The sequence below is a fragment of the Actinoplanes philippinensis genome, from assembly GCF_900113015.1.
Classification (GTDB): domain Bacteria; phylum Actinomycetota; class Actinomycetes; order Mycobacteriales; family Micromonosporaceae; genus Actinoplanes; species Actinoplanes philippinensis.
Map to the genome: position 1 here is coordinate 57,515 of NZ_FONV01000020.1, position 56,645 is coordinate 114,159.

The 56,645-nt window shown below is 72.9% G+C and carries 54 protein-coding genes and 3 tRNA genes (2 of these 57 running past the window's edge); 30 read left to right on the top strand and 27 right to left on the bottom strand.

The window, feature by feature from the left end:
* The 4 genes from BM290_RS40015 to BM290_RS40030 form a co-directional block, all read right to left on the bottom strand.
* Positions 1-1,046, bottom strand: partial view of an AI-2E family transporter gene (locus tag BM290_RS40015; protein ID WP_093621196.1) — the 5' portion only. It extends 280 nt beyond the left edge of the window; the window shows 1,046 of its 1,326 coding nt (coding positions 1-1,046); it begins with the start codon at positions 1,044-1,046; its stop codon lies beyond the left edge, outside the window.
* A 320-nt stretch (positions 1,047-1,366) separates the two neighbouring features.
* A complete protein-coding gene (locus BM290_RS40020) occupies positions 1,367-2,170 on the bottom strand; it encodes an alpha/beta fold hydrolase (protein WP_093621197.1) in 804 nt (267 codons plus the stop codon).
* On the bottom strand, positions 2,157-2,735 hold the full coding sequence (locus BM290_RS40025) for a TetR/AcrR family transcriptional regulator (RefSeq protein WP_093621198.1): 579 nt from the start codon (positions 2,733-2,735) through the stop codon (positions 2,157-2,159). Before BM290_RS40025 ends, BM290_RS40020 begins: the two co-directional genes overlap by 14 nt.
* A gap of 36 nt (positions 2,736-2,771) precedes the next feature.
* A complete protein-coding gene (locus BM290_RS40030; protein WP_093621199.1) occupies positions 2,772-3,518 on the bottom strand; it encodes an IclR family transcriptional regulator in 747 nt (248 codons plus the stop codon).
* A 66-nt stretch (positions 3,519-3,584) separates the two neighbouring features.
* Here BM290_RS40030 and BM290_RS40035 point away from each other — a divergent pair, with 66 nt between their 5' ends.
* Genes BM290_RS40035 through BM290_RS40050 form a run of 4 tightly spaced genes read left to right on the top strand, consistent with a single transcriptional unit; the run spans position 3,585 to position 6,590 of the window.
* Positions 3,585-4,616, top strand: a complete 1,032-nt coding sequence (locus BM290_RS40035) for an aromatic ring-hydroxylating oxygenase subunit alpha (protein WP_093621200.1) — start codon at positions 3,585-3,587, stop codon at positions 4,614-4,616.
* Positions 4,613-4,819, top strand: a complete 207-nt coding sequence (locus BM290_RS40040) for a hypothetical protein (RefSeq protein ID WP_203779804.1) — start codon at positions 4,613-4,615, stop codon at positions 4,817-4,819. The genes BM290_RS40035 and BM290_RS40040 overlap by 4 nt, the downstream gene beginning before the upstream one ends.
* Complete coding sequence (locus BM290_RS40045) at positions 4,816-5,736, top strand: PDR/VanB family oxidoreductase (RefSeq protein WP_093621201.1); 921 nt, start codon at positions 4,816-4,818, stop codon at positions 5,734-5,736. The genes BM290_RS40040 and BM290_RS40045 overlap by 4 nt, the downstream gene beginning before the upstream one ends.
* A gap of 35 nt (positions 5,737-5,771) precedes the next feature.
* Positions 5,772-6,590 carry a class I SAM-dependent methyltransferase gene (locus BM290_RS40050; RefSeq protein WP_093621202.1) on the top strand — a complete coding sequence of 273 codons (819 nt, stop codon included), beginning with the start codon at positions 5,772-5,774 and terminating at the stop codon, positions 6,588-6,590.
* Positions 6,591-6,682: 92 nt separating this feature from the next.
* Here the strand turns inward: BM290_RS40050 and BM290_RS40055 are convergent, their stop codons facing one another.
* The 3 genes from BM290_RS40055 to BM290_RS40065 form a co-directional block, all read right to left on the bottom strand.
* A complete protein-coding gene (locus BM290_RS40055; RefSeq protein WP_093621203.1) occupies positions 6,683-6,898 on the bottom strand; it encodes a helix-turn-helix transcriptional regulator in 216 nt (71 codons plus the stop codon).
* 2 nt (positions 6,899-6,900) lie between these two features.
* The gene (locus tag BM290_RS40060) at positions 6,901-7,326 is read right to left on the bottom strand and encodes a hypothetical protein (protein WP_093621204.1); all 426 of its coding nucleotides are present in this window, start codon (positions 7,324-7,326) and stop codon (positions 6,901-6,903) included.
* A gap of 90 nt (positions 7,327-7,416) precedes the next feature.
* A complete protein-coding gene (locus BM290_RS40065) occupies positions 7,417-8,256 on the bottom strand; it encodes an NmrA family NAD(P)-binding protein (RefSeq protein ID WP_093621205.1) in 840 nt (279 codons plus the stop codon).
* An 85-nt stretch (positions 8,257-8,341) separates the two neighbouring features.
* On the opposite strand from BM290_RS40065, the gene BM290_RS40070 reads away from it, so the two are divergent.
* Positions 8,342-9,061: a TetR/AcrR family transcriptional regulator gene (locus BM290_RS40070; RefSeq protein ID WP_093621206.1), complete on the top strand. Its 720-nt coding sequence runs from the start codon at positions 8,342-8,344 to the stop codon at positions 9,059-9,061.
* Positions 9,062-9,104: 43 nt separating this feature from the next.
* On the opposite strand, the gene BM290_RS40075 is transcribed toward BM290_RS40070, so the two are convergent.
* Positions 9,105-10,220: an NAD(P)/FAD-dependent oxidoreductase gene (locus BM290_RS40075; RefSeq protein WP_093621207.1), complete on the bottom strand. Its 1,116-nt coding sequence runs from the start codon at positions 10,218-10,220 to the stop codon at positions 9,105-9,107.
* A 74-nt stretch (positions 10,221-10,294) separates the two neighbouring features.
* Complete coding sequence (gene sigJ, locus BM290_RS40080) at positions 10,295-11,218, bottom strand: RNA polymerase sigma factor SigJ (RefSeq protein ID WP_093621208.1); 924 nt, start codon at positions 11,216-11,218, stop codon at positions 10,295-10,297.
* A 359-nt stretch (positions 11,219-11,577) separates the two neighbouring features.
* On the opposite strand from sigJ, the gene BM290_RS40085 reads away from it, so the two are divergent.
* Genes BM290_RS40085 through BM290_RS40105 form a run of 5 tightly spaced genes read left to right on the top strand, consistent with a single transcriptional unit; the run spans position 11,578 to position 15,337 of the window.
* Positions 11,578-12,672 carry a sensor histidine kinase gene (locus tag BM290_RS40085; protein WP_093621209.1) on the top strand — a complete coding sequence of 365 codons (1,095 nt, stop codon included), beginning with the start codon at positions 11,578-11,580 and terminating at the stop codon, positions 12,670-12,672.
* Positions 12,669-13,133 carry a roadblock/LC7 domain-containing protein gene (locus BM290_RS40090; protein WP_093621210.1) on the top strand — a complete coding sequence of 155 codons (465 nt, stop codon included), beginning with the start codon at positions 12,669-12,671 and terminating at the stop codon, positions 13,131-13,133. Before BM290_RS40085 ends, BM290_RS40090 begins: the two co-directional genes overlap by 4 nt.
* Positions 13,134-13,143: 10 nt before the next feature.
* A complete protein-coding gene (locus tag BM290_RS40095; RefSeq protein ID WP_093621211.1) occupies positions 13,144-13,494 on the top strand; it encodes a DUF742 domain-containing protein in 351 nt (116 codons plus the stop codon).
* Between the two features lie 13 nt (positions 13,495-13,507).
* On the top strand, positions 13,508-14,053 hold the full coding sequence (locus BM290_RS40100; protein ID WP_093621276.1) for a GTP-binding protein: 546 nt from the start codon (positions 13,508-13,510) through the stop codon (positions 14,051-14,053).
* Positions 14,054-14,083: 30 nt separating this feature from the next.
* Entirely contained in the window at positions 14,084-15,337 is a 1,254-nt protein-coding gene (locus tag BM290_RS40105; RefSeq protein ID WP_093621212.1) for a styrene monooxygenase/indole monooxygenase family protein, read from the top strand.
* 58 nt (positions 15,338-15,395) lie between these two features.
* Here the strand turns inward: BM290_RS40105 and BM290_RS40110 are convergent, their stop codons facing one another.
* Positions 15,396-15,947: a GNAT family N-acetyltransferase gene (locus BM290_RS40110; RefSeq protein ID WP_093621213.1), complete on the bottom strand. Its 552-nt coding sequence runs from the start codon at positions 15,945-15,947 to the stop codon at positions 15,396-15,398.
* A gap of 90 nt (positions 15,948-16,037) precedes the next feature.
* On the opposite strand from BM290_RS40110, the gene BM290_RS40115 reads away from it, so the two are divergent.
* Genes BM290_RS40115 through BM290_RS40135 form a run of 5 tightly spaced genes read left to right on the top strand, consistent with a single transcriptional unit; the run spans position 16,038 to position 21,364 of the window.
* Positions 16,038-16,754: an ABC transporter ATP-binding protein gene (locus tag BM290_RS40115; RefSeq protein ID WP_093621214.1), complete on the top strand. Its 717-nt coding sequence runs from the start codon at positions 16,038-16,040 to the stop codon at positions 16,752-16,754.
* Between the two features lie 11 nt (positions 16,755-16,765).
* A complete protein-coding gene (locus BM290_RS40120; RefSeq protein ID WP_143134108.1) occupies positions 16,766-19,111 on the top strand; it encodes an ABC transporter permease in 2,346 nt (781 codons plus the stop codon).
* 19 nt (positions 19,112-19,130) lie between these two features.
* Entirely contained in the window at positions 19,131-20,306 is a 1,176-nt protein-coding gene (locus BM290_RS40125; protein ID WP_093621216.1) for a sensor histidine kinase, read from the top strand.
* Complete coding sequence (locus BM290_RS40130; RefSeq protein WP_093621217.1) at positions 20,303-20,965, top strand: response regulator; 663 nt, start codon at positions 20,303-20,305, stop codon at positions 20,963-20,965. Before BM290_RS40125 ends, BM290_RS40130 begins: the two co-directional genes overlap by 4 nt.
* Positions 20,966-20,989: 24 nt before the next feature.
* The gene (locus BM290_RS40135; RefSeq protein WP_093621218.1) at positions 20,990-21,364 is read left to right on the top strand and encodes a VOC family protein; all 375 of its coding nucleotides are present in this window, start codon (positions 20,990-20,992) and stop codon (positions 21,362-21,364) included.
* A gap of 7 nt (positions 21,365-21,371) precedes the next feature.
* On the opposite strand, the gene BM290_RS40140 is transcribed toward BM290_RS40135, so the two are convergent.
* Positions 21,372-21,968 carry a hypothetical protein gene (locus BM290_RS40140; RefSeq protein WP_143134109.1) on the bottom strand — a complete coding sequence of 199 codons (597 nt, stop codon included), beginning with the start codon at positions 21,966-21,968 and terminating at the stop codon, positions 21,372-21,374.
* Between the two features lie 137 nt (positions 21,969-22,105).
* Here BM290_RS40140 and BM290_RS40145 point away from each other — a divergent pair, with 137 nt between their 5' ends.
* Positions 22,106-22,672, top strand: coding sequence for a pyridoxamine 5'-phosphate oxidase family protein (locus BM290_RS40145; RefSeq protein WP_093621220.1), 567 nt, complete (start codon positions 22,106-22,108; stop codon positions 22,670-22,672).
* A 9-nt stretch (positions 22,673-22,681) separates the two neighbouring features.
* Positions 22,682-23,791, top strand: a complete 1,110-nt coding sequence (locus tag BM290_RS40150; RefSeq protein WP_239144042.1) for a hypothetical protein — start codon at positions 22,682-22,684, stop codon at positions 23,789-23,791.
* Here BM290_RS40150 and BM290_RS40155 read toward each other — a convergent pair.
* Together BM290_RS40155 and BM290_RS40160 are read right to left on the bottom strand one after the other, a co-directional pair.
* Positions 23,781-24,989: a helix-turn-helix domain-containing protein gene (locus BM290_RS40155; protein ID WP_093621221.1), complete on the bottom strand. Its 1,209-nt coding sequence runs from the start codon at positions 24,987-24,989 to the stop codon at positions 23,781-23,783. The two genes, BM290_RS40150 and BM290_RS40155, sit on opposite strands and share 11 nt — an antisense overlap.
* Positions 24,990-25,045: 56 nt before the next feature.
* A complete protein-coding gene (locus BM290_RS40160; RefSeq protein WP_093621222.1) occupies positions 25,046-25,660 on the bottom strand; it encodes a TetR/AcrR family transcriptional regulator in 615 nt (204 codons plus the stop codon).
* A gap of 97 nt (positions 25,661-25,757) precedes the next feature.
* On the opposite strand from BM290_RS40160, the gene BM290_RS40165 reads away from it, so the two are divergent.
* Positions 25,758-27,215, top strand: coding sequence for an MFS transporter (locus BM290_RS40165; RefSeq protein WP_093621223.1), 1,458 nt, complete (start codon positions 25,758-25,760; stop codon positions 27,213-27,215).
* A gap of 123 nt (positions 27,216-27,338) precedes the next feature.
* On the opposite strand, the gene BM290_RS50365 is transcribed toward BM290_RS40165, so the two are convergent.
* From BM290_RS50365 to BM290_RS50885, 3 genes are all read right to left on the bottom strand, one after another.
* Positions 27,339-27,659: a hypothetical protein gene (locus BM290_RS50365; protein ID WP_239144041.1), complete on the bottom strand. Its 321-nt coding sequence runs from the start codon at positions 27,657-27,659 to the stop codon at positions 27,339-27,341.
* 238 nt (positions 27,660-27,897) lie between these two features.
* Positions 27,898-28,263 (bottom strand): hypothetical protein, encoded by a 366-nt coding sequence (locus BM290_RS40175; RefSeq protein ID WP_093621224.1) that lies wholly within the window; start codon positions 28,261-28,263, stop codon positions 27,898-27,900.
* Between the two features lie 24 nt (positions 28,264-28,287).
* On the bottom strand, positions 28,288-29,772 hold the full coding sequence (locus BM290_RS50885) for a GGDEF domain-containing protein (protein WP_093621225.1): 1,485 nt from the start codon (positions 29,770-29,772) through the stop codon (positions 28,288-28,290).
* 118 nt (positions 29,773-29,890) lie between these two features.
* On the opposite strand from BM290_RS50885, the gene BM290_RS40185 reads away from it, so the two are divergent.
* Positions 29,891-31,921, top strand: coding sequence for a cellulose binding domain-containing protein (locus BM290_RS40185; RefSeq protein ID WP_093621226.1), 2,031 nt, complete (start codon positions 29,891-29,893; stop codon positions 31,919-31,921).
* Positions 31,922-31,943: 22 nt separating this feature from the next.
* Here the strand turns inward: BM290_RS40185 and BM290_RS40190 are convergent, their stop codons facing one another.
* Positions 31,944-33,983: a response regulator gene (locus BM290_RS40190; protein ID WP_093621278.1), complete on the bottom strand. Its 2,040-nt coding sequence runs from the start codon at positions 33,981-33,983 to the stop codon at positions 31,944-31,946.
* 266 nt (positions 33,984-34,249) lie between these two features.
* Here BM290_RS40190 and BM290_RS40195 point away from each other — a divergent pair, with 266 nt between their 5' ends.
* Positions 34,250-38,116 (top strand): PAS domain-containing hybrid sensor histidine kinase/response regulator, encoded by a 3,867-nt coding sequence (locus BM290_RS40195; protein ID WP_177320095.1) that lies wholly within the window; start codon positions 34,250-34,252, stop codon positions 38,114-38,116.
* On the opposite strand, the gene BM290_RS40200 is transcribed toward BM290_RS40195, so the two are convergent.
* Both BM290_RS40200 and BM290_RS40205 read right to left on the bottom strand, forming a co-directional pair.
* Complete coding sequence (locus tag BM290_RS40200; RefSeq protein ID WP_093621228.1) at positions 38,079-38,678, bottom strand: TetR/AcrR family transcriptional regulator; 600 nt, start codon at positions 38,676-38,678, stop codon at positions 38,079-38,081. The two genes, BM290_RS40195 and BM290_RS40200, sit on opposite strands and share 38 nt — an antisense overlap.
* The gene (locus BM290_RS40205) at positions 38,665-39,774 is read right to left on the bottom strand and encodes an aldo/keto reductase (protein WP_093621229.1); all 1,110 of its coding nucleotides are present in this window, start codon (positions 39,772-39,774) and stop codon (positions 38,665-38,667) included. Before BM290_RS40205 ends, BM290_RS40200 begins: the two co-directional genes overlap by 14 nt.
* 229 nt (positions 39,775-40,003) lie before the next feature.
* Between BM290_RS40205 and BM290_RS40210 the strand changes: the two genes are divergently transcribed.
* The 3 genes from BM290_RS40210 to BM290_RS40220 all read left to right on the top strand — a co-directional run bounded on the left by BM290_RS40210 (position 40,004) and on the right by BM290_RS40220 (position 40,280).
* Positions 40,004-40,077, top strand: a tRNA-Trp gene (locus BM290_RS40210).
* Positions 40,078-40,101: 24 nt separating this feature from the next.
* Positions 40,102-40,174 (top strand) — tRNA-Gln (locus tag BM290_RS40215).
* A gap of 22 nt (positions 40,175-40,196) precedes the next feature.
* Positions 40,197-40,280: transfer RNA gene (locus tag BM290_RS40220), tRNA-Tyr, on the top strand.
* Positions 40,281-40,298: 18 nt separating this feature from the next.
* On the opposite strand, the gene BM290_RS40225 is transcribed toward BM290_RS40220, so the two are convergent.
* The 3 genes from BM290_RS40225 to BM290_RS40235 form a co-directional block, all read right to left on the bottom strand.
* Entirely contained in the window at positions 40,299-40,895 is a 597-nt protein-coding gene (locus tag BM290_RS40225) for a DUF4190 domain-containing protein (protein ID WP_093621230.1), read from the bottom strand.
* Positions 40,896-41,118: 223 nt separating this feature from the next.
* Positions 41,119-42,651, bottom strand: coding sequence for a glucuronyl esterase domain-containing protein (locus BM290_RS40230; protein WP_203779802.1), 1,533 nt, complete (start codon positions 42,649-42,651; stop codon positions 41,119-41,121).
* A 193-nt stretch (positions 42,652-42,844) separates the two neighbouring features.
* Positions 42,845-44,023 carry a glycosyltransferase family 4 protein gene (locus BM290_RS40235; RefSeq protein WP_093621231.1) on the bottom strand — a complete coding sequence of 393 codons (1,179 nt, stop codon included), beginning with the start codon at positions 44,021-44,023 and terminating at the stop codon, positions 42,845-42,847.
* Positions 44,024-44,188: 165 nt separating this feature from the next.
* On the opposite strand from BM290_RS40235, the gene BM290_RS40240 reads away from it, so the two are divergent.
* Both BM290_RS40240 and BM290_RS40245 read left to right on the top strand, forming a co-directional pair.
* Positions 44,189-45,013, top strand: coding sequence for a patatin-like phospholipase family protein (locus tag BM290_RS40240; RefSeq protein WP_093621232.1), 825 nt, complete (start codon positions 44,189-44,191; stop codon positions 45,011-45,013).
* A gap of 10 nt (positions 45,014-45,023) precedes the next feature.
* Positions 45,024-46,499, top strand: a complete 1,476-nt coding sequence (locus tag BM290_RS40245; RefSeq protein ID WP_143134110.1) for a tetratricopeptide repeat protein — start codon at positions 45,024-45,026, stop codon at positions 46,497-46,499.
* Here the strand turns inward: BM290_RS40245 and BM290_RS40250 are convergent.
* From BM290_RS40250 to BM290_RS40265, 4 genes are all read right to left on the bottom strand, one after another.
* Complete coding sequence (locus tag BM290_RS40250; RefSeq protein ID WP_093621234.1) at positions 46,474-47,142, bottom strand: response regulator; 669 nt, start codon at positions 47,140-47,142, stop codon at positions 46,474-46,476. The genes BM290_RS40245 and BM290_RS40250 overlap by 26 nt on opposite strands.
* Positions 47,139-48,254 carry a sensor histidine kinase gene (locus BM290_RS40255; protein ID WP_093621235.1) on the bottom strand — a complete coding sequence of 372 codons (1,116 nt, stop codon included), beginning with the start codon at positions 48,252-48,254 and terminating at the stop codon, positions 47,139-47,141. Before BM290_RS40255 ends, BM290_RS40250 begins: the two co-directional genes overlap by 4 nt.
* Positions 48,255-48,424: 170 nt before the next feature.
* The gene (locus tag BM290_RS40260; RefSeq protein ID WP_093621236.1) at positions 48,425-48,874 is read right to left on the bottom strand and encodes a hypothetical protein; all 450 of its coding nucleotides are present in this window, start codon (positions 48,872-48,874) and stop codon (positions 48,425-48,427) included.
* On the bottom strand, positions 48,867-49,028 hold the full coding sequence (locus BM290_RS40265; protein WP_177320090.1) for a hypothetical protein: 162 nt from the start codon (positions 49,026-49,028) through the stop codon (positions 48,867-48,869). The genes BM290_RS40260 and BM290_RS40265 overlap by 8 nt, the downstream gene beginning before the upstream one ends.
* A gap of 248 nt (positions 49,029-49,276) precedes the next feature.
* On the opposite strand from BM290_RS40265, the gene BM290_RS40270 reads away from it, so the two are divergent.
* The 4 genes from BM290_RS40270 to BM290_RS40280 are packed head-to-tail and all read left to right on the top strand — an operon-like array spanning position 49,277 to position 54,963.
* Positions 49,277-50,854, top strand: a complete 1,578-nt coding sequence (locus tag BM290_RS40270; protein WP_093621238.1) for an MFS transporter — start codon at positions 49,277-49,279, stop codon at positions 50,852-50,854.
* Positions 50,855-50,875: 21 nt separating this feature from the next.
* Positions 50,876-51,085 carry a hypothetical protein gene (locus BM290_RS50375; RefSeq protein WP_239144040.1) on the top strand — a complete coding sequence of 70 codons (210 nt, stop codon included), beginning with the start codon at positions 50,876-50,878 and terminating at the stop codon, positions 51,083-51,085.
* The gene (locus BM290_RS40275; RefSeq protein WP_239144039.1) at positions 51,085-52,065 is read left to right on the top strand and encodes an MFS transporter; all 981 of its coding nucleotides are present in this window, start codon (positions 51,085-51,087) and stop codon (positions 52,063-52,065) included. The genes BM290_RS50375 and BM290_RS40275 overlap by 1 nt, the downstream gene beginning before the upstream one ends.
* Before the next feature lie 39 nt (positions 52,066-52,104).
* Positions 52,105-54,963 carry a S8 family serine peptidase gene (locus BM290_RS40280; RefSeq protein WP_093621239.1) on the top strand — a complete coding sequence of 953 codons (2,859 nt, stop codon included), beginning with the start codon at positions 52,105-52,107 and terminating at the stop codon, positions 54,961-54,963.
* A gap of 146 nt (positions 54,964-55,109) precedes the next feature.
* On the opposite strand, the gene BM290_RS40285 is transcribed toward BM290_RS40280, so the two are convergent.
* Complete coding sequence (locus BM290_RS40285; protein ID WP_093621240.1) at positions 55,110-55,523, bottom strand: DUF6188 family protein; 414 nt, start codon at positions 55,521-55,523, stop codon at positions 55,110-55,112.
* Positions 55,524-55,719: 196 nt separating this feature from the next.
* Here BM290_RS40285 and BM290_RS40290 point away from each other — a divergent pair, with 196 nt between their 5' ends.
* On the top strand, positions 55,720-56,645 hold the 5' portion of the coding sequence (locus BM290_RS40290) for an NADAR family protein (protein WP_093621241.1). It continues 139 nt past the right edge of the window; the window shows 926 of its 1,065 coding nt (coding positions 1-926); it begins with the start codon at positions 55,720-55,722; its stop codon lies off the right edge, out of view.

Sequence of the window (56,645 nt, forward strand, 5' to 3'; positions counted from 1 at the left end):
GCCCGGCCCATGATCAGCGGCTGCAGGACGTGGCCTTCGAGCTGCTGGACCGCGATCACGATGATCAGCACCGTCACGGCGGTGACCGGGCCGTTCGCGACCAGGGCGACGAGCACCGCCACCGCGCCGGTCAGGGTCGCGCCGATCACCGGGATGAACGCGCCGAGGAACACCAGGGCGGCCAGCGGCAGGGCCAGCGGCACCCGCAGCACGGCCAGGCCGATGCCGATGCCGACCGCGTCGACGAAGGCGACGAGCACCGTGGCGTGCACATACGACACGAGCGTGTGCCAGGAGTAGTGCCCGGCCCGCGCGGTCGGCACCTGGGCCTCCCGCGGCAGCAGCCGGCACAGGAACGACCAGATCTGGGCGCCGTCGCGCAGGAAGAAGAAGAGGGTGAACAGCACCAGGAAGAAGCCGGTGACCACCTCACCCAGGGTGGCGGCGGTGCTGATCGCCCCGCTGGTGACGGCGCCCTGATTGGCGGTGAAGGCGCTGCGGGCCTGTTCGACGTACTGGCTGAGCTGCGCGTCGGTCAGGTGCAGCGGGCCACGCGACAGCCACGTCTGCACCTCGTCGATGCCCTCGGTGACCCGCGCCGACAGGGTGTCCAGCTGGGAGATGAAGGTCCGCACGATCAGGCTGAGCCCGCCGAAGACCAGCAGCAGGCCACCGACCAGCACCAGGCCGGCCGCCAGGGACCGTTTGACGCCCCACCGCACCAGGGCGGCGCTGGCCGGCTGGAAGAGCGCCGCCAGCAGGATCGCCACGACCACCGGGATGATCACGACGCTGAGCAGCGAGACCACGCGCAGGAAGAGGTACGTGGCGACGACGAACAGGATGAACCGCCAGGCCCAGGCGCCCGCCGTGCGGACCCCCGGGGGCAGGACGTCCTCGCTGGACGACCGGCTGTCCACCACGACCACCGGTGCGGAGGTGTCCTGCAGCTCCGGGCCGACGGTGAACGGTGGCGGCAGGTTCCGGCTCGCCGCCGAGGCCAGTGTCGTACGGGCCCGTTCCCGAACCGTCTGCGCCCAGCTCATGACTCTCCTCGTTACGCCACGTGACTCCCTACCCTCACTTCCCGGTCACGAGGCCACACACACCCGAAACGCCCCGTCAAATGTGCCCGGCCTCGGCGGTCACGGCGAGCAGTGCGGTGACCCGGCGCCGGCATAGGTCGGCCGCACGTCGGCGTCGGTCCGCCACACCCGTCCGGAGACCGTCCGGACGGTGCTCGCGAAGGCCTGCACCTCGGCCTCGGCGGCGGCAAGCCGGGGTCAGCGCTCCCAGAAGCCGATCAACCCGCCTGCGGCGAGTCAAAGACAGCGCTCCCGAACCCGATCACGCCGCGGGCGGCGAGTCAGGGGCAGCGCTGCCAGAAGTCCCGCAGGGCGTCGGCGACCAGGCCGGGAGCGGTCATCGTGGCGAAGTGGGACTGGCCCGGCCAGATCACCCGGCGGGCCGTGGGCAGGGCCTCGGCCAGGGCGTCCATCGTGGCCGGCATCGGATCCCAGGTGTCGGCGCCCTGCATGATCAGCGCCGGGACGGTGATCGTGGACCAGGAGGCCGGGACGGTGGTGTCGGCGGTCAGCGCCTCCAGGTCGTGCAGCCAGCCGGTCGAGGTGGCGGGGTCGGGGCGGCGGTCGCCGGCGGCGGCGCGGAAGGCGGCGACGACCGCCGGCGGCACCCGGGTCACTTCGTTGAGCACGTCGGACATCGCGGCCTGGTCGTCGGCCGCGAGCGCCGCGCGGTAGCGGCCGAGCAGCGGGGCGAGCGTGTGGCCGGCGGCGAACAGGGGCGGCTCGAAGACGGCCAGCGACCGTAGCCGGGCCGGCTCGGCGGCCGCGACGTGCAGTGCCAGCGTCGCGCCGTAGGAGCCGCCGGCCAGGTGCGCGGGCCGCCCGATCGCCGCCAGCACCGCGAGCACGTCGGCGACCTCGTCGGCGAACGACTTCGGCCCGGACGGCACGTCGCTGGGGTGGTATCCGCGTCGCGCCGGCATCCACGACTCGTGGCGCCCGGCGAGCAGCTCGGCCACCGGCGCCCACGAGTGGAGGCCGCCGCCCGAGCCGTGCAGCAGGAGCACCGGGTCGCCGGCGCCCCGCCGCCGGACCACCAGGCCCGTGCCGTCCGCGGACCGCACTCGCATGTCATCGGCCGTCATGACTCCCCCACTGTCGAAGTGCCGTGTGGACGCCCGCGACGACAGCGCGCCAGGACGCGTCGAGGTCACGGGGATGCCCGAAGCCGTCGCTCGTCTCCAGGGTCGCGAAGCCGTGCAGGGTGCTGCGCACGAACCGGACCGCGTCGGTCAGGGCGGGCTCGTCGAGGCCGTAACCGCGCAGTGTGGCGTAGCTCAGCTCGATCAGCCGCAGGTGCCCGGCCGACGCCCGGCCCACCGCGGGCGGCAGCTGCAGCTGGGTCGCCGCATACTGCCCCGGGTGGGCGACCGCGAACGCCCGGTAGGCGTCGGCGAACCCGGTCAGCGCGGCCCGCCCGGAACGCCCGGCCACCGCGAGCCCGATCCGGTCGGCGAAGGCCGCCGCGCCGCGCACCGCGATCAGATGCACCAGCGCCTCCCGGCTGCGGACGTGCCCGTAGAGGCTGGCGTCGGCGACCCCGAAACGCCGGGCGACCGCCGCGACGGTGACCCGGTCCAGCCCGAGCGTGTCGGCCAGCTCGGCGGCGGCCGCGGCGACCCGCTCGGCCGTCAGACCCTGACGTGGCATCCCGACCTCATACGACTCGGATATTTCCTAGGAGCCCTAGGTTAGCGTACGCGAGATCGCCCGCGCGCTGGAGAGCACGAGCGGCGCCAGCGCGTGCGGTGAGACCGTGCCGTGCCGCACCACCAGCGACAGCGCCGCGACCACGGCGCCGTGCGGGTCCCGGATGGGCGCGCCCACCGACAGGGCGTCCTCGGTGACCTGGCGATCGCTGACCGCGAAGCCGTTGGCCCGTACGTCGGCCAGCAGCCGGCGCAGCGCCTGCGGATCGGTGACGGTGTACGCCGTGAACCGCTCGATCGGCCCGCCGATCACCTCCTCCTGCACCTCCCGCGGCGCGTGGGCGAGCAGCACCAGCCCGACCCCGGTGGCCGACAGCGCGAACCGGCCGCCGACCCGGGTGTGCACCGGCACCGCCCGGCTGCCGGCGATCCGCTCGACGAACACCACTTCGGCGCCCTCCCGTACCGCCAGCTGCACGTTCTCGTGGGTGACCTGGGACAGGTCCTCCAGGTAGGGCAGGGCGCGCTCGCGCAGGCCGAGACCACGGGGCGCCAGCGAGCCGACCTCCCACAGGCGCAGGCCCACGCTGTACCGGCCGGCGGCGTCCCGTTCCAGGGCGCCCCACGACACCAGCTCCCCGGCCAGCCGGTGCACCGTGGACAGCGGCAGCCCGGCACGGCGGGCCAGGTCGGTGAGGGTGAGCCGGGTGTGCCGTGGGCCGAACGCCTCCAGGATCGACAGGGCACGGCCCAGCACCGGGCCGGTCGGGACACGCCGGGCCATCGGGCTCCTTCCGAATGACGGAAACCCAGGATGACCGGGTGCGACCCAGGTCACAAACTGGCGGGCATGACGACGGCATTCGTTCCGAACCAGTGGTACGTGGCGGCCTACACCCGCGAGATCGGCAGGGAGCTTTTCACCCGTACCGTCTGCGGTGAATCGATCTTGTTCTGGCGCACCGCCGACGGTGCCGTGACCGCGATGTCGGACCGGTGCGTGCATCGCCGTTTCCCGCTCGGCGAGAAGCCCAGCCACCTGGTCGGCGACACCGTGGTCTGCGGTTATCACGGCTTCACCTACGGCGCCGACGGCGTGTGCGTCGCCGTGCCCGGCCAGGCCCGGGTGCCGCGGACCGCCCGGCTGCGCACCTACCCCGTCGTCGAACAGGACTCGTTCGTCTGGGTCTTCATCGGCGAGCCCGAACGCGCTGCGGCGACACGCATCCCCCGGGCGCCGTGGCTCGACATGCCCGGCTGGACCGTCGTCTCCGGCATGGAGCCGCTGGCCGCGCGGGCGAGCCTGCTCGTCGACAACCTCCTCGACCTGTCGCACGAGACGTACCTGCACGGCGGTTACATCGGCACGCCCGAGGTGGCCGAGACGCCGATCACCACCGAGGTCGACGAGGAGGCCGGGATCGTCCACGTGTCCCGGCGGATGGCCGACGCCGCCTGCCCGCCGTTCTACGCCAACTCCACCGGCCTCACCGGGCGGATCACCCGCTGGCAGGACATCGAGTTCACGCCGCCCTGCCTCTACCTGCTGCACAGCCGGATCGCGCCGGCCGGCGTCCTGCCGAACGACGACGGCACCGACCCGGACGCCTTCCACGTCGAGGTCGTCTACGCGATCACGCCGGAGACCGCGAGCACCACCCACGACTTCTGGGCGGTGGCCCGCGACTTCGCCCTCGACGACCAGGACGTCAGCGACTACCTGGCGGCCAGCAACCGGACCGTCGTGCTCCAGGACGTCGCCGCGCTCGACGTGCTGGAGCAGGTGATCTCCGGCGAACCCGACGGCTACCAGGAGCTCTCCATCAACATCGACACCGGCGGCCTGGCCGCACGCCGCATGATCGCCCGGATGCGCGGGTGACGGCCACGATGCTGCGGGTCACCTGGCTGCCCGGCGACGACCGTCTGCGCGGCCGCTGCCACTGCGGGGCGCAGGCCGAGGCCGACGAGCCGGTCGCCATGTGGGAATGGCTGCTCGCCCACCCCGATCATCCGGCCGGCGGTCCGGTCTCCCTCGATCCCCCGGCCGCACGGCCTCCGGCACACCTGGTGAGATCGACATGAGGGTACGGATCAGCGCGCTCCTGCCGGTCGCAAGAGGCGTCGTCGCGCTGGACCTGCGCAGCGCGGACGGCCGTGAGCTGCCCGCCTGGACACCCGGCGCCCACGTCGACGTTCATCTCGCGGCCGGCCTGACCCGGCAGTACTCCCTCTGCGGCGACCCCGGCGACCGGTCGGTGTGGCGGATCGCGGTGCGCCGGCAGGACACCGGCCGGGGCGGCTCACGGCACGTCCACGAGCGGCTGTCCGTGCAGGATGTTATCGAGGTCGGCGAGCCCCGCAACCACTTCCCGCTCCAGCCGGCGGCCCGTTACGTCTTCCTGGCCGGCGGCATCGGGATCACCCCGATCCTGCCGATGCTCGCCGCCGCGGCGGCCCCGTGGGAGCTGCACTACGCGGGCCGGGACGCCGCGTCCATGCCGTTCCTCGACCGGCTGGCCGGCGACGGCCGGGTGACCCTGTACCCGGAGGACGAGCGCGGCCGCATCGACCTCGATCCGCTGCTCGGCCGCCAGCCGCCCGGGACGCTCGTCTACTGCTGCGGCCCCGAGGGCATGCTGCGCGCCGCCGAGGAGTCCTGCGCCCGCCGGCCGGACGTGTCCCTGCGGGTCGAGCGGTTCACCCCCGCCCCCGCCGCCGGCCCCGTACCGCGGGACGATTTCGAGGTGGAGCTGGCCGCCACCGGCCGCACCCTGGCCGTCCCCGCCGGCCGGTCGATCCTGGAGGTCGTGGAGGACGCCGGCGTCAGCGTGCTCTCCTCGTGCCGGGAGGGCACCTGCGGCACCTGCGAGACCACGGTCCTGGCGGGCGCCGTCGACCACCGGGACTCGTTGCTGACGCCCGCCGAACGAGCCGCCGGCGACACCATCCTCCTGTGCGTCTCCCGAGCCGCCGGCCCCCGCCTGGTGCTGGACCTCTAAGTTGTCGATCAGGAACGGTGACGAAGGGATCCCGGGTGACGGCGTTCGACGAGTACGAGCGGGCACAGTGGGCGGGGCGGGCCACGGCGTACCGGAACAGCTATGCCTCGCTCTGCGCCCATCCCGCCGGGGCCCTGCTGGATGCGGCACGGGCCGGGACCGGCGACCGGATCCTCGACGTCGGCACCGGACCGGGGACCGTGGCCGCCCTGGCCCACGCCCGTGGCGCGCGGGTCACGGCCGTCGACGCCGAACCCAGCATGGTCGAGGCGGCGCGCCGGCGGGTGCCCGAGGCCGACGTCCGCGAGGCGCTGCTCCCCCGGCTCCCGTTCACCGACGGCACCTTCGACGCGGCGGTGGCGAACTTCGTGCTCAACCACGTCGGCGATCCGCTCGCGGCGGTCCGGGAGCTGCGCCGGGTGGTCCGGCCGGGCGGACGGATCGCGGTGACCATCTGGCCGTACCCCCAGCCCCCGGCGCAGCAGTTGTGGACCGCCGTCTTCGACGCCGCCGGTGTCGAACGGCCCGCCGACCTGCCCCGCGTGGCGCCGGAGCGGGACTTCCCCCGTACCGCAGACGGCCTGACCGGCCTGCTCACCCGGGCCGGCCTCGCCGCCGCCTGCGACACGATCTCGTGGAGCCACCGGACCGACCCGGAGACCTGGTGGAACGGCCCGGCCGGCGGCATCGGCTCGGCGGGCGCGCTGATGTCCCGGCAGGACCCCGCCACCATCACCCGCATCCGCACCGAGTACGACCGGCACACCGCCACCTACCGCGGCGCCGACGGCCTGTTGGCGCTCCCGACCGCCGCGCTGCTCGCCCACGCCACCGTCCCCACCCACACCGGCTAGTCGTGCTGTCGTATCCCCGCCCCTCGAAACAGCGCCGAGCGCAAGCCGGCTCGCCCTCCACTTGCTGCCCGCCGCCCGCCGGGGCGAGCCGCTCAGGCGTCGGGGTACTGGAAGACCGCCTCCAGCGGGACCGCGAAGACCCGGGCGATCCGGAAGGCGACCTCCAGCGACGGCGAGTACTTACCGGCCTCGATGGCGTTTACCGTCTGGCGGGTGACGCCGACGCGGTCGCCCAGCTCGCCCTGGCTGATGCCGTGCACGGTGCGCAACTCGGTGACGCGATTGGTGACCAGGGTCGGCCGGCCCACGCTCAGACCCCGCGCCGATACAGCACGACCTTGGTGACGCCGTCGGCGATCTGGGCGACCACCAGCGCGGCGATCAGCGCCTGGGCGATCCAGAAGCCGTCGGCCCGGATGACGGCGAGCCAGATCCCGGCGCACACCCCGGCCGCCAGGATGTAGGCGCCCACCCGGGTGCCGCGCAGGCCGATGAGCCGGTCGCGCTCGTCATAAGCGTTGGCCTGCCGGTGGAAGACGATCCCCAGGACGATGTGGGTCACCGCCGCCAGGATCGTCACCACCACACTCGCCACGACCATCAGCGCCGTGCCGGCGACCTGCCGCCCGGGCGGGGGCGCGTCGGCGACCGGCCCGAGCACCACGGCGAAATAGAAGCCGAAGACGACCAGCAGGATCCCGGTCATGGTCAGCGCGCTCTTCTCCGGAAACGCCACGACGACTCCCCCATCGAGACGGGCCTGAACTCCTTCGAAGCTAGCCCCGCCCGCGCCGAGGTGTCAAACTTTTTTTACACCAATCGGCGGCTACAGGGCCTCCCGCGCGGTCCGCGGGCGACGGCCGAGCAGCTCCCCGAGCAGCGGGTCGACACCGGCGAAGAACCCCTGCCGCGCGGCCTGGTAGAAACCCAGCAGGAAACCGGTCATGTGCTCGGGCTGACCGGCCGCCAGCTGCGCGGCGACCCAGTCCTTCTCGTCCATCGGCTGGTACCGGACGGCTCGCCCGGACAGCTCGGAGGCGACCGCGGCGAGCTCCTCGAAGGTCGGGGCGGCGTCCGCGGTCAGGGTGACCGGGCCGTCGTGGGCGACCGGGGAGGTCAGGATCAGCGCGGCGGCCTCGGCGGCGTCCTCGCGCGCCGTCCAGGAGACCGGGCCGTCCCCGGGCACGGCGATCACCCCGGTCTCGCGCCACGGGCCGGCGAGCCACTGGAGGCTGTGCGCGTAGAAGCCGTTGCGCAGCGAGGTCCACGCCACCCCGGACGCGGCCAGGAGCTGCTCGGTCGCGAAGTGGGTCCGGCCCGGGGCGAACGGGTTGCCGCCGGCCGCGGCCTGATGACTGGTGTAGAGGATCCGCTTGACGCCCGCGGCGACCGCCGCGTCGACAGCGGCACGGTGCAGGCTCACCGCGTCCGCGCCCGGATCGTTGGAGGAGACCAGCAGCAGCTGGTCGGCGCCCGCGAAGGCGTCCGGCAGGGAACCGGGATCGGCATAGTCCCCGCGCCGCACCCCGACACCGCGCTGCGCGAATCGCTCGGCCTTCGCGGTGTCCCGCACGGCCACCACGACCTCCGAAGCGGGCACCCGATCCAGCAGGTGGTCGACGGTGGCGCCGTTGAGGGCGCCGGTCGCACCGGTGACGATAATCATTGATTCGCCTTCCTTGTTATCGGTGGAAACATCTCGACCGTAGCCGCCGTAATCGCCGATAGCAAGTCGGTGTTATCGTTGATTCATGAGTGAGGTGGTCAAGAGCCGGACCGACACCCGCACGGCGATCGTCGAGGCGGCCACGGCACTGCTGCACGAGGGCGGCCCCGGCGCCGTGACGACCCGTGGGGTCGCCGAGCGGGCCGGTGTGCAGGCCCCGGCCATCTACCGGCTGTTCGGTGACAAGGACGGCCTGCTCGAAGCGGTGGCCGAGCACGTGCTGGCCACCTTCGTCGCGGGCAAGGCGGCGGGCATGGCCGCGGCCACCGCGTCGGACGTCGACCCGCTCGACGACCTGCGCGCCAGCTGGCACCGGCAGATCGATTTCGGACTCGCCAACCCGGCCGTGTTCCGCCTGCTCAGCGACCCGGAACGGGTGCGCGGCTCAGCGGCCGCCCGGATGGGCCGGGAGATCCTGGAGACCCGCGTCCACCGCCTGGCGGCCGCCGGCCGGCTCCGGGTTCCCGAGCCGCACGCCGTGGCCATGATCCAGGCAGCGGGCGCCGGCACCACCCAGATGCTCCTGGCCACCCCGGCGGAGCACCGCGACGCGGGGCTCGGTGACTCCATGCTGGACGCCGTCCTGGCCCGCATCCTGACCGACGCCCCGGCCGCCACCCCGGACGGCCCGCGCACCTCGGCCGTGGCCCTCCGCGCCGTCGCCCCGCGACTGGAGGCGCTGACGCCGTCCGAGCGCCACCTGCTGATCGAGTGGCTGGACCGGATAACCGAGACCCCGGCATAGCCACCCGGGCGGGCTCCCGCGCCGGCTGGCACCGGGCGAGTGCTCACGGGGTGGTAAGGGCCTCGGCCGGGTTGTGCGGCACGGCCAGGTGGCGGCGGCGGGCAGGCAGGAGCATCGTGGGGTGGGCGAGGTTCCAGGCGGCGCCGGCGCAGATCAGCTCCTTGACGCGGGCGGCCGGGCGGCCGGTGAGCGCCTTCGGGGTGGCCCGGTCGTCGGCGGTGACGACTTGGATGATGCCGTCGCGGCGGCCCAGGCTGATGCACTGGGCGTGGTATCGGATGGTGTTGCGGGGCGGTTCGCCGCCGGTCAGGCGGGCGGCGATCGCGTCGGCGGCCTGCCATGCCATCGGGGTGCCGCTGGCGCACGACATCCGCAGCGGGCGGCCGCCGGGTCCGGCGGCGAGGGCGGCGTCGCCGACGGCGTAGACGTGCGGGTGGGACACCGAACGCATGGTCTCGTCGACGACGATCCGGCCGTCGGTGACGGTGACGCCACTGGCCCCGGCGATCGGGTGCGCGGTGAAACCGGTCGCCCACACGGTCAGGTCCGCGGGGAGCCGGGCGCCGTCGGTGTGCTCGTGGACGGTGATGCCGAGACGGGCGGCGGCGCCGTGCAGGTGGGTACGGGCCCGGTCGCCCAGCCAGTCGCCGAACTCCCCGCGGACGGCGATCCGCACGTCGAGACCGGGACGGGACTCGGCGATCTCGGTGACCGCCTCGATGCCGGTCAGGCCGCCGCCGACCACCAGGACCGAGGCGCCGTCCGGGAGCGCGCGCAGACGGTCCCGGACCCGCAACGCGCCCTGCTCGCCGGCGATGTGGTGGCCTTCGGCGGCGGCGGTGCTGCCCAGCGCGTACACCAGGGTGTCGAAGTTGATCTGACGACCGTCCTCGCAGGTGACGGTGTTGTGGCCGGCGTCGACGGCGACGACGCGCGCCTGTCGCAGGGTGACGCCGGTGCCGGCCAGGATGTCGCGCAGCGGGCGGCGGGCGACGTGCTGGCCGGTGGCGAGCTGGTGCATGCGGATCCGCTGCACGAAGTGCGGTTCGGCGTTGACCAGGGTGATCTCGGTGTCGGCGGGGTGCAGGCGGCGGGCCAGGCGGCCGGCGGCGTGCAGGCCGGCGTATCCGGCGCCGAGGACGACGATGCGGTGCTTCATGACGGGCTCCTGTCCGGTGGGCTGCGATCACACCCTGAACCGGACAGGCCCACGATCCCTGACAGTGAGCTGGGTCACTTGGCGTGGGCGGCGGCCCAGGCGCGGGTGATCCGCTCGAGTTTCGACGGGCTGCCCTGGATCTTCAGGGCGGCGATGCCGTCGCCGGTCACCTCGATGCAGATGACGCCGACGACCTGGTCACCGGCGAGCCCGACGAGCGCCGGTCCGCCGTTGACGACCGCCGGATGCAGGGAGAGGTCGCTCGACGGGAGGAACCGGTCGATGGCGCCCGGCCGGAGGATGCCGCGCAGCAGCCGGGCCAGCTGGAGCCCGCCGACGATCGGGGTGGTGCGGGCCGGGACCTCGCCGCCGCCGTCGGCCACGCCGACCGCGTCGACGGTCAGCAGCCTGACCAGGGGCTCCACCTCGCCGCTGAGGGCCGCCGCGAGGAACTGCTCGGCGATCCGGCGGGCGGAGGCCACATCGGTCCCGGTACGCGCGCGCCCCGCGGCCATGTGCTGCCGGGCCCGCCGGTGGATCTGCTGACAGTTCGGCTCGGTCAGGTCGAGGATCCCGGCGATCTCGGCGTGCGGATAGCCGAACGCCTCCCGCAGCACGTAGACCGCCCGCTCGTTCGGGGTGAGCCGCTCCATCAGGGTGAGCACGGCCATCGACACCGAGTCGCGCTGCTCGGCGGTCTCGGCCGGGCCGAGCATCCGGTCGGAGTCGAGCAGCGGCTCGGGCAGCCACTGGCCCACGTAGGTCTCCCGCCGGGCCCGCGCCGAGGTCAGCTGGTTGAGACAGACGTTGGTCAGCACCCGGGTCAGCCACGCCTCGGGGGTCTCCACCCGGTCCCGGTCGGTGGCCTGCCAGCGCAGGAACGTGTCCTGCACGGCGTCCTCGGCGTCACCCGCCGAGCCCAGCATCCGGTAGGCGATCGCTTCGAGACGTGGGCGGGCCCGCTCGAACACCTCGACGTCCTGAGCGCTGACCACCATGCCCGCCAATCTATCCCGCCCCGGCCGGATGCCGGCGCAGCAGCACGGCGCTCGAAACAGCGCCGGCATCCGGCGGCCGAGGCGGGCGTTGCGGCCCGGACGCCGGCGCCTGCGGGAGGGCCCGCCCGCCGCGACTCCCGGGCAACGTACGCACAGTCCGTCACCGACCGGCAGCTCAGCGCCATGCTCGGCGGCGGGCGACCGGGCTCTCGGCACGATCACGACCCCGCAGCCCACGGAGACAGATCACCGGTACGGACCGATAGCCAGTCCGGCAATCCGGAAGGTACGGTACAGACCTCGTAGTCGGTGATCTTCCTCCGTTCCGATACGACACGAGGCTGATTGGGGAGCAATCGATGCCTGCGGCAGGCCGCTGGACGAACTGGTGGCGCAGGCGGGAGCAGAAGCAGGCCGACCCCGTCGAGGCGGTCGAGGAGCCGGTACCGGCGCCGGAGCCGCCCGCGGCACCGGACCCGTGGCGGCCGGTCGCCGGCGAGTTCGCGCTCCGGCTGCTCACCCTCACCTGGGAGGCGGTCCACCACATCGGGGAGGCCGAGTTCCGCGAACAGGACGCCGAGCGCCGCAAGGTCCTGTTCCGCATCGACCACTCGGTCACCCGGGTCCGCCGCCTCGCCGAAAACCTCCGGGTCCTCACCGGCGAGCCGTTCGACGACCCGGACCAGCAGGTCACGTCCCTGCAGGACATCGCCCACGCGGCCGGCGCCGCGGTGGAGAACTACGAGCGCCTGCACTTCGGCCCGATCGCCGATCTCGCGGTCGCCGCGGCCGCCGCCGACGACGTGATCCGCATCCTGACCGAGCTGATCGACAACGCCGACCGGTACTCCGCACCGACCGAGCCGGTCACCATCGCCGCGCACCTCACCGGCGACGGCGACGTGGTGATCCGGGTCGAGGACAACGGCATCGGCCTCAACCCGGCGCACGTCCCGTGGATCGAGCGGCTGCTGGACAGCCCCGGCGGGCCGGCCGCCGGCGAGCTGCGGCCCGCCCACCTGGGACTGTCCGTGGCGGCCGTCCTCACGCACCGGCACCGGTCGCTGCGCGTACGTCTCGTCCCGCGCCTGCCGCGCGGCACCGTCGCCATGCTGATGATCGGCGCCGATCTTCTCTGTGAGACGCCGCGCCCGGCGCAGCCGGAGCCGGCAGCGGCCCTCGACGCGGTGCCCGAGCAGCGGCGCAGAGCCATCACCGGCGACGAGGTGACGATGGTGCTGCCGACGCAGAAGGCGATGCCGCGGCGGGTCCCGGCCAGCGTGCGCGGCATCGACCCGCCGCCACCTCCGCTCACCGACCGGGTCCACCAGACCACCTGGCACGACGACGCCGCCGACTTCAACGCCGGTGTGGACGCCGCCCGGTCCAAGGCGCCGCACCGCATCGAGCACCCCCCGAACGTGCACCCCCAGAAAGCCGAAGGACCCCGATGACCGACCACCGCTTCCCCGCCGACGCCGACCAGCCGGACGTCACCTGGCTGATCGACCAGCTCGTCCGTGACGTGCCGACGATCACCGCCGTCGTGCTGGTCTCCGCCGACGGCCTGCAACTCGCCTCCTCCGGCCACCTGAGCCGGGAGCACGCGGAGAGCGTCGCCGCCCTGGCCGCCGGGTTCCTCGGCATCACCGGCCAGCTCGGCGGGCTGCTGCAGCTCGGCGCCCCGGAGAACCTCAGCATCCGCTACCCGCACGGCCACCTGGCGTTCCTGCGCATCGACGACCCGTCCGGCGACTTCGTCGCGGCGCTGCTGGTGGCGGCGCAACCCCAGACCCGGATCGGGCACCTGGGGTACGCGATGACCACGTTCAGCCAGTCCGTCGGTCATGCCCTGACCCCGGAGACCCGGCACGCGCTGCACCAGAACACCCTGCCCGCACCGGCACGCCGCTAGGAGGCCAGGCATGGTCCGAAGGCCGGGGCTGCACTGGAAGGTGCGCCCGTACATGACCGCCCGCGGGCGCACCGGCAGCCGGAGCCCGCTGCTGATCCACACCCTGGTCTCCACCGGCAACCGCTACGACCCGCTGCTCGCGGCCAGCCTGGCCCCGGCCTCCCGGACCCTCTACGAGCAGGCCCGGCGGATGTCCTCGGTGGCCGAGCTGTCGGCCGGCTGCGGACTGCCTCTCGGCCTGACCCGGCTGCTGATCGGCGACCTGCTGAAGACCGGTCAGCTGGAGGTCCACGACCCCCGCTCCGCCCAAGATCTAGCGCTTCTGGAGAGACTCCGTGCCGGCCTCGCCCGACTCACCTGACGGCATGCTGATGATGACCTCGGCGAAGATTGTCGTGGCGGGCGGTTTCGGCGTGGGCAAGACCACGGCGGTCGGCGCCATCTCGGAGATCCCGGCGATCCGCACCGAGTCCTGGATGACCGCGGCCGCCGCCCAGATCGACCGTCTCGACCCCGGCATCGACAAGGTGACCACCACCGTCGCGATGGACTTCGGCCGGGTCACCATCGACGACACCCTGGTGCTCTACCTGTTCGGCACGCCCGGCCAGCCCCGCTTCTGGCCGATGTGGGACGACCTGGTGCGGGGCGCGGTCGGCGCGCTGGTCCTGGTCGACACCAACAACCTGGCCAACTCGTTCGCCGCCGTCAATTACTTCGAGCACGACGCGGACGTACCGTGGATCGTAGTCGTGAATCTGTTCCATGGAGTTGCCACCCACGAGCTGTCCGAGGTGCGGGAGGCCCTGGCGCTGCCCGCCCACGTGCCCCTGATCGCCGCCGACGTCCGGGACGCCCGCAAGGTCGCGAGAGCTTTGCTGGCCGTCGTGGACCACGCCGCGAAACAGGCCATCGGATAGCCGGAAAAGCACACCAGGAGGCGGAAAACCTTGCGCAACATTCTCATCGTGGGAGCCGGTCAGGCCGGTCTCCAGCTCGCCCTGAGCCTGCGGGCCGAGGGCTACCAGGTCACCCTGATGTCGGCGCGTACTCCCGACGAGATCCGCAACGGCTGGGTCATGTCGACCCAGGCGATGTTCGACATGGCGCTCGGCACCGAGCGCGCCTACGGCCTGAACCACTGGGAGACCGAGACACCGCCGATCAACGGCCTGCGGGTCGCCCTGTCCGCGCCGCCCGGCCAGCTGGCCCTGGAGATCACCGCGCCGCTGGAGAAAACGGCCCAGTCCACCGACCAGCGGATCAAGATGGCCCGCTGGCTGGAGGACGCCCAGGAGCGCGGCGTCGACGTCGTCTACAACGCGGTCACCACCCAGGACCTCGACGCGATCACCCGGCTGGGCCGCTACGACCTGACAGTGGTCGCGGCCGGCAAGGGCGATCTGGTGGCGATGTTCGACCGCGACCCGAGCCGTTCGCCGTACACCGAGCCGCAGCGGGGGCTCGCTGTCGCGTACGTCCACGGCCTCGAACCCGACCCCCAGTGGCCGGTCCCGCACGTCGGCTTCCACGCCGTCCCCGGCCTCGGCGAGCTGTTCGTCATCCCCGGCCTCACCCACAGCGGCCCGTGCGACATCCTGTTCTGGGAGGCGATCCCCGGCGGCCCGCTCGACCGGTGGGCCGGCAACACCGGCCGGATGGCGCCCGGCCAGCACCTGGCCCTCACCCTCGAACTGATCCGCGAATACCTGCCCTGGGTCCACGAACGCGCCGCGAACGTGCAGCTCACCGACGCGAAGGCCACCCTGCACGGGCGGTACACGCCGACCGTACGCCGTCCGGTCGCCCACCTGCCCGGCGGCGGAACGGTCCTCGGTCTCGCCGACGTGGTCATCGCCAACGACCCGATCACCGGGCAGGGCAGCAACACCGCCGCGAAGGCCGCCGACCACTACCTGAAGGCGATCCTGGCCCGCGGCGACCAGCCGTTCGACGAGCAGTGGATGACCGGCACGTTCGAGAGCTTCTGGACCGCGCACGGCCAGGCGGTCACCGGCTGGACCAACGCCATGCTCCAGCCGCTGCCGCCGCACGTGCAGCAGCTGCTCGGCGCCGCCTCCCAGAACGAGCAGATCGCCCGCCGCTTCGCGGCCGGTTTCGTCGACCCCAACGATTTCCTCAACTGGTTCGTCGACCCGGAGAAGGCCGCCGCCTACCTCGCCGAGGCCGGTGGCCCGGCCTGAGAACCCCTCCCCGGGGGTACGCCGTGAGCGCCGAGGACAGCCACGCCGGCCCGGTGTGTCACCGTTCCTCGGCGCGCCGGCCCGGTTCCCGGACGCCGAACCACTGTTCGGCGCCGAACCTGTGGAATCTCGCCGCCTCGACGAAGCCGAGCCTGGTCGCCAGGCGCATCGACGGGGCGTTGGCGGACTGGGTCACCAGGACCACCGGCTCGGCCGGGCAGGTGGCGGTGAACCAGGAGAGGGCCGCCTCGCACGCCTCGGCGGCGTAACCGCGGCCCCACGCCCTCGGCAGGAACAGGTAGCCCAGGTCCGCCTCGCCGTGGGCGGGGCGGACCCGGTCGGCGGGGCCCAGGTTCCGGCGTTCCAGCATCACCGTGCCGATCATCTCGCCGCCGGCCTCCACCACGAACACGCCGGGGCGGCGGCCGGGAATCTCCGGCAGAGCCTCCAGGGCCTCCGGGGTCTTCGGGCCGCCCAGGTAGGTGTGCACCTCGGGTGACCCGAGCAGCTCGACGAACGCCGGGCGGTCCCGGGGCTCCGGCTCGCGGAGGACCAGACGGGGCGTACGGATCGGGGGCGGTGGCCAGACAGAGGCGTCGGAATCGGTCATGCGGGAAGACTAGGAGTACGACTCAAGTCGTACGCCGGGGTTCATCATCGGGGTGGACGCCGCCGGGACCGTACCTCCCTAGCGTCGTGGATGTTCCTGATCGTCCACCTCCGGGAGTCGTCCGTGTCGTCGTTACCCCTTCTCGTCGCTGACGAGGTGAGCAAGTCGTTCGGTGTCACGCCGGCCCTGCGCGGCGCGTCGTTGCAGGTCTATCCGGGTGAGGTGCTCGCGCTGACCGGGCCGTCCGGGTCCGGCAAGTCCACTCTGCTGCACTGCCTGTCCGGGATTCTCGCGCCCGACGAGGGGCGGATCACCTATGACGGCCGGGATCTGGGGGCGATGGGCGACCGGGAGCGCAGCGCGTTGCGGCGCGGGGCGTTCGGGTTCGTGTTCCAGTTCGGGCAGCTGGTGCCGGAGCTGACCTGTCTGGAGAACGTGGCGCTGCCGCTGCGGCTCGCCGGGGTCCGCCGCCGGGCAGCCGAGCGGGCGGCCGGGGAGCTGCTCGCCCGGCTCGAGGTCACCGATGTGGCCGGTAAACGACCCGGTCAGGCGTCCGGCGGGCAGGGGCAGCGGGTCGCCGTGGCGCGGGCGCTGATCACCACGCCGCGGGTGATCTTCGCCGACGAGCCGACCGGCGCGCTCGACTCCCGCAACGGGGACCAGGTGATCCGGCTGCTGGTCGCGGCGGCCCGGGAACGCGGGAGCGCCGTCGTGCTGGTCACGCACGAGGAGCGGATCGCGGCCTGCGCGGACCGCATCGTCGCCTTCCACGACGGCGCACCGGCGACGACGGCGGCCACCCGATGAGCGGCCGTCCGGTGAGCTCCCCTCGGCTTCCCGAGGGCGGGCGGGGCGGTTCGATCAGGGCGCTGCTCCTCGGGGTGCGGCTGAGCGTGGCCGGCGGCCGTTCCGGCTGGCTGCGGCTCGCCCTGATCGCCGCCGGTGTGGGCCTGGGCGTGGGCATGCTGCTGGTCCTGGCGGGGGTGCCGACAGCGACCGCGGCCCGGGAGCACCGGCGTTTCGACCGGGAGCCGGGCCCGGCCGTCGAGCAGCCGGAGACGCCACCGGGAGAGGCGGCGCGGGCCGACCCGCCGGCGGGCCCCGGGACGCTGCTGGCGCTGACCGTGGAGACCCGGTTCCGGGACGAGATGGTCCGCGGCCGGATCCTGCGCGCCGACGGCGACCGCGCGCCGGCCCCGCCGGGACTGACCCGGGTACCGGCGGCGGGCGAACTGTTCGTCTCCCCCGCCCTGGCCGAGCTGATCACCGGACCGGGCGGCGCGGTCCTGGCCGAGCGCTGGAACGCCCGCGTGGCCGGGACGATCGCCCCGGACGGCCTCTCCGGCCCCGACGAGATGTGGTTCTACGCCGGTTCGAGCACCCTGACCGTCCACGACGGCGCCACCCGGATCGCCTCGTTCGGCAGTGACCGCGAGCCCACGACCGACGCCATGATCGTGGTGCTGGCCGTGATCGGGGCGGCGGTCATGCTGATGCCGGTGCTGGTGTTCGTGACAACAGCGGTGCGGTTCGGCAGCGAGAGCCGCGAACGGCAGCTCGCCGCGATCCGGCTGGTCGGCGCGGACGCTGCGATGACGCGGCTGATCGCGGCCGGGGACACACTGGTCGGCGCGGTGCTGGGCCTGGCCGTCGGCGGGGCGGTGTTCCTCGGGCTGCGCCAGGTGGCAGGCCTGCTGGTGCCGGCGGACTTCAGCCCGTACCCCGCCGATCTGCGCCCCGCCCCGCTGCTCCTCGCGCTGATCCTGCTCGCGGTGCCGGCCGGATCGGTCCTGGTGACGCTGGCGGCGCTGCGCCGGGTCGTCATCGAGCCGCTCGGCGTCGTCCGGCGCGGCAGCGTCCGGCGGCGCCGGCTGTGGTGGCGGCTGGTTCCGCCGGGGATCGGTGTGGCCCTGCTGTATCCGCTGATCGGCGGCCTGCCGGAGGAGGTCGGTGACGGCACGCGCGCGCAACTGGCGGCCGGGGCGATCCTGCTGCTGACCGGTGTCGTGGTGCTGCTGCCGTGGCTGGTGCAGGCGCTGGTGCGGCGGCTCGGCGCAGGGAGCGTCGGCTGGCAGCTGGGGGTCCGGCGGCTGCAGCTGGACAGTGACACGGCCGTCCGGTCGGTGTCCGGCGTCGCCGTGTCGGTCGCCGGGATCATCGCCGTGCAGGGGCTGCTGGGCGCGTCGATCGCGGCCACCGGCGGGGCCCAGCCGCCGGACGACCGGTTCCAGATGGTCGCGCACACCAACGGCGCCGACGGCGCCGGCTGGCGGGCCGCCCTGACGGGCACGCCGGGGGTGGTGGCGGTGGAGACGTCCGGCTACGGCTATCTGCGGGACGGTGCGGAGGATCAGAGCGGCGCTTCGGTACGGGTGGGCGACTGCGAGATCCTGCGCCAGTACGCCCGGCTGCCCTCGTGCGCCGACGGTGACGTCTTCGCGGCCGTGATGCCGGGCTGGGACAACACGATCGAGAACCCGGGTGACACCTTCTACGGCGCCGACGACACGGTCGCGCTCTCCCGGTGGACGGCTCCGGCCGGGCTGCCCGAGGTGACGCTCTACCCGGGCGATGCCGGCCCGATGTCGTACCTGGCGACCCCCGGCGCGCTGGGGATCCGCCCCGACCTGCGCGGGCTGACCGTGGACGGCTACCTGATCCGGCTGGACCCGGCCGACCCGGACGCCGTCGAGCGGGTCCGCAACACGATGACCCGGCTGGCCCCGGCCGCGCCGTTGCAGCTGTTCGGCGACGACCGGATCGGCGACCAGTTCGCCGGGGCCCGGCAGGTGGCCCAGGGCTGCGGCGTCCTGCTGCTGCTGTTCATCGGCGCGAGCATGCTGGTGAACGTGACCGAGCAACTGCGCGAGCGACGGAGGATGCTGGCGGTGCTCGCCGCGTTCGGCACCCGGCGGCGGACCCTGTCGGCGTCGGTGCTCTACCAGGTCGCCGTTCCGGGGGCGGCCGGGCTGCTGCTCGCGGTGCTGACCGGCAGCGGCCTGTCCGCGGTGCTGCTGGCGGCCACCCGGGCGCCGGTGGTGATCGACTGGCCGGCGATCACGCTGATGGCCGCCACGGTCGCCGGGATGATCCTCGCCGTCACGGGCGCCGGGCTGCCGCTGCTGTTCCGCCTGTCGCGGGTCAGCGAGCTGCGCAGTGAGTGAGGCTCCTAGGCTGACCGGCATGCCGGTTCGTGTACGTCCGCGCGGCGGGATCTCACCGGCCGACCTGCTGGTGTCGGTCTTCGTGACGGTGCTGGCCACCTGGTGGTGGCATCAGTTCCGGGCGGGCGGGCTGGCGTTCGGCCTGATCGCCGGCGGGATCCTGCTGTGGCGCCGGCGGTACCCGCTGGCGGTGCTGGCCGCCCTGTCGGCGCTCACCACGGCGACGGCGACGATCGTGGTCGACGGCACCTGGCTGCACGAGGGGATGCTGCTGATCACCCTCGCGCTGGCGATGTGGGCGGTCATCGTCCACGCGGCGACGCTGCGGCGGGCGGTGGCCGGCGGGGTGGCCGCGTCGCTGGCCGCTGCACTGGTCCAGACGATGCAGGGCCGGCACGGGGCCGGGCTCTTCGAGCTCACCGTGCGGGACATCGCGACCAGCTTCGAGGTCGTGATCGGATACGGGGGCGTGATCTGGGCGGTCGCCCTCAGCGTCCGCTACTTCGGGCAGTTGCGGGTGAACGCGTCCGAGCGGCGGCAGCACCTCACCCGGATCGCGGTCGCCGAGGAGCGGGCCCGGATCGCGCGGGAGCTGCACGACATCGTCGCGCACTCACTGTCGGTGATCGTGCTGCAGGCCAACGGCGCGGCCTACGCGTTCGACCGTGATCGGGACCGGGCCCGCGAGGCGTTACGCATCATCGGCGCGACCGGGGCGGACGCCCTCGACGAGATCCGCCAGCTCGTGGAACTGCTCCGCAGCGACGACGGCGGGCCGGACGACCGTACCCCCGCCGCTCTCGACCAGATCGAGGCGGTGGTGCAGCGGGCCCGGGACGCCGGGTTGCCGGTCGCCCTCGCCGTGCACGGCACGCCCCCGGAGGTGGCCGGCGGCGTCGCCCTCGCGGTGTGCCGGATCGTGCAGGAGTCGCTGACGAACACGTTGCGGCACTCCGGTCCGCGCCCGGCGGCGACGGTGACGGTCAGCTACCGGCCCGGCGGCATCGAGATCGAGGTCACCGACTCCGGTGGCGGCGGCGGCTCGCCGTCGTTCACCGGCGGCCACGGTCTCGTCGGGATGCGCGAGCGGGTCGCCCTCTACGGCGGCACGTTCGAGGCCGGGCCACGGCCGGACGGCGGCTGGCGGGTCCACGCCGCCCTCCCGGCCACCGGCGCGCGGGCGGTGACCGCGTGATCCGGGTGGTGCTCGTCGACGACCAGCACCTGGTGCGGGCCGGGTTCCGGATGGTCCTCGACTACCAGGACGACATGACGGTGGTCGGCGAGGCCGGCGACGGGGCGGAGGCGCTGCGCCTGCTGCGGACCACTCCGGCCGACGTGGTGGTGATGGATCTGCGGATGCCGGTGCTCGACGGGGTGACCGCGACCCGGCGGATCTGCGCGGCCGGGCCGCTGCCCCGGGTGCTGGTGCTGACCACCTTCGACACCGACGAGGAGGCGTTCGCGGCGCTGCAGGCCGGGGCGAGCGGTTTCCTGCTCAAGAGCGTGCCGCCGGACGACCTGCTCAAGGCCATCCGGGTGGTGGCCGGCGGCGAGTCCGTGGTGGCGCCCCGGGTGACCCGGCGGCTGCTGGACCGGTTCGCCGGGCGGCTGACCAGCGGCGAGGACGCCGGGCCGGGGGCGCACGGGCTCACCGAGCGGGAACGGGAGGTGCTGCTGCTGGTCGCCCAGGGCCTGTCCAACCTGGAGATCAGCGCCCGCCTGCAGGTCGCCGAGGCGACGGTGAAGACCCACATCGGCCGGATCCTCGGCAAGCTGGGCCTGCGCGACCGGGTGCAGGCGGTGGTCTTCGCCTACGAGTCGGGCATGGTGCGACCCGGCGAACCGTCCTGAGGGCCGCGGATCTAGGGTGGATCGATGGGGACGGTACGCAAGGTTCAGGTCACGTTCGACTGCGCGGACCCGGAGCGGGTCGCCCGTTTCTGGTGCGAGGTGCTCGGCTATGTGACGCCCCCGGGCAGCTCCGGCGTCGCGACGGATCCGGCCGGCGACGGCCCGCGCCTCTACTTCCAGCGGGTGCCCGAGGGCAAGGTCGTGAAGAACCGGGTGCACCTCGACGTCCGGGTCGGCACCGGCCTGGTCGGCGACGAGCGGCTCGCCGTGCTGACCGCCGAGAGCGAGCGGCTCACCGCCCTCGGCGCGACCGTCTTCCGGGTGCTGCACGCCGACGAGGAGAACGAGTCGTGCATCGTCATGCAGGATGTCGAGGGCAACGAGTTCTGCCTCGACTGACCGCCGGCTACTCGCAGGGCTCGAACGCGTTGGTGATGTAGGCGATCCGGCCCGAGCCGTCCTCGTGGTCGCCCGCCCACACCATCGCGGGCTCGGCCGCCGTGGTGATCCAGTACATCTGGAACACGTCGTCCCAGCGGGCGGTCGCTCCGGGGATCAGGCGTCTCGCCTCGCCGACGGTGGTGGCGGTGGTGACGTCGTGCGGCAGGGTCACCCCCTTCGGGATACGGCCGGCGCCGACGGTCCAACCGACGAGACGGCCGGGTCCGGCCGGTGCGAGGGTCACCGTCAGGGCGCCCCAGGCGAGGGTACGGCGAGGGCCCGCCGCCGGGTCCAGCTCGCAGCCCTTGCCGTCGACCGCCCGGTCCGGTGTGCCCAGGGTGCGGCGCAGCATCCGTTCCGCGGCCTCGGCGGACCCGCCGACCTGGATCCGCCCGACCGCCGTCGGTGTCAGCACGAGCCCGGCGAGCCCGGTGTATCCCCCGTCACCACCGCGCCCTCCGTCCGCCGTACGGGGTTCTCCCCACGCGGGCGCGGCGGCGACGGTGATCAGGACGGCGACGGCGGCCAGGCAGGTCGGACGCCTGGTGGAAGAGGACGGCACCGGTTCATCATCGGCTGCCGCGGACCGGGATCGGGCCGGCACGGCGCGGCCGCTGCGCCGGTCCACCCGTCCGCGTGACGACCGGGTGGTGGGAAACCGGTCCGGGCGGCTTGCCCCGGCCCGGCAGGATCGGCCCCATGAAGGTGCATGAGCAGATCAGCGGACGGCTCCGGGAGTTCATCGAGGCGCAGCCGATGTTCTTCGTGGCGACCGCCCCGACCGGCCCCGGCGGGCACGTCAACGTCTCCCCCAAGGGCATGTCCGGCACGTTCGTGGTGCTGGGCGGGCACCGGGTCGCCTACCTCGACTACCACGGCAGCGGCGCCGAGACGACCGCCCACCTCGACGAGAACGGGCGGATCACCCTGATGTTCTGCGCCTTCCAGGGCCCGCCGAACATCGTCCGCCTGCACGGCCGTGGCCGCACCGTCCCGGTGACGTCACCGGAGTTCAGCGAGATGCTGGCCCTCTTCCCGTCCCCACCGGACACCCACGCCGTCCGCTCGGTGATCGACGTGGCCGTCGAGCGGGTCAGCGACTCGTGCGGTTACGCGGTCCCCCTGATGTCCTACGAGGGCGACCGTGATCTGCTGGTCCGCGCCCACGAGCGCCGCTCCGAGGAGGACCTGGCCGAATACCGCCGGGTGAAGAACGGCGTGAGCATCGACGGCCGCCCGATCTTCGCCGCGCACCCGGTTCCGTAGCCTGTGACGGTGATCGAGCAGGGGCGGCGGGAGCTGCAGCGGATGCGGGAGACGCCGGAGGCGTGGCGGGAGCTGCGGTACGAGAAGGGCGCCGCGGCCGACGGCTACGACTGCGATGTGAACGCCGTGCGGCGGGCTCAGGTGCTGTGGGCTCTGCAGTACGACCGCCGGGCCGGCGACCTCGCGCTCGTGCGGTGGCTGGCCGAGGCGGAGGCGCTGTGCCGGCGGGAGGCGCCGTTCCAGGGGCTGACCGAGGAGGCCGAGCTGGCCGGGTTCCTGCTGGCCGAGTATCGGCAGGTGGAGGACGTCTGGACGCAGTGGGAGCTGAAACGGGCCAACTTCGACACGTGGTGCGGTTACGACATCGAGCACGTGGTCGCCGCGGGCGTCGCGACGACCATCGATTTCGTACGGGACAGCGAACACCCGTACCGCGAGGAGGTCCTTGATCGTCTCCTCGGTGACGACGGGCAGCCGGAATGCTCCGAGGACGACGTCGTGGCGTGGGCGCGGCGCCGGCGGATGGTCTTCCCCCGCGACCCGGCCGGCGAGAGCGCGCTCACCTGGGTGGCCCGGGCCCGGCTGGCCGGCGCCGACGAGACGGCCCGGCAGTGGCTGGACCGCTGGGCCGCCGGCCGCCCGCGCGACCGGGAGACGGTGTCCCGGCTGCGGTTCGAGCTGGCCGATCTCGGCGCGTTCGCGGAGGCCGCCGCGGCACAGCGGGAGCTGGTGGCCTTCGGCGGCACCGCGTGGGACCGGGCGTCGGCGTGGCTGAGCCTGGCCGAGCTGGAACGCAAGGCGGGCGGTCACGACGCCGCCTGGGCGGCGTTGCGGGAGTGCGGACGAACGCTCGGCGACGTGTCCGGCTGGACCGAGGTGGGGCTGGGCCGGACGTTCGTGCACGAGCTGTTCCTGCTGGCGGGCGAGGCCGGGGACGATCTGGCCGGCGCGGTGTTCGCCGAGGCGGACCGGCGGGCGGCCGTGGTGCCGCGACTGCCGCTGGTGGCGTTGCAGGCGGCCGCCGAGGCCGCCGGCCGGGCCGGCCATCCGGAGCGGGCCGGGCACTACCGCCGGGCGCGCGACGCCGAGCAGCGCCGGATCGACGAGGTCATGCGGTGACCTGGAGGCGTTCGGCCAGGCCGCGCAGCTCGGCGCCGCCGGCGTTGCGGTTCGAGCGATCCAGCAGGGTACGGGTGGTCTCGCGGGTCAGGGCCGACGTGTGCACGTGCTGGGGCGCCAGCCGTTCGGCGACGAGCAGCAGCCGGATCGCCTCCCGGTCGCGGCCCCGCAGCCGGGCCAGCGCCCGCGCGGTGTCGGCGTAGTAGAACACCTGCCGGAAGCCGACCGGCAGGGCTGCCGGGTCGGTCGTGCGGGCGATCGCGGCGGCCCGGCCCGGGTCGCCGCCGTCGGCCTCGATGCCGATCTGCCAGAGGGACACGTTCGTGGGGCCGAAGTAGAGGCCCATCGTCGACGTCTCGCCGGTGTGGGCGGCCAGCGACGCGGCCTCGGCCGACCAGGCGCGGCTGTCGTCGAGGCGCCCGCGGCCGCGGGTGGCCAGCGCGCAGATCAGCATCAGCGAGCCCATCACCTCGGCGACACCCGGCCGGCCAGGGTGGGCGCGCAGCTCGTCGACGGCGCGTTCGGCCAGGGTGAGCCCGCGCTGGTAGGAGCCGCAGCCGGTGGCCGCGCAGGCACGGGCGTACGCGGCGTACCCCAGGAGGGCCGGGTCCCCGGAGGCGACGGCCGCGTCCCGGCAACGCTCGGCGCCCAGCCACGCGTCGGCGAGGCGGCCCAGGTTGCGCAGCACCGACGAGGCGATGAAGGTGACGTCGCAGAGCAGCCGGATCGCTGTCACCCGGTCCGGGCCGGCGGCCGCCGCGTGCAGGTCACGCAGCACGGCCGGGAGGAGACGGGCCGCGCCCGCGTAGTCGCACGCCTGGCGCAGCGTGTCGATCAGCGTGATCGTCCGGGCCAGCTCGCTCACCGGCACGGACGGCGGGCCGGCCGGTTCGGACAGGTCGACGTCGACCAGCGCCTGGCGGACGGCGTGCACGTGGGCGTGCGCGGCGACGACGTCGCGATCCGCGGCCGGCACGGCGACGCCGGTCAGCTCGGCGGGCGCACAGTCGAGGGCGGCCGCGATGTCGGCGAGCGTGAACCGGTTGTCGGCGGCCTGCCGGCCCCGCTCGATCCGGCTCCAGGTGGCGTGGGAGAGCCCGGCCCGGCTGGCCGCGAACCGTACGCTCCATCCGCGCAGCTGACGGCGTGCCCGAATACGTTCCCCGATGCCGGGGTCACCGCTCGGTCGTGGTGTCATGCCCGGACGCTAACCCGGTCGCGGGCCGCTGCCGGTACATGCCCGCACCACCGGCGCTAGCGCGCGGACTCTCCGTAGACCAGGCGGAGGATGGCGTCGGTCAGGGTGTCGAGCAGCTCGTCCTCGTCGTAGGCGCCGGGGTCGGCGTAGACGTCGGCGAACATGGTGCTGCGCAGGTTGACGGCCATCCGGGCGAGCAGGGCGGGCGGGCCGCCGACGGTCAGGCCGGCGCGGGCGTCGCGCTCGATGCGGGCGCTGAACAGGGTGCAGCCCTTGTCGACGAGCCGGTCGCGGACCTGCATCACGTCGGGACCCGGGTCGGGAGCGAGGAACGCCTCGCGCAGCCACCGGCCGTCGACCTTCCACCGGGCCAGGCCGGCGGCCAGGCCGCGTCGCAGCGCCGCCCGGTCGAGCCCGTCGGCGGCGAGCCACTCGGCCAGCTCCACGTCGGCCTCGGCGATGCCCTGGTCGACGACCGCGGCGAGCAGCGCCTGCTTGGACTCGAAGTAGAAGTAGAACCCGGAGCGGGTGATGCCGGCCGCGCCGGCGAGCTCGTCGATCGTGACCTGACCGATCGGCTTGTCCCGGAAGACCCCTCGCGCGGCGTCGACCAGGGCCTGCTCGCGCTGGTCGCCTTTCGTGGGGGCTCGGCGGCTCCTGATGGCTGGCACGGCGACGACTCTACACGGCATCAAATGTAATTGACGATGCATCTTTTGTTTTTGACACGACGTTGAAAATCCTTGGCGGCAGGTCTACGGTCGGCGCATGTCCTTCAGAACGCGGCTGGCGTTGCCCGTCGCCTCGTACGTCGTCCTGCTCGTCTCCGCACTGCAGACCCTCGTCGTCCCGGTCGTCGCCGACATCCAGGCCGAGCTGGGCGTCTCGGCCAGCGCGGTCAGCTGGGTGGTGACCGCCAACCTGCTGGCCGCCGCGGTGCTCACGCCGATGCTCGGCCGCCTCGGCGACCTGCACGGCCGCCGTGCCGTGATGCTCGGCGTGCTGACCGTGGTGCTGCTCGGCTCGGTGCTCGCCGCCACCACCTCCAGCCTGCCGCTGCTGCTCCTCGGCCGGATCGCGCAGGCCGCCAGCTTCGGGCTCTTCCCGCTCGCCATCGGCATGCTCCGTGAGGAGCTGCCACCGCACCGCCTGACCGGCGCGATGGCCCTGGTCAGCGGCATGTTGTCGGTCGGCGCCGGACTCGGCCTGGTGATCACCGGCCTGCTCATGCGGCAGGGCGGCGACTACCACCGGCTGTTCTGGCTGGCCACCCTGCTGACCCTGATCGGCCTGGCCGGCGCCTGGCTGCTGACCGCCCGTCCCGGCGCCGCCTCCGGCACCCTCGACTGGGCCGGCGCGGCCCTGCTCGGCCTCGGCCTCGTGCTGCTCCTGCTGCCGCTGGCCGAGGGCAACAGCTGGGGCTGGGGCTCGGCCCGGGTGCTCGCCCTGCTCGCCGCCTCGGCCGTCACCCTGACACTGTTCGTCCTGCTCGAACGGCGGGTCACCCATCCGCTGGTCAGCCCCCGGATGCTCAGCCACCGCCCGATCGTGGTCGCCAACGCGGCCGGGCTGTACCTCGGCTTCTCGATGTTCGCCGTGTTCCTGGCGGTGTCCACGCTGGTGCAGACGCCACCCACGGTGGCCGGCTACGGTTTCGGCGCGTCGGTGCTCGCCACCAGCCTGATCTATCTGCTGCCCGGCACCGCGAGCGGCGTGGTCACGGCGCCGCTCGGCGGCCGGCTGGTCGCCCGCTTCGGCGCCAAGGCCACCCTCGTGGTCGCGGCCGTGCTGGCCGCCGCCGGCTTCGCCTGGCTCGCGGTGCTGCACGCCGCGACCTGGCAGGTCATCGCCGGGGCGCTGGCCGTCAACACCGCTGTCACCTTCGGGTACGCCGCACTGCCCGCCCTGCTCATCGCCCACGTCGAGCCCGCCGAGACCGGCATCGCCAACAGCGTGAACTCGATCGCCCGCTCGGTCGGCATGTCACTGGGCACCGCGTTCGTGGTCACCATGACGACCCGCAACCCGATCCCCGGCCCGGTGCCGCTGCCACGGGAGTCCCAGCTCGTGACGGTCTTCGTGGTCGGCGCCGCCCTGGCCGCGGCCGCCGCCACCGCCGTGGGCCTGCTGCTGCCGCGAGCCCGCCGGCCGAGACTCACCGTCGCCGAGGTGGAGGCCGACGAGGTGCTGGGCGCGGCCGGGCTCGATGTGCCGGTCCGCCCCTGATCACGGCGAGTACCGGCCCTCCTCGGAACCGGACCCGGACCCGATGCCGCTGGCCCCGCGCACGGAACTGAACCGCACGAGCCGGCAGCGGCCCGTCACTCCACCGGGCAGCGGTCACCGGACCTACAGGCCGGCGTCGCTGAGGATCCGGTACATCCGGCTCGGAGGGAGCACGGGGTTGGCGGCGGCATCGTCGGCGACGTCGGGGACCGGGTCCGACAGCAATCGCTCCAGCAGCGCGTCCGTGATCCCGGGATGGCGGGCGGCCGCACGGCGCAGAAAGGACTCCGCAGCGGCGGCGAACGCCTGGAGGGCCGGCACGGGCAGCCCGGGATCCTCCAGGGCGACGCGCCGCACGTACGGGCTCGGCTCGTCGACCAGCGTGCGCAGCACGTGCCGGGGGAAGTTGGGGTGCTCGACCACTCCGGTTCGGCCGGATCCCACGCCAGTGCCACCTCTGCCGCAACGCTTCCGCCCGCACGCTCGGCTTCGACCAGCGCGAACAGCCGGCCTCTCGTCGCGGCGCCGACATGGCGGCTGCGGGCCACCGCGACCCGCACGATCGGGTCGTCGACGGCCAGGAGCCGGGTGACCATGCCGGCGGACAGATGCGGGTTGCCCGCGGCGGACCGGCGGACCTCGTCGTCCTCCGTTCGCATCAGCTGTGCGAACTGGTCCGGGGTCAGCGGGTGGTAACGGGCCACGTTCGCCCGGGTGGCCGGGTCGGCAGGGCCTCGATGCCGATCATCGCCTCGTGCTCCACGGTCCATCGGACGAAGTCCGCGTGGGCGTCACGGATGGCGGGGTCGGGATGCCTGGCGATTCTGCGGCGCATCGCCGGGGAGACCCGGTCGCCGTGCAGGCCCACCGCGGTGCCGCTGTCGCCGTGCGTGAGCAGTGCCTCGACGACGGCGTCGGCCATCCGGCCCTGGCGCTGCGCCAACCCGTGCCGCCCGGCCTCGTGTGCGGCCAGGCGCACCAGGACGTCCTCCGGGGCTTGCGGGTTTCGCCCCAGCCCGGAGAGTCGCGGATGGCCGAGGCTCGTCATCCGCCCACCGTAGCCGGACCCGGATCAGGCCGCCGGAAGCGTGGTCGCGGCGTCGGCTCGGTAGGACCGGATCGTGCCCTTGCCGGCGGCCTTGGCGTCGTACATCGCGATGTCGGCGCGGCGCAGCAGCTCGCCCAGCGGGTGGGCGCCGGTGGCCAGGCCGATGCTGCCGCCGACGGCCACCCGTTCGCCATGGGTCTCCACCGGCTCGGCGACGGCCGCCAGGACGCGGGCGCCCACCTGCCGGGCCGTGTCCGCGGTGGCCGGCTCGGCCAGGACCAGCGCGAACTCGTCCCCGCCCAGGCGCACCACCAGATCACCCGGCCGGACCGCCCCGGTCAGCCGGCCCGCCACGGTGACCAGGACGTCGTCGCCGGCGGCGTGGCCGAGCCGGTCGTTGACCGGTTTGAAGCCGTCCAGGTCGAGCAGCAGCACCGCGCCGCCGCCTGCGGTCTCGATCATCCGGCGGCCCAGGTCGTTGAAGGCGGCCCGGTTGTGCAGGCCGGTCAGCGCGTCGTGGTGGGCCTGGTAGGTGAGTTCGGCCTGCTGCCGTTCGAGGGTGATCGCCAGCCGGCCCACGATGGCGACGGTCATGAACTGGCGGGCCAGGATCAGCGTGAACGTCACCAGCAGCACCCACACCACCGGAGCGGGCAGCGTGTCGTCGCGCAGCAGCTCGGCGGCGGTGGTCACGACGGCGAGCAGGATCGGGACGTACGGCAGGATCACCCAGCGGCCGGCGAAGTGCCGGTGCGTGCCGGCCGGGGCGGACTCGGGGGCGCGGGCCCCACCGGCGAGCATGACGAGCCCCGCGGCGAGGACGAACCCGGCGCCGCCGCCCCAGGTGTACCAGGGGTCGCCGACCACCTGGTTGCGCAGGCCGAGGAGGGCGGCGACCGCCAGCACCACCGCGGCCGAGCCGAGCAGCCGGGGGCCGTCGCCGGACGCCTCCGGCAGGTGGCGCGACATCATGACGAGGGCGACCGCGACGGCGATGATCTCCGGGGCGATCAGGGCGGCTGTGTAGCCGCTGGAGAAGATGCCGTCCACCGCGCCGCGGGCCGGCTCCAGGACGTACATCCAGGTCAGCGCCAGGACGGCGCCGGAGACCGCGGCCACGTCGAGCAGGCCACGAAGGCCCTCGGCGACACGCATCGGCGGGCTGCTCAGGTGCATGCCCACCGGCAGCAGCAGCGCCGCGACGACCGACAGCGCGGCGCCGGCGGTGGAGGCGAGCGGCGCCGGGTGGATCTCGTTGACCAGCAACAGCGCGTCAGCCACGGCCCAGAGCGCGGTGGAGATGGCGGCCACCGTCACCGCGGCTCGGCGCCGGCCCCGCTCGACGCCGATCCGGCGGCCGAAGCGGGCGGCCGCGATGCCCGCCAGGACCACGATGATCACGTCCGAGAGGCTGCGCCCGGCTCGCAGCGAGAGGAACGGCACCGCCATCTGGAACGCGCCCGCGACGACGGTCACCGCCGCCAGCCGCCACCGCAGAGACCCCGTCACAGCCCTTACAACGACGGCCGCTACACCGACCTGAGCAAACGGCGCCCGCATTGACATACTTCTTTCGTTCCGCCGAGGATGGGAGCGCTCCCAACTCCCCCTCGTTCGTGGAGACACCGTGAAGATCCCCTCCTTGGCGGGCGCCGTCCTGCTCGCCGCGATCACCGCCGTCCTTCCCCCGGCCGCCGGCGCCCGCGCCGCGGCGGCCGCCGACACCCGCGTCGACATCGACGTGCGCGCCGGACTCGCCACCGTCGGCGCCACCGCCATCGGCGTCAACCACGCCATCTGGGACGCCCAGCTCGGCACCCCGGCCGTCGCCGACCTGCTCGGCGACGCCGGCGTGACCATGCTGCGCTATCCGGGCGGTTCCTACGCCGACATCTACCACTGGCGCGACCACACCGCGCCCGGCGGCTACGTGGCGCCGGGCACCGACTTCGACACGTTCATGGCCGGGGCGCGGCGCACCGGCGCCGAGCCGATGATCATCGCGAACTACGGCACCGGCACCGCCCAGGAGGCCGCCGACTGGGTGCGCTACGCCAACGTCACCAAGGGCTACGACGCCACCTACTGGACCATCGGCAACGAGAACTACGGCAACGGCCACTACGGCTCGGCCTGGGAGGCCGACGACCACGCCGACAAGAGCCCTCGGCAGTACGCCGCGGAGATCGTCGCCTACTCGCAGGCGATGAAGGCCGTCGACCCGACGATCAAGATCGGCGCCGTGCTCACCATGCCGGGCAACTGGCCGGACGGCATCGTCGGCTCCGGCGACACCGGCACCTGGAACCAGGAGGTGCTGACCCGCGCCGGATCGGCCATCGACTTCGTGGACGTGCACTGGTACCCGGGCGGCAGCACCCCCGCCGAGACCCTCACCCGGACCGCGCACATCCAGGACGCCGTGTACCTGCTGCGGCAGCAGATCAACCAGTACGCGGGAACCGGCGCGAGCCGGATCGGCATCAGCATGACCGAGACCAATGTCGAGGTCGGCCGCAACACCCAGCCCGGCGCGCTGTTCCTCGCCGACGTCTACAGCGGGCTGCTCGCCCAGGGCGTGTTCACCGTCCAGTGGTGGAACGTCCACAACGGCCTCGGCACCGTCTCCGAGGTGGCCGGCGAGACCGACTACGGCGACTACGGGCTGCTGTCCAGCGGCAACTGCAACACCGACGACACGGTCTGCCAGCCGGCGCTGAACACGCCGTTCGCGCCGTACCACGCGCTGTCACTGGTCGGGGACCTCGCCCGGGCCGGGGACCGGTTCGTCGGGACGGGCAGCGACAACGGGCTGGTCAGCGCCCATGCGGTCCGGCGGGCCGACGGGGACCTCGCGGTGCTGCTGGTCAACAAGGACCCGGACAACGCGCACACTGTCGCGCTCGGCTACCGGGGGTTCACACCGGCCGGCGGGGCGCCCACCGTCGCGTCGTACGGCAACGGTGACGACGGGGTGCGCACCGGCCCCGAGGGCAGCGCCACCGCGCAGACCCTCGAGCCGTACTCGATCTCGCTGATCACGGTGCGTTCCGGGCGTACCGAATCAGGATCGCCGAAGGCGCCCGGCCGGCCGTCGGCGACGGTGACCGACCGGACCGCGACGATCACCTGGCCGGCCGGCGCGGCCGGGCTGAAATACGAGGTGTACCGGCAGAACGGGGGCGTCAGCGAGCAGCTCGGCGAGACCTCCGGGACGTCGCTGACCGTGGGCAACCTGGACCCGGGCCGCCGCTACACCGTCAACGTGCTGGCCCGGGACGGCGCCGGCCGGCTGTCGCAGGCGTCACCGCCGGTCACCTTCACCACCGGCGCCCCGGCCACCTCGTCGTGCACCGTCAAGTTCCGCGACACCAACGACTGGGGCAACGGGTACGTCGGCGCCATCGACATCACCAACAACGCGGCCGCCCCGGTCAACGGGTGGACCCTGGCCTTCACCTGGCCGACCGGCTGGCAGAGCGTGAGCAGCGGCTGGAGCGCCACCTGGAGCCAGGAGGGCCGCACGGTCCGGGTGACCAGCGACGCCGCCCTGGCCGCCGGAGGGACCGCGAGCGTCGGGTTCGTCGGCAGCTACAGCGGGCCCAACGTGCTGCCGACCGTGTTCACCCTCAACGGCACGGTCTGCGCCGGCGCCTGACCACCGGCTTCGCCGGGCCGGTTCACCGGCTGGCGCCCGCCTCGGGGGCTCCGGTCGTCAGTGAGGCGCTGATCGCCTCGCGCAGCTCGACTCCGGTGAACGGTTTGGCGATGATCGTGCGGGCCGGCTCCAGCGACGTGCCGTCCTCGGCGATCAGCGCCTCAGCGAACCCGGAGATGAAGACCACCTTCATCTCCGGGCGTCGCCCGAGCAGCTGATGTGCCAGCTGCCGGCCGTCCATGCCGGGCATCACCACATCGGTGACCAGGCAGTGGACCGGCCCGGGATGTTTCTCGGCGACGGCCAGCGCCGCCGGCCCGTCGGCCGCGGTCAGCACGTGATAGCCGGCCTTGGCGATGAACCGCTCGGCGGCCTTGCGCAACGGCTCGTCGTCGTCGACGAGCAGCACCGTGACGTCCCCGGCCCGGGCAGCAGTACCGGCCGGGGGCAGACCGGGCTGCTCTCCCGGCCCGGCCGTCGTCACCGCCGGCAGTCGCACCCGCACCGTCGTGCCGGCCCCCGGCTCCGAGGTCAGCTCGATGGCGCCGCCCGCCTGCGAGACGATCCCGTGCGCCGTGGACAGGCCGAGACCGGCGGTCCGTACGTCCTGTTTGGTGGAGAAGAACGGTTCGAACGCGCGCCGCTGCACCTCAGGAGTCATCCCGCAACCGGTGTCGGTCACCTCGATCACCGCCATGCCGGCGGCCCGGTCGTGGGACGCGCAGATGGTGACCACTCCGCCGCCGGGCATCGCCTCGCCGGCGTTGCGGAGCAGGATGTGCAGGAGACGGTCGAGGCCGCGCCGGTCGATCCGGGCCGCCGGGGTGTCCTCGGACAGCCACACGGTGACGCTCACGTGCTCGGCCGTCAGCTCCCGGGCGAACGCGGTGATGAAGCCCTTCAACTCGACGATCACCGGCTCGTTGATCTCCCGGCGGCCGAACGCCAGCAGCTGCTCGGTCAGTTTGGTGGCGCGCCGCCCGCCCTGCGTCACCTGCTCCAGGTCTTCGAGCATGCCGGTCGCGGCCTCCGCGGCGATGCCCCCGTGCGCCTTCTCGTCGCTGATCGCGTCGCTGACCAGCTGGGTGAACCCGAGCATCGAGCCGAGCAGGTTGTTGAAGTCGTGGGCGATGCCCCCGGCCATCCGGCGCAGGCTGTCGAGGCGTTCCGCGTCGTGGCCGGCCGCCTCCTTCTGCCGCTGCCGGGCCTCGTCGGCGACCCGGTCCTCGGCCTCCACCACGTCGGAGATGTCGTCGACCATGACCACACCGCCGGCCGTCTCGCTGCCGGTGTCCGGGACCGGCCGCAGGTGCACGCGCAGCCAGCGGTCGGACAGGTCCTCGCGGATCAGGTGTGTCCGGTACCGGTGCTCGACAGCGGTCACCGTGGAGTTGCGGACGGCGTCGACCGCCTCCCGCCGGACGGCCGGGTCGAGGCAGACGAGCCAGCCCTTCCCGGCGAGCCGCCCGGCGGGCTGTCCGGTGATCTCGGCGAGCCGCGGGTTGACGTACGTGGCGTCGCCGTCCGCGCCGAGCAGGGCGATCCCGACCGGTGACGCGGTCGCCATCGCCTCGAACTGCCGTTCCCGGTGCCGTAGCTCGCGGTCCTTCTCGACGAGTTTGGCGTTGACCGCCTGGCTGTGCACGCGGGCGAAGTCGGCGGCCGATCCGACGCTCACGTCGACCGGGCCGGCGGCCAGCACCTCGTCGACCGCGTCGAGCAGTTCCCGCGGGTCGGCGCCGCGCAGCACCACCCGGGACACGCCGCACGCGTCGGCGATCGGCCGGGTCTCCGGCTCCAGGTAGTTGGCGGTGTAGAAGATGACCGGCGAGCTGGCGGTCACCGGGTCGTCGTCGGAGCGCAGCCGGTGCACCAGCTCCAGGCCGTCGATGCCGGGCATCAGCACGTCCGAGACCACGATGTCCGGGTGCTGGGCCCGCACCACGTCCAGCGCGCCGACGCCGTCGCTGGCTTCGAGCACCTCGTGGCCACGGCAGCTGAGCAGCATGGTCACCAGGTCGCGATTCTCGGCGACGTCGTCCACGACCAGGACGGTTGCCATGTTGGCCTCCTCGGCTGCTTTCCACAAATCCTCCTCCGCAAACACCCTCATTAGTGTTAATTCAGAGAATGTCGTCTCTCGCGGCGCCACGAAGGCCGCTGCCGTACCAGGTGGCAGCTGGGACGCTCGCCTTCATCCTCGGGATTTCGAACTCTTCCGGGTTGGGCACCGCCGCGGCCGGCGCCGCCATGGTCGCCGTTGCCCTGCTCCCCCGACCATGGATGCGTCGTATCGCCATAACGCTGCCGCTACTCACGGTAGCGGTTGTGGTTTCCGGCAGGTCCGGCTCCGTCGCTCCGGTCCCCTTGGCTCTCGCCCAGGCTTTGCTGCTGGCCGTCGATTCCCGGCGCGGCCCGTTGCTCACCAGCCAGTGGTGCGCCCTGGCAGCGGGCGGCCTCAGCGTCGCCGAATGTTACGGTGCCTTCTTCAACAGCTCAATTCCGACATCGATCACTCTTTCCGGCGCGACATTCCTGCTGTCGCTGACGACCCTCGCCGACAGGCCGGACACCGGCATCGCCCGACTGATCTTCGGTCGGTCCATCGGCGCCCTGTTGACCCGGCGGCTACTGGGGTCAGCAGTCGTCATCCTGCCGTTGACCGGCCGGCTGCTGATCGCCGGCCAGAGCGCGGGTTGGTACGACCTGCCCACGAGATACACGCTCCTGTGCGCGGCGAACGTTCTGCTGGTCATCGCGGTGGGCCTGTTCACCGGCGCGCAGATGGAGGCCACCGACATGGCGGCACGTCGTTCGCTGCTCCAGCGGGAGCAGATGGGCACGCTACTCCAGCAGACCCCGATCGCGTTCTCCGCCAAAGGGCTCGACGGCCGCTATCTTCTGGCGTCCACAGCATTCGAGACGATGCACGGCCTGGCCGAAGGCGGCACACTCGGACTCGCCGACCACGACCTGCACACACCGGAGCAGCTCGCCCAGATGATCCGCCGGGAACGGACCGTCATGGATCGTGGCCATCCGATGACGTTCGAGTACGAATCCGAATCGCGAACGTTCGTCACCTCGGTCTTCCCGATGCGCGACGACGACGGTAACCCGACCGCCATCTGCAACGCGACCCTCGAGATCACCGAGGTGCGAGTCGCAGAGAGCAAGTTCAAGGGGTTGCTCGATGCCACGCCGGAGGCGATGTTCTGTGTCGACACCGACGGCCGCATCGTGCTGGCCAACACCCGGGCACTGGAGATCTTCCGTTATCAGGAGAGTGGGCTCGTCGGCGCGCCGATCGAACAGCTGGTTCCGGCCGCACACCGGTCCCGGCACATGGCTCACCGGCGGAGTTACCTGGCCAACCCGGTACCCCGGGCCATGGGTGAAGGTCTGCGTCTCAGCGCCGTGCGCGGCGACGGGACCGAGTTCCCCGTCGAGATCAGCCTCGCCACCGTGGACGGCGAGAGCGGGCCGATGGTCTTCGCGGCCGTTCAGGACATCACCGAACGCCTCGTCCACGCCCGGACCAACGCACAGCTCGCCGCCATCATCGACGCTTCCACCGACGCCATCGTCAGCAAGGATCTGAACGGCTTGATCCTCACGTGGAACCCGGGCGCGGAGCGCCTCTACGGTTACACCGCCGCCGAGATGATCGGCCGGGATGTCACCGTTCTGCTGCCCGCGGACCGGCCGGCGGAGGAGCGCAACATGCTGGCCCGGGTCCGGCGCGGCGAGCTGATCCGCCACCACGAGACCCAGCGGGTACGCCACGACGGCCAGACCATCTACGTCTCGTTGAGCATGGGTCCCCTGCGTGACCCGGCCGGCGTGATCATCGGCGCCTCCACCATCTCGCACGACATCACCGCCGCGGTCGAGGCGGAGCAGCGGCTGCGCCAGGAGCGCGAACAGTTCCAAATGATCATGGCGGCCGCCAGCGACCCGTTCATCAGCATGGACTCCCGCGGGCGGATCACCGAGTTCAACGGCCAGGCCGAGCGCCTCTCCGGATGGCAGCGGGAGGAGGTGATCGGCCTGCCGGTGCTCGACATGATCCTGCCGGTCCGCTACGCCGACAGTCTCGACCGGGTGCTCGACGGCCGCTGGGACTGGCTGCTGGACCGCCCGACCGAGATCTTCGCGCTGCGCTGTGACGGCGTCGAGGTGCCGATCGAGCTCACCCTGTGGCGGACGCGGCGCGACGGGCGGGCCACCTTCCACGCCTTCGGCCGCGACGTCACCGCTCGCCGGCAGACTGAGATCGCCCTCGAGCAGGCCCGTGACCAGGCGATCGAGATGGCCCGGCTGAAGTCACAGTTCCTGGCGTCGATGAGCCACGAGATCCGGACCCCGATGAACGGCGTCATCGGCCTCAGCGGTCTGCTGCTCGACACCACCCTCGACGACACCCAGCACCGGTACGCCGAGGGCATCCGCAACGCCGGGCTCGGCCTGCTCTCGGTGATCAACGACATCCTCGACTTCTCCAAGCTCGAAGCCGGCAAGGTGCTGCCCGAACGCATCGACTTCGAGGTGTGGCGCCTGCTCGACGAGGTGGTGGCGCTGGTCGCGGACACCACCGGCGGCCGTGACCTGACCGTGGTGGCCCGCTGCGACTCGCGGCTCTCCCAGCCGGTCAGCGGCGACGCCGGCAAACTGCGCCAGGTGCTGCTCAACCTGCTCGGCAACGCGGTCAAGTTCACCGAGCAGGGCCGCATCGACGTCACCGCCACCCCGGTCGCCGACGCGGCCGGCCCGGAGGTCCCGGTACGGTTCGCCGTCACCGACACCGGGATCGGCATCGACCAGGACGAGCAGCGCCGGCTGTTCGAGCCGTTCACCCAGGCCGACGCCAGCACCACCCGGCGTTTCGGCGGCACCGGGCTGGGCCTGGCCATCTGCCAGGAGCTGGTCGCCGTCATGGGCGGCGCGATCACCGTCAGCAGCCGGCCCGGCCAGGGCAGCACCTTCGCCTTCACCGTCCCGCTGGCCCCGCCGCAGGACGCGGCCGCCCTGCACCACCCGGTGCTGGAGGGACTGCGGATCCTGGTGGTCACCGCCGACGGCGACGAGCGCCGTGAGCTGCTCGACAAACTCGGCGCCTGGTCGATGGCCGCGGACACCGCCGAGAACGGCGACGCCGGCGCCCGCCTGCTGATCCGCGCCGCGGCCGCCGGACGGCCGTTCGACCTGGCCCTCTGCGACACCGGCATGGCCGCCACGGTCGCCTGCGCTCAGGTCACCCCGCCACCGAAGATCGTGCTGCTCACCACGGCCGGCAGCGCCGCGCCGGACGGCAGCGGCCCGGCGCTGACCACACCCGTACGTCAGTCGCAGCTCTACGACCTGCTCGTCGACATCGTCGCCCCGGCCACCGAGCACGCCCTCGACGACATGCCCGCCAGCCTGGAGAAACAGGGCCACGTGCTGCTCGTCGAGGACAACGCCATCAACCAGACCGTGGCCCTGGGCATCTTGGCCCGCCTCGGCTACAGCGCCGACGTCGCCCCCGACGGCCGGGTCGCGGTCTCCATGGCGACCGCCCACGACTACCTCGCGATCTTCATGGACTGTTTGATGCCGGAAATGGACGGCTACACCGCGACAGCGGAGATCCGCCGTCGTGAGCCATCCGGGCGGCATGTCCCGATCATCGCGATGACCGCCGGGGCCCTGCCCGAGGACCGGGCCCGCTGCCTGGACGCCGGCATGGACGACCACGTCGCCAAACCGGTCATGCCGCAGGACATCGCCGACGCCCTGCACCGCTGCGCCGCCACCGGTGTCCCGGCGCCCGAGCCACCCGCCCGGCGGCAGATCGAACAGCGCCTCGACCTGCTGCGGGCCGCTGCGCCCGACCTCGACGACGCCGCGCTCACCGGCCTGCTGCAACGCCTCACCGCCCAGGTGCCGAACCTGGTCGACGACGCCTTCCACGCGCTGGCCATGGACGACGCCACCGCCCTGCGCAATGCCGCCCACCAGCTCAAGGGCGCGGCCGGGAACCTCGGCGCGCAGGATCTGGCCGACGTCGCCGACCGGGTCGAACAGGCCGCCCGCGCCGGCGACATGGACACCGCTGTCGTCGCGGTCACCGCGTTGCGTACCGCCGCGAATCTGACCCTGGAGGCCGTTCAGGCCATCACCACCGACCTGTCGCGGAACCCCGCAATCCGGTGAAAGCAAGATCAAGAGCAGCTTCGAGATGCTCGGTACGGCCGGACGACAACAACAGCAGCACCCCGCCCTGCACGCCCGCGAGCAGGCCCGCCGCCGCCCGGTCGGCGTCCAGCTCCCCCGGCATCTCGCCGGACGCCTGCATGTGCCGGATCCCGTCGGCCAGCGCCGCCTGCCAGCGGGTCATCAGGCCGTCCACCACCGACTGCGCGCCCGCCGAGCGGCGCCCGAGGTGCCCCATCACGATGGTCAACGGGCAGTCCGTGCCCTGTTCCCGATACCGCTCGACGACTCGCTCCCGCCACCGCTCCCAGGCCGCCCACGAGGTCAGGTCACCGAGCATCGGCTGCTGGTCGTCGAGCACCCGGTCGGCCTCGTGCCGGGCCACGGCCAGCAGCAGCTGCTCCTTGCCGTCCGGGAAGTAGTGGAACAGCTGGCTCTTGCTCGTCCTGGTCCGGGCCATCACGTCCTCGAGGCGCACCTCGTCCACGCCCCGCTCCCGGATCTCGTCGGCCGCGCCGGCGACGATCCGGGCCCTGGTCTGCTCGCCCTTACGCGTGAGCACCGCCGCCGACTCCCGCCTTCGCCGCCTCGTTCACCACCGCTGGAGCGTATCCGGCCGGCTTGTCGCCGACGGTGAGCCCGGGGCTGACGATCCACGACTGGTACTGCGCGGTGAACATCGAGTACGGCTTCGGCAGCGGCCACTCGGCGGCCTCGTCCAGCAGCGCCCGCGCGTCGGCCGGAATGGTGAAGTCCAAGGCGGTCAGAGTGGCGTCCAGCTGGGTGACGCTGCCGGCGCCGACCACCGCCGACGCGACGGCCGGCTGGGTCGCCACCCAGTTGACGGCGACCTGCGCCATGCTGCGGCCCAGTCCGTCGGCGACCCTCCGCAGCGCGTCGACGACCCGCCAGTCACGGTCGCTGACCGCGGCGGCGCCGGCCAGCCGCCCCGCGCCACCGAGCCCGTCGGCCGTGCGCCGGTACTTGCCGGTCAGCAGACCGCCACCGAGCGGGCTCCACACCGTCAGCCCCATCCCGAGGGCCTGGGCCATCGGCACGAATTCCGGCTCGATCGCCCGTTCCACCAGGGAGTACGGCAGCTGCACGGTGACCATCGGGGTGAGCCCGTGGGCCTCGGCGACGCTCTGGGCGCGGGCGGCGTACCAGGCCGGCACGTCGGACAGACCCGCATACCGGATCTTGCCGGCGCGTACCAGGTCGTCGAAGGTCCGCACCACCTCCTCCACCGGGGTGATCCGGTCCCACGTGTGCAACAGGTACAGGTCCAGGTGGTCGGTACCGAGCCGTCGCAGCGACGCGTCCAGCGCACGGATCATGTGTTTGCGCCCGTTGCCGCCGGCGTTCGGGTCCGCCGGGTCCACACTGTTGGTGAATTTGCTGGTCAGCACCAGCCGATCACGCTGACCGCTACGGGCGACGAGCCGCCCGAGGATGCGCTCGCTCTCCCCCGCGGTGTAGAAGTCAGCGGTGTCGACGAGGTTCCCGCCGGCCTCCACATACCGGCGGAAGATCGCCTCCGCCTCCTCCTCGCTCCTGCCGTACGCGGCGTGGAAGCCTCCGGTGCCGAAGTTCATCGTGCCGAGCGCCAGCCGGCTGACCCGGAGCCCGGACCGGCCGAGCAAGTAGTAATCGTTCATGGGCCCGACTGTGCCCCGCCGAAAATGGACCGGCAAGTCCAGAAGAATAAAGCGATTGCCCGGCCCGGCCGACGGCGATTACCGTCTCTCTCACAGCCCCACCGATCAAGGAGATCCCGATGCGCCGCTGGCAGTATCCCTACCTCGTCCTCACCGGGAGGCGCAGCTAGCGCACGGCTTCGACGCCGCCTCCCGTCCCGGGAAGGCGGCTTTTCTCATTTCACCGCACAGGGGTGTGGCGCAATTCGGCAGCGCAGCGGCCTCCAAATCCGAAGGTTGCAGGTTCGAGTCCTGTCACCCCTGCTTCACCATTCCCTCCGTCCCCATTCTCTCGTGGTCCAATCGGCAGTGACGCCCGGCTCTGGACCGGGAGATTCAGGTTCGAGTCCTGGCGAGAGAGCTGCACCGTCTGATCACCACGCGCGGGAGCGCCGACGCAGGAGAGTCGGGACCGGCTGTAAACCGGTTGCTTCGCTGAGCGGGTTCGAATCCCGCCTCCCGCACCACCCCCGCCCCGGCGCCCGTCACTTGACCAGCGACGTGGTCCGGGCCAGCGGATACTCCAGGATGCACTGCACGCCACGGTCCTGCCGCCAGCCGGCCTCGTCCTCCGGGAACAGGTAGTAGACCTCCAGGTCGGCGTTGTCCGCGGTGTCGTAGGGCTCGAACGCCGTACCGCAGCGCTCCTCGCTCTCCTTCTCGACGGCCGCCAGGCCGGGGAAGGCGCCGGCCGGGAACTGGAAGGAGTGGTAGACCTCGGCCCGGTGCGGCTGGGTGCAGGGCACCACCGGCATCTCGTAGACACGGTCCGCGTCGTCGAGGTCGCTTATGCAGTCGCCCCTCTTCAGGTCGGTCGCGTCGACGGTCTCGATCCCGGCCACCCGGTCGCGCACCACGCCCAGGACCACCCCGGTGACGATCACCACCGAGATCACCAGGGTGACGCCGGAGACGACCAGCGCCGCGACGGCGAGCCCGAAACCCTGCTGCGGCCGGCGCCGGATCTGGACCAGCGCGGCGATGCCGAGGCCGAAACCGAGGGCGGTGCCGAGGAACGGGCCGCCACAGACGCTGGCCACCAGCGCGCCGATCGCCAGCCCGTTGGGGCCGGGCGGCGGCATCGGAGGCGGATATCCAGGAAACGGCGCGAACTGCGGGGGGACGTATGTTTGCGGCGGAAGATCACTGGCGGTGTACGGCGGGCCGTACGGCGGGGGCGGTGAGGGGTCGGGCGGGACCTGGTTGTGCACGCACGCACCGTAGTGCCCGGCGCGGCCCCTGTCGATCGCGGCGGCGCGGTATACGCCGGTGCGGCCGGGGATCGCCCGGCCGCACCGGCCCCCTCTACCCGGTAATGCAGGAGACGATGCGCGGGCGGGCGGAGCTGTTCCCGTTCATCATCGTCGTGAAGCCGAACGTGGTGCCGCTGCCGTCGGGACGGACGGTCAGCGTGGTCCCGTTCGACGTGAAGGCGCCGCTCCAGGTGGTGGTGACCTGCTGCGGGGCGGTGACGGCGACGGTCACCGTCCAGTTGGCGGCGCCGGTGACCGTGACGGTCGTGTTGTAGCGGTCGCCCCAGACGGTTCCCGGGGTGATCGAGGCGGAGCAGGAGCCGGGAGAAGGCGGTGAGGACGGCGGCGGCGAGGACGGGCCACCGGTCAGGTTCGGGGTCGGCCACGAGCGCCACTGCGACAGGTGGCCCTGCTTGCGGGCGGCGACGCGGAACGTACCCGTGCTGCTCCCGGTCTTGAGAAGGAAGGCCTGGATGTTCTGCTGGAGCGGGCCGCGCCACTCGTTGCGGGACGCGCAGTGGGTGCCGTCGCTGACGTCGGACCAGTAGCTGATGTTGCCACCCGCGCCGAGCGCCTTGTAGATCTCGGCCCCGCCGAGCGCGGCGACGCTGCCGGACCGGGCGGCGAGCCAGTCGACGTGCGGGTTCTCCATGATGAACAGTCCGCGGGGCGCGACCAGGCCGACCAGTTCGTGGGTGTCGACGGGCAGGGTGTTCGGGTTGCCGGTGTAGGAGCTGAACGCGTCACCGAGCCATGGCTGCTCGCCGTAGGCGCTGCTCAGCGGTTGCGCGCCGGACTCGCCGGGCACGCCGCGCACGATGGGGACACCGGCGGTGCCCGACTCGATCGGCATGGTGAGGGCGAGCCGCTGGTCGAACGCGCCGGCCGCGAACGCGCCCTTGCCGTAGCGGGAGCACCCGGTGACGCCCATCGCGTCGGCGCGCAGGACCGATCCGCCGGACTGCTCGACGACGTCGATGAGCCGGCTGACGCCCCACGCCCAGGCCATCAGGATGCCGGTGCTGCTGGTGGAGCCGTAGAGCGTGTAGAAGGCACCCTGTTTGTTCGAACGGCCGGTGCCCTCCTTGCCGACGGCGAGCGGGTCGAAACTGATCACCGCGGCGCCGGCGTTGCGGATGGTGGCGGTGTCGGCGCCGAAACCCCCGAAGACCACGACGGCGGGGTACGGCGCGGAGCCGGTCGTGGGCAGCTGGACGCTCGCCGAGAAACTGGCGGTGCGCCCCTGGTCGGTGACGGTGACGGTGATCGACGAGGTGCTGACGGCGCCGGTGACGGTGGCCGGGCGAGCGGGTTTCTGGCCGTAGACGTGGCGCTCGGCCATCTCCCGGATCTCGGCGCGGCGGCATCGCCAGTCGCCGGTGGTGGTGATCCGGGTGCCGTCGATGCGGGTGAACGGGTCGGGCAGCTGGGCGGTGCCGACGGCGGGTGAGGCGGCGACGGGACAGTCGGCGCCGTCGTCCTCGACGGCGGCCGCGTGGGCGGAGGTGGGGACGGCGAACACGGCCGCGGCGGCGGCGAGGACCGTTGCCGCGATCATGCCGGCTCTCGTGCGGAGCTGTGTCACGGGGGCGCTCCTTCCCGGGATGGCGAGAGCACTGGCCGTGACGTTACGAAGATGTATCGGGGAATTCAAGTGCGTGAATGAAGTGAGCCGCCGGAAGTCTCGCTGAAACTTTCGCCATCTGGCAGAAGTTCCATGCGCCGAAAAGGATCAGCGCCGGCCCGGGCGGGCTCGGCGCTGATCGGCGGAGGAGGAGTCAGCCGGCGGCGAGTTCCCTCGTCACTCGCCGGAACAGCTCGTCCCACTGGGCCGCGATGACCGGCATCTCGTAGCCGGCGGCGGTCACCCGGGCCGCGGTGCCGAAGCTCTCCCGGTCCTCGGGGCTGTCCATCACGCGGATCAGGCCGGCAGCCAGGCCGGGCACGTCCTCGGCCGGGACGAGCAGCCCGTTGACCCCGTCCTCGACCACGTCGGCCGGGCCGGTCGGGCAGTCGAACGCCACCACCGGCAGCCCGGCGCCCATCGCCTCCAGCAGCACCATCGGCAGGCCCTCCTTGCGCGAGGAGAGCACGAAGACCGACGCCTTGGCGAACTCGGCGTCCAGGGTGCGCGACACGCCCCGCAGCTTGACCACATCACCGAGGCCGCGCTCGGCGATCTGCTCGGCCAGCCGCTTGCGCAGTTTGCCCTCGCCGAAGATGTGCAGCTGCCAGGCCGGGTGCCGCTCGCGGACCGCCACCCACGCGTCGATGAGCAGGTCGAACCCCTTCTGCCGGAACAGCCGGCCGGCCGCCACGACGACCTTCGCCCGCTCGTCCGCGGGCGGCGCCGTGTGCGGCGGGATGCCGTTCGGGATCCGGGTGAGGCTCACCTTGTCGCCGACCGCGGCGCGATAGGACTCCAGGTCGGCGTGGGTCAGCACGGTCACCGCGTCGAGCTTGGGATAGGCGCGGACGATCTGGGCCTTCAGCTTCGGCTTGTAGCTGCTGAAGTTCATGTGGTCCTGACCGATCCTGGTCACCCGCCGAGGGCCGAACCAGGCGGACAGCAGATTCAGGGCGGGCCGCGTGCTGATCAGGATCCCGTCGGTCTGCGACCGCATGTACCGGATGATCTTCAGGTCGACCATCGGGTCCCAGCGGTTGTACCGGAAGTCCCGGCCGTGCGGCAGCGGGTTGGGCAGCGCGCGGGCCCGATGCGACAGCCGGCGGCGGCGCTCGGGCTTGCCGGTCCATCGCAGACCGTCCTGACGCAGGTCGGTCACCGACACCAGCCGGACCCGCGGGTCGAGGGGGAAGGCCGGCGTCTCGGCGGTGCGGAAGATGCTGCCGATCTCGACGTCATGGGTGGCACACAGCGCGTTGGCCTGATTGAAGACCGTACGGATCGTGCCGCCGACCCCGTACGCGTTGTGCAACAGATACCTGATCTTCACGCGCACAACCTAGATACCGCTGTCAATCAGCTGTGAATCGCCGCATGGTCCCCGCACATCCGGTAGCCGTCGGCGATGACAGAGCAACCGTGAGTCACCGAGGAGTCCCGAGTTCTGCGTCCTGCACGTTGCCGAGCGGGGCCCGTCTCGCTACGGTTCCGGTTCGTGAGCAGGATTCTCGTTCTCGGTGGCGGCGGCGTGACCGGCATCGCCTGGCATCTCGGGCTGATCTGCGGCCTGCAGCGCGCCGGCGTGTTCCTCGGCGACGCCGACACCGTCATCGGCACGTCCGCCGGATCCGTCGTCGGCACCGGCCTCGCCGCCGGCGTCGACGTCGAGGCCGCCGTGGCCCTCCAGCGGGAGCCGGCCACCGACCCGACCCGCACCGGCCCCGCCCGCGGCGCCGAGTGGCTCACCGCGATGGCGGTGCTGCTCGACCCGTCGGTCCCGCCGCTGCAGGCCCGCGCCCGGGTCGGGGCGATGGCGCTGGCCGCCGGGCTCGACGAGCAGCGGTATCTGGCCCGGATGGCCGAGCTGGTGCCGGTCACCGAGTGGCCGGAGCGAGACCTGCGGATCGTGGTCGTCGACGCGGCCGACGGGCGGGACGTGGTGCTCGACTCCGCGTCCGGGGTGCCGCTGCTGCGGGCGGTGGCGGCCAGCTGTGCCGTACCCGGTCTGATGCCCCCGGTCACCATCGGCGACCGCCGCTACATCGACGGTGGGGTGCGCCTCGGCGCCGGGGCCGACCTGGCCGCCGGCGCCGAGCGTCTGGTCGTGATCGCCCCGCTCGCGGCGATCGGCCGGGACCGGATCGTCGAGGAGATCGCCTCCACCGGCGCCGCGAAGACCCTGCTCATCGAGCCCGACCAGGAGGCGCTCACCGCGTTCGGCCCGAACTTCATGGACGTCTCGCGGCGGCCCGCGGCGGTGTCGGCCGGGCTGCGGCAGGGTTCGGCACTTGCCGACACGGTGCGGTCGGTCTGGACCTAGACTGCCGGGCGTGACGACTGTGCCCGCCCCGGCCGACATCGCATTCGCGCTGCTGCGTGAGGGCCGCTTCGGCGACGCCGAGACCGTGATGCTCCGCGAGGTCGAGGCGGTCACCGCCCGGCACGGACAGGGCAGCATCGAGTGGGCGTCGGCGCAGTGCGACCTCGGCAACGTGCTGCTCCAGGCCGGGCAGCTGGGCCGCGCCGTCGACTGCTACCGGCAGGCCGCCGCGGTCGCGCCCCGTGGCCACGACTCGCAGAAGGATCAGCTGACCTACCGCCTCAATGTGGGCCTGGCGCTCCGGATGGCCGGGCGGCTCGACGAGGCCGAGGCGGAGCTGCGCAAGGGCGCCGAGGAGCGGCTCGCGTTCTACGGGCGCGACCACGCGGGTCACGCGTTCGGCCTGGAGCCACTGGCGTCGCTCCTGCTGGAGCGCGGTGACGTGGCCGCCGCCCGGCAGGTCGTGGAGGAGACGGTCGCCAACTTCTGGAGCAACGGCCACGAGCGGGTCGCCCCGGCGCTGGCCCTGCGCGCGGCCGTGGTGCTGGCCGGCGGCAGCGGCGAGCCGCCGTTCCCGGCCCTCGACCAGCTTCCCGACCACGTCGTCGAGCAGATCGCGCACAGCACCGGCCAACTGCCGGTCGAGGACGGCACGGCCCGCAAGCGGCTGCTGACCGCGCTGGCCGCCGCCCTCGAGGAGCGTCTCGGCCCCGACCATCCCGGCACCCTCGGCGCGTTGTCGGCGCTGGCCAACGCGAGCCACGACGCCGGCGACGAGACCGGCCGGGTCGACGTGATCACCCGGATCCTGGCCGCCCACGACCGGCAGGGGCGGCAGGAGGAGGCGCTGGCGGCGGCGCTCGGCCTCGCCATGGCGCTGGACGACGCCGGGGACACCGAGGGATCGCTGCGCACCTACGCGTCGGCGCACGAGCGGGCCGGGCGGATCGGCCGGCCCGAGGTGCAGAGCCAGGTGCTGCGCAACTGGGGTCTGGCGCTCAAGGAGGCGGGCCGGCCGGGTCCCGCCGAGCAGCGGATGACCGAGGCGCTGGAGGTGGCCCGCCGCGGCGCCGACCACGAGACCGTCGGCCGGGCCGGGGTCGCACTCGGCCTGTTCCTGCAGCACGAGGGCCGGCTCGAGGAGGCGCGGACCACCCTCGAGGCGGCGCTGGCCGTGATGGACCCGGTGCACCGGGACGCCATCGTCGGCCGCAGCCACCTCGGCGCCGTCCTCGACGGCCGCACCTGTGGCTGCGGCGACATGCCGGAGACGATCGCCGCCGCGTTCCGCGAATTCGTGCTCACCCGCCTGCCCGCCGGCCTGCTCGACCGGCTCGACGTGGCGATCGTCGACGGCGACTTCAAAATCGACGTGCACCTGAAGCGGGAGCCTGCCGAGGCCGAGATCAACCGGCTCAACGAGGTGTTCGGCACCGCGCAGGCCGAGTTCCGGCACCGGCTCAGCGACTCCCGGTACGCGGGCTGAGCAGCCCCGACTCGTAGGCGAAGACCACCAGCTGCGCACGATCCCGGGCCCGCAGTTTGGTCATCGCCCGGTTCACGTGGGTCTTCGCCGTCCACGGGCTGATCACCATGCTCGTGGCGATCTCGTCGTTGGACAGGCCGCGCGCCGCCAGCACCACCGCTTCGCGCTCCCGGTTGGTCAGCTCGGCCACGAACCGGTTGACCCCGCCGCCGGGCGGCTCGTTGACGTAGCGGCTGATCAGCATCCGGGTCACCGACGGGGCCAGCAGCGCGTCGCCGCGGGCCGCGACCCGTACCGCGTGCAGGAAGTCCTCGGGGGTGATGTCCTTGACCAGGAAGCCCGCCGCGCCGGCCCGCAACGCCTGGAAGACGTGCTCGTCGTGGCCGTAGTTGGTGAGGATCACCACGCGGACCGCGGCGAGAGCCGGGTCCGCGGCGATCCGCCGGGTCGTCTCGATGCCGTCCATCACCGGCATCTGGATGTCGACGAGCGCCAGGTCCGGCCGGTGCAGGCGGGCCAGGTCCACGCCCTGCCTGCCGTCGGCGGCCTCGGCGACCACCGCGATGTCGTCCTCGGCCTCCAGCAGCGCCCGGAAGCCGCTGCGCAACAGCGGCTGGTCGTCGACGAGCAGGACCCGGATCATCCGACACGCTCCAGCGGCAGCTCCGCCTGCACGGTGAACCCGCCCCCGCTGCGCGGCTCGGCCCGCAACCGGCCGCCGAGAGCCGTCACCCGCTCCCGCATCCCGAGCAGCCCGACCCCCGGCACCGGTGGCACACCCGGGGTCGCGGCGCCGTCGTCGTCGACCCGGATCGCCAGCGCGTCCGGCCGGTAGTCGATGTGGACGGTCGCGGTCGACGCCGCGCCGTGGCGGGCCGTGTTCGTCAGCGACTCCTGCACGATCCGGTACGCCGTACGCCCCACCGCCTCCGGCACCTCGCCCCGCTCCCCCGCGATCGTCAGCTCGGTGCGCAACCCGATGCCCTCCGCCCCGGCCAGCAGCTCCGCCAGCTGGTCCAGGCCGCCCGGCGGCGTGTCGCCGTCCTGCCGCAACGTGTCCAGAGTGGCCCGCAGCTCCCGGGTCGCGGCCCGGCCCGCCTGCTGGATCGCCACCAGCGCCTCCGGCACCTGCTCGCCCCGCTTGCGGGCCAGATGCACGGCCACCTCCGACTGCACCTTGATGATCGAGATCTGGTGGGTCAGCGAGTCGTGCAGCTCCCGGGCGATGTGCAGCCGCTCCTGCGTGGCCCGGAGCCGGGCCGTCTCCTCCCGCGTCCGCTCCGCCTCGTCGGCACGGCGCTCGGCCTGCCGCAACGCCTCCCCCGCGAACCCGGCCGCCACCAGCCAGGCCAGCTCCAGCACCCCGCGGGCCTGCGCGAACGCCTCCCGGACCGCTTGCCTGGCCGCCTCCTCGGCCGGCGACACCAGCACCGCGAGCGGCAGCGCGGCCAGCATCACCACGGCCGCCGCGGACGTCACCCGCCGATGGCCGGCACGGAAACCGCCGTACACCGCGACGAGGAAGGCCAGCGCCGGCACCGCCACCCCCAGCGCGGTGTAGCCGACGACACACAGCCCGGTCACGGCCAGCACCACCACCGGCGCCCGGCGCAGCGCCGCCAGCACCAGGCCACTCGCGACCACCAGCACACAGCCGACCACGTCGAGGACCGTCACCGGGTGGTGCCGGCCGAGCGCGGTGGTCAGCAACGCGCCGGCCACACCGACCGCGATCAGCCAGTTCGCCATCCGCATACGCGAACCATAACGCCGGCAAGAGCTGAGAAAAGTACCGCAAATGCAGTAGCAGACCGGATGATCGTACGATCGGAGAAGTCCTCGACCGCACCATCACCGCCCCGCCCGCGCCGCGCGAGCAGCAGCCCGGTCCCGGCCGCGACGCGGCCGCCGGGCCGGTTGCCCACTCACCACCCGAACGCCGCACGCAGCGCCGCGAACTGCCGTTTCGTCAGAAACGACGGGTTGGCGCCCTGCGGCTGCCGCAACACCTCGAGTCCCGCCAGCTCGTCGTGCGCGCGCAATTCGTCACGCCCGGTCCACGCCGCCGGCGCGGCGATCGTCAGGTCCAGCGGCAGTTCCCAGCCGTCACCGTCCGTGCGTGGCCGGGCCGGGCCGAGCAGCCGCCCGCGGCCCCAGACGCCGTAGGTGACGTCCCGCCGCCGGCTGCCGCTGCCCCAGAAGAGCACCGGCTGACCGGCGGCCGTCAGATCCAGCCGGTAACCGGGCCGCACACACCATCTGTCGATCCGGGGCTCCCGGGCGAACCGGCCGAGCAGATCGTTCCGGTCGGCGTTGCCCCTGATCAGCCACGCCCCCAGATCCGTGGCGGTGATCAGCCGTCCCCGGTCAGTCACGCTCGTGCGGCTCCCGGGCGGCGTTGAACTCGGCGTTGCTGCTGCCGTGCGACGGCGTCTCCGCGGTGGGCTCGGCATCCACCGGCATGTCCTCGTTCTCGTCGGCGCCCGTGACGTGCTGGTCGGTGCTGGCGCCCGCGTCCTTCTTCTCCACGGTGATCCCCTCTCCGGTCGGACCGCTGGGATACCCGCCGGGGCGGCCCGGAACCCTCATCGGTCCAGAAGCGGCAGGACCTCGCCGGGCCGCGGTCGCGCCACCACTCCCGGACCGCCGCCACGGTCCAGTGGTCGTCACCGTCCCACTGGTGGCCCCGCCACAGTTCGGACGCCCGGTGCCGGCGGTGGCCGTACCCCCAAGGATCCGAGGGTAGGGAAACGCCTGCCCGGGGTAGCCATCGGCGGGTGAGTGTCGAATCGTCGGCGTGGGCGCCGTTGCGTGTCGCGGCTTTCCGCAGCCTCTGGCTGGCCCTGCTGGCCAGCAACATCGGGACCTGGATGCAGACCGTCGGCGCGCAGTGGCTGCTCGTCGAGGAGTCCGGCGCCGACACGCTGGTGGCGGTGGTGCAGACGGCCGGTACCCTGCCGATCGTGCTGCTGGCGCTGCCGGCCGGCGCGCTCGCCGACATCTTCGACCGGCGGCGGCTGCTGATCGCCGTGCAGGTGTTCCTGACCGGGATCGGCGCGCTGCTCACCACGTTGACGCTGACCGGGAACATGCCGCCGACGCTGCTGCTGACGTTGACGTTCGTGTTGGGTGCCGGGCAGGCGGTGACCGCGCCGGCGTGGCAGTCGGTGATCCCGGAGCTGGTGCCGCGGCCGCAGCTGGCGTCGGCGTCGGCGCTCGGCGCGATCAGCATGAACCTGGCCCGCGCAGTGGGTCCGGCGGTGGCCGGGCTGCTGATCGCCGGCGCCGGAGCGGGTGTGGTGTTCGGCCTGAACACGGTGTCGTTCGCGGTGTTCGCGCTGGTGCTGTGGCGGTGGCGGACGGCCGGGGCGGCGACGGCGGGCGCGCCGGAGCGGTTCGCGTCCGCGGTCCGGTCCGGTGGCAGGTACGTCCGGCACTCGCCGGTGGTCCGCCGGATCCTGCTGCGGGCCGGGCTGTTCCTGGTGCCGGGCAGCGCGTTGTGGGCGCTGTTGCCGCTGGTCGCGAGCCGTGGCCTGGGGTTGGGGTCGGGTGGTTACGGTGTGCTGCTCGGCGCGGTCGGCGTGGGAGCGGTGGCCGGGGCGCTGCTGCTGCCGCGGCTGCGGGCGCGCTGGTCGCTGAACCGGCTGCTGCTGATCGCGAGCGTGCTGTTCGCCGCGATCCTGACGGCGCTGGCGCTGAGCCGGTCCCCGGTCGTGGTGGTGGCCGCGCTGCTGCCCGCCGGGGTGGCGTGGGTGATGGTGCTGTCCAGCGTGAACGCGTCGATGCAGCTGTTCCTGCCGAACTGGGTACGCGCCCGCGGGCTGGCGATCTATCAGATCGTCTTCGCCGGCGCGCAGGCCGCCGGCGCGCTCGTGTGGGGTGTGCTGTCGGACGTGGCCGGCCTGGCCGCCGCCCACCTGGCGGCGGTGGCGCTGATGCTGGCCGGCGCGGTGACGCTGCGCTGGTGGCCGTTGCGCGACACCACCGGCCTGGACCGGGATCCGGCCGTGTTCTGGCCCGAGCCGCATCTGGAGCACGAGCCCGACGATCACGACGGCCCAGTGGTGGTCGTCGCGAGCTATCCGGTGAGCGCCGGCCGGGAGGAGGCGTTCACCGAGGCCATGCAGGGGGTACGCCGTAGCCGGCTGCGGACCGGCGCGGTCCGGTGGGGCCTGTTCCACGACGGCGAGCGTGCCGGGCGGATGGTCGAGGTGTACGTGGTGCCCAGCTGGGACGAGCACCTGCGCCAGCACACCGGCCGCCTGACCGGCGCGGACCGGGAGACGGAGGAGCGGGCGCTGGCGCTGGCGGACGGTCCGCCCGAGGTGAGCCACCTGCTGAGCGCACGCGGATAGCCGGTACGCGAAGATCACGTCATGTGGACCGCTGACTTCACCCGTTGGTTTACGGCGCGGTCGGTGTCGGTCTTCGGCGACGCGATGCTCACCGTGGCGGCGGCGCTGGCGATCGGGCAGGTGTACGGCGCGACCGGCGTCGGTCTCGTGCTGGCCGCGTGGATGGTCCCGTTCCTCGGGTTCATCCTGTTCGGCGGGGTGTTCTCGGACCGGTTCGGGCCCGGCCGCTGATGCTCGGCGCGGACCTGGTGCGGCTGGCGGCGCAGGCCGTGGTGGCGGTCGCCTTCTTCACCGGCACCCCGTCGATGGCGCTGCTGATCGGTTGTTCGGCGGTGAGCGGGGCGGCCGCCGCGATGTTCCAGCCGGGGGTGAACGGCCTGGTGCCGCTGGTCGCGAGGGATCCGCAGCGGGCGAACGCGACGATCCGCACCGCGGTGGCGATGGCCGAACTGCTCGGGCCGGCCACCGCCGGGGTGCTGTTCGCACTGTTCGGCGCGGGCCCGGTGTACGCAGTGGACGCCGCCACGTTCGCGATCAGCGCCGCCTGCCTGGCCGGGTTGCACGTGGGCCGGGTGCCGGCGAAGGCGGGGTCGGCGGTGCGGGAGCTGGCCGCCGGATGGCACGAGTTCCGCTCCCAGCCGTGGATCTGGAACGTGATCCTGGTCTGGGTGTTCTACGGGATCTTCCTGTTCGGCCCGCTCGTGCCGCTGGGCGCGGTGCTGGTCAGCGGCGATCGGGGCGCGTCGGCGTACGGCTGGATGCAGACCGCCGTCGGTGCCGGCACGCTGTGCGGCGGGGTGGCCGCGCTGCGGCTGCGGCCGCGGCGTCCGCTGGCCGCCGGGGCGGTGGCGATGTTCGGTTTCGGGCTGCTACCGCTGGCGATCGCCGTCCACGCGGGCCTGCCGTTGCTGCTGGCGGCGGCGTGGGTGAACGGTACGGTCTGGGCGTTCTGGTCGATCATGTGGCAGACCAGTGTGCAGACCCGGGTGCCGCCGGAGATGTTGAACCGGATGACCTCCTACGAGGTGCTCGGCTCGACCGGCAGTCTGCCGATCGGGCAGGCCCTGGCCGGACCGGCCGCCGGGGCGGTGGGCGCGGAACGGGTGCTGGGTCTCTCGGTGGCGGTCGGTGTGCTGGGCTGCGTGGCACTGCTGCTGAGCCCGGCGGTCCGGCGACTGACGCGGGTCGAGGATCTGTCCACCATCGACTGATCCCGATAGAGTCCCTGACATTGAGATTCACTGATCTCTATGGGGGACTGGAAATTGAACATCTTCAGTCAAGGTAACCTCCGCCGCTCGACGACGATCCTCGCGATCGGAGCGACCGTCATCGGGCTCACCGCCCCGGGCGCGGCAGCCAAGGCAGCGGACAGCCCGGCCGAGCGGGCCTACCAGCAGATCGCCGCACTCCAGGACATCAAGAAGTCACTCACCCCGGCCGAACGCAAACTCGACAGCCGGCTCGCCATCGAGCTGCGCAAACGCACCGACCCGGCAACAGGAGGCGCGCTTCCGGCGCTGGCCACGGGCGTCCCGGTCAGCAAGTCCGGCACCACCGAGGTGGAGATCCGCGCGGACAAGGTGGGCGACGAACTGCTCGGCCGCCTGCGCGGCCTCGGCGCCGGCATCCGCTTCCCGTCCCCGGCCACCGGCACCGTGGTGGTCGAGGCGCCGCTGACCGCGCTGCCGACGATCGCCGGGTGGACGGACGTCACCGGCGTCGGCCTGAAACACGGCGCGATCACCGCCCACCAGACCGACCCGAAGGCCCCGCCGAAGACCGAGTCCAAGACCGAGAAGACGGCCCGGATCGAGTCGGCGCTGCGCGCGGCGACCGCGGCGGCCCCGAAGACCCGCGCGGTCACCGTCGGCCAGGGGTCGGTCGTCTCCGAGGGCGACCGTACACACGCCGCCGACACCGCCCGTACCAGGTTCAAGGTCACCGGAACCGGCGTGAAGGTCTGCGCGCTCTCCGACGGGGTCGACTCGCTCGCCGACTCGCAGGCCAGCGGCGACCTGCCCGCCGACCTCGACGTGCTGCCCGGCCAGGAGGGTGACGGCGACGAGGGCACCGCGATGCTGGAGATCATCCACGACCTGGTGCCGAACGCGAAGCTCGGTTTCGCCACCGCCTTCACCAGCGAGGCCAGCTTCGCCGAGAACGTCCGCGCCCTGCGGTTCACCGCCCGCTGCGACATCATCGTCGACGACATCCTCTACTTCCACGAGAGCCCGTTCCAGGACGGCGCCATCGCGCAGGCGGTCAACGCGGTCACCGCCGACGGCGCGTACTACTTCAGCTCCGCCGGCAACGAGGGCAACACGATCGACGGCACCTCCGGCAACTGGGAGGGCGACTTCGCGGACTCCGGCCGTGGCATCGGCAAGTTCGCCGGTGACGCCCACGACTTCGATCCCGGCCCGGGGGTGCAGGAGTTCAACCCGCTGTCGCCGGGCAGCGCGAGCCGCATCGTCACCCTGTGGTGGGCGGACCCGCTGCTCGCCTCGGCCAACGACTACGACCTGTACCTGATCAACTCGCTCGGCAACGTCACGTCGTTCTCGCAGGACGTGCAGGACGGCGACGACGACCCGTGGGAGATCCTGCAGGCCGCCAACAGCACCGGGCAGCGGCTGGCCGTCGTCAAGTTCCAGGGCGCCGACCGTTACCTGCAGCTCTCCGCGCTGCGTGGCCGGTTCGTCGACTCCGCCGACGGCACTCTCAAGGGCTTCTCCACGCCCGGCGTGACCCGGGGCCACAGCGCGGCCGTGAACGCCTTCTCGGTGGCCGCCGCCCCGGCCAAGGACCCGCTGCCGTTCGCTCTGGAGACCGGCGACCCGGCGAACCCGGCCGGACCGTACCCGAACGTCTTCACCAAGCAGACGCTGCCGGAACGGTTCACCTCGGACGGCCCGCGGCGGGTGTTCTTCAACGCCGACGGCACGCCCGTCACGCCCGGCAACTTCTCCTCGACCGGCGGTTTCGTCCGCGCCAAGCCGCAGATCACCGCGGCCGACGGCGTGGCCACCACGGTCGCCGGGTTCCAGCCCTTCTACGGCACCTCGGCGGCCGCGCCGCACGCCGCCGCGATCGCCGCGCTCACCCTCTCCGGCAACCCCGGCCTCACCGGCGACGACATCCGGGCGGCGCTCACCGGCACCGCCCTCGACCTCACCCCGGCCGGCGCCGACAACCGGACCGGCAGCGGCGTCATCCGCGCCGATCTGGTGCTGCGCAACACCGGCGCCACCCCGCAGCCGCTGGTCCGGGCCGGCACGCCGGTGACGACCCCGGCGACCGGGGACGGCGATCCGTTCCTGGAGCCGGGCGAGCAGGCCACCGTCTCTCTTCCGGCAGAGAACATCGGCGATGGTACGGCCACGGGCGTGAGTGTCGTCGTGGACTCCGACAGTCCGCTCGCGACCATCACGCCGCGGTCCCGCTCGTATGGCAGCATCGCCGCCGGCGCCACCAAGAGCAGGGACTTCACCCTGAAACTGGCGGCCGGCTACCCGCTCGGCCGGCCGGTCGGGCTCAGCGTGCGGGTCACCTTCGCCGGCACCCTGTCCCCGACCACCGGCAGCGTGTCGGTGGCGACCGGGCAGCCGTCGTCGACGGTGCGGAACTTCGCCTATGCGGGCCCGGTCCTGCCGATCCCGGACAACGACCCGACCGGCGTCAACGCCACAGTGGACGTCACCGGCGTCGGCTACGCGTCGTCGCTGACCTTCTCCATCGACGGCGCCGAGTGCTCCACGACGACCGGCGCCACCACGGTCGGTGTCGACCACACGTTCGTCGGCGACCTGGTCGGCACCCTCAAGGCGCCGGACGGCCGCTCGGCGACGCTGTTCTCCCGCACCGGCGGCGGCGGCAACAACCTGTGCCAGGTCGTCTTCGACGACGCGGCAGCGGCGCCGTTCTCCTCGGCCCTGTCCACGAACGCCCCGTTCACCGGCTCCTGGAGGCCCGGCGACCCGCTGGGCTCCCTGCGCCAGTCCCCGGCCGACGGCACGTGGACCCTGCACGTGGCCGACCGGGTGGGCGCCGACACCGGCTCCATACGAGCCTTCTCCCTGCACCTGACCGGTTACGAGCCGGCCTGACGATCCGCGAGCCGGCCGGACCGGTTACGAGCCGGCCTGACGATCCGCCGGCCGGGGCGCGTCGCGACGCGCCCCGGCCGGCCCCCTCCTGCCCCGTCCACCCCGCTTCTTCCCGCCGCGCTCCCCCGCCGTCCCCGACGCGCAGGTCAGGCGGCGGCGTCCCCCCACACCGCCAGCTCACCGTGGGCCAGGCAGACGATCAGATACCCGTCCGGCCCGGTGACCGCCCAGGACTCGGCGTCGGTGTCGGCGTCGACAACCAGGCTCGCACCGCTGGCGAACCCGATCTCCAACTCCCCGTTCTCGCGGGCCCGAGCCGACCGCACCACATCACTGAGCAGCGTCGCCACCACGTCCGACGGATCGTCCCCCGGCTCCACATCGGCCACCCCAGCGGGCCCGTCCAGATGCGCGACCGCCTCGATCAGCACCTGGCACCCACCGGCGAACCCCAGCACGACGGCATGCCCCAGCCACACGTACTCCAGTCGCCGCCCGACCAGGAGATCGAGCGACCGCCCCTTCCGCGGACGCCTTCCGGCACCGTTCTCGGCCACCATTACCGGCACCATGAGCCACTCCGATCGGCTCGTCGGACAACTGACGGCAGGACCGTAGCCAACACTTTCCTAAAAAGACCTTAAATCCAGACACCGGCCGGGTAGCGGTCCCAGAACCCCCGCAAAACGTGCACATCCCGCCACCGTCGGCCGGCACCTCACCGGGCTCGCCCGGCAAGGCGCCTAGGCTTCGCCGATGATCATGAATAGGATCACCTATCGGTCGGTCGGCGACGAACGGATAGCGGGCACATGGCGGCCGATCTTCATCCGCAACGGCGACACCTACTTCCTCACCGACCTGTTCATCTTCGCCGACGGCCAGATCGACTGCTGGGGCTGGACCGATCTCGACGGCCTTCGGGAGCAGCTGGCCAGTGGCCGGATCGCCACCGGCGCCGAGGCCGGAGCGCAAGCGGCGGCAGATCATCTGGCGATGTGGCACTTCGCCGACCCGCAGAGGTGGCTGTCCGCCGAGAATCTCCTCGGCGAGGTGGCCGACCAGATCGACGAGCTCAACGGACGGCCGGACTCCACCGGGCGGTGCCTGCAGGCGCTGGACCGTTTCCTGGCCTCCCGCTCGGAGGACGACCGGGAGGCTCTGCGCGCCGCCTACCTGCGGATGCCCGTGACGGTACGGCGATACGCGCTCGGTGACATGGACGCCAAGGACCGTCCGCTCCGCGTGCTGTGCACGCCGATCGGCGAGCGGACCACCTACGGCGAGATCGTCACCGGCGATCTGCACGCCGAGGCCCACGAGTACTTCGCCGCACGTGACCGGTGGGCAGGGACGCAGGCGGATCGCCACCCCGGGGAGCGAGAGGACCCCACGGTGATGCTTCATACGATCCACCTGGAGCCGGCCGAGGTCCTCGGCGTCGAGTGCCTGCGGAACGAGTATCCGGCGCCGATCACGATGGGCGGCCACACCTATCCCACCGCCGTGCACGCCTTCTGGGCTCTGTCCACCAGCGACGAGAACGTCCGCGCCGCCGTGCGGGACGAGCCGTCGTTCGTCCGCGCCGAACGCATCGCCGGGACGGGCACGGCCACGCCGGGCTGGGCGCGGCTGTGGGCGACCGCCATGCACCGGGTGCTGCGGCTCAAGTTCGAGCAGCA

Coding starts and splice junctions, on each gene's coding strand:
- BM290_RS40155 (WP_093621221.1), bottom strand. CDS start 24,989: ATGACACCACGACCGAGCGGTGACCCCGGCATCGGGGAACGTATTCGG.
- BM290_RS40135 (WP_093621218.1), top strand. CDS start 20,990: ATGGGGACGGTACGCAAGGTTCAGGTCACGTTCGACTGCGCGGACCCG.
- BM290_RS40165 (WP_093621223.1), top strand. CDS start 25,758: ATGTCCTTCAGAACGCGGCTGGCGTTGCCCGTCGCCTCGTACGTCGTC.
- BM290_RS40285 (WP_093621240.1), bottom strand. CDS start 55,523: ATGGTGGCCGAGAACGGTGCCGGAAGGCGTCCGCGGAAGGGGCGGTCG.
- BM290_RS40020 (WP_093621197.1), bottom strand. CDS start 2,170: ATGACGGCCGATGACATGCGAGTGCGGTCCGCGGACGGCACGGGCCTG.
- BM290_RS40070 (WP_093621206.1), top strand. CDS start 8,342: ATGAGTGAGGTGGTCAAGAGCCGGACCGACACCCGCACGGCGATCGTC.
- BM290_RS40250 (WP_093621234.1), bottom strand. CDS start 47,142: ATGATCCGGGTCCTGCTCGTCGACGACCAGCCGCTGTTGCGCAGCGGC.
- BM290_RS40115 (WP_093621214.1), top strand. CDS start 16,038: ATGTTCCTGATCGTCCACCTCCGGGAGTCGTCCGTGTCGTCGTTACCC.
- BM290_RS40030 (WP_093621199.1), bottom strand. CDS start 3,518: ATGGCCCGGCGTGTCCCGACCGGCCCGGTGCTGGGCCGTGCCCTGTCG.
- BM290_RS40175 (WP_093621224.1), bottom strand. CDS start 28,263: ATGACGAGCCTCGGCCATCCGCGACTCTCCGGGCTGGGGCGAAACCCG.
- BM290_RS40190 (WP_093621278.1), bottom strand. CDS start 33,983: ATGGCAACCGTCCTGGTCGTGGACGACGTCGCCGAGAATCGCGACCTG.
- BM290_RS40090 (WP_093621210.1), top strand. CDS start 12,669: ATGACCGACCACCGCTTCCCCGCCGACGCCGACCAGCCGGACGTCACC.
- BM290_RS40095 (WP_093621211.1), top strand. CDS start 13,144: ATGGTCCGAAGGCCGGGGCTGCACTGGAAGGTGCGCCCGTACATGACC.
- BM290_RS50375 (WP_239144040.1), top strand. CDS start 50,876: ATGTGGACCGCTGACTTCACCCGTTGGTTTACGGCGCGGTCGGTGTCG.
- BM290_RS40275 (WP_239144039.1), top strand. CDS start 51,085: ATGCTCGGCGCGGACCTGGTGCGGCTGGCGGCGCAGGCCGTGGTGGCG.
- BM290_RS40255 (WP_093621235.1), bottom strand. CDS start 48,254: ATGCGGATGGCGAACTGGCTGATCGCGGTCGGTGTGGCCGGCGCGTTG.
- BM290_RS40075 (WP_093621207.1), bottom strand. CDS start 10,220: ATGAAGCACCGCATCGTCGTCCTCGGCGCCGGATACGCCGGCCTGCAC.
- BM290_RS40035 (WP_093621200.1), top strand. CDS start 3,585: ATGACGACGGCATTCGTTCCGAACCAGTGGTACGTGGCGGCCTACACC.
- BM290_RS40125 (WP_093621216.1), top strand. CDS start 19,131: ATGCCGGTTCGTGTACGTCCGCGCGGCGGGATCTCACCGGCCGACCTG.
- BM290_RS40085 (WP_093621209.1), top strand. CDS start 11,578: ATGCCTGCGGCAGGCCGCTGGACGAACTGGTGGCGCAGGCGGGAGCAG.
- sigJ (WP_093621208.1), bottom strand. CDS start 11,218: ATGGTGGTCAGCGCTCAGGACGTCGAGGTGTTCGAGCGGGCCCGCCCA.
- BM290_RS40045 (WP_093621201.1), top strand. CDS start 4,816: ATGAGGGTACGGATCAGCGCGCTCCTGCCGGTCGCAAGAGGCGTCGTC.
- BM290_RS40280 (WP_093621239.1), top strand. CDS start 52,105: ATGGGGGACTGGAAATTGAACATCTTCAGTCAAGGTAACCTCCGCCGC.
- BM290_RS40100 (WP_093621276.1), top strand. CDS start 13,508: ATGACCTCGGCGAAGATTGTCGTGGCGGGCGGTTTCGGCGTGGGCAAG.
- BM290_RS40025 (WP_093621198.1), bottom strand. CDS start 2,735: ATGCCACGTCAGGGTCTGACGGCCGAGCGGGTCGCCGCGGCCGCCGCC.
- BM290_RS40065 (WP_093621205.1), bottom strand. CDS start 8,256: ATGATTATCGTCACCGGTGCGACCGGCGCCCTCAACGGCGCCACCGTC.
- BM290_RS40225 (WP_093621230.1), bottom strand. CDS start 40,895: ATGCCGCCGCCCGGCCCCAACGGGCTGGCGATCGGCGCGCTGGTGGCC.
- BM290_RS40145 (WP_093621220.1), top strand. CDS start 22,106: ATGAAGGTGCATGAGCAGATCAGCGGACGGCTCCGGGAGTTCATCGAG.
- BM290_RS40205 (WP_093621229.1), bottom strand. CDS start 39,774: ATGAACGATTACTACTTGCTCGGCCGGTCCGGGCTCCGGGTCAGCCGG.
- BM290_RS40110 (WP_093621213.1), bottom strand. CDS start 15,947: ATGACCGATTCCGACGCCTCTGTCTGGCCACCGCCCCCGATCCGTACG.